The following is a 56,705-nucleotide window of genomic DNA, read 5'->3' as shown; positions in this document are numbered from 1 at the left end:
CATCCCTGCCAAGAACCTCACCTACCACCTTAACCTCAACCTCACCAGCTATCCTTGCACCGGATGTATCCGATTCTATCTCAATGTAGATGGGTAACCTCAAACGGCGTGCCTCCTGGGGGGTCAGCATGTCCCTGAGCTCCTCAAGTTCAGCCCACTTGAACCTGTGCCTCGTACCATCAGAACCAATGACGTGGGGTTTGTCCTCCCCCATGAGCTCCTCCAGGGTCTTTCTCCTGGATGGAAGGTGCTTGTTGAGGTTGAAGATCTCCTTCTTTATGAGCCTGTCTGACCTGTCACCTCTCATCGTATAGGCTATGTTTTATATTCTATAAAAGATTAATATCTTAACTGGATGGAGGGTGGACCTTGGATATTGATATAGAGCAGTGCAGGGAAAATGATAAGATAAAGGAGATAATAAGTAGCAGCGGACTCCCCATAAAGTACATAAAACTTCTTCTGAGGCTCTCCGACGGCATATACATAAATGGGGTTAACTACAACGTTAAGATAACAGATGATGGTGTTTCAATCCTCCTCATATCCTCCAAGCCAGATAACAGGACAGGCGTATTCAGGACAGGCGCCCTCACCAACATATTCTACCGTATACGTGAAATTGAAAAGGAGAACGAGGAGATTGAAACCGAAACCCGTGTCAGTGACGGCCTGATAGAGGTAAGGATCCAGTTTGGCTGATGGGTGGTGGGTGATGGATCCAGAGGATTACCGGAACATCCTGATGGAACTTGCAGACTTCAGTGAAATCGACACATCAACCATCGCATCAACCAGAAAATCCCTCATGGAACTCACTGAGAGGAGAGAACAGTTACTTGAGATCCGGAAGCGAATAAAGAGGGATATTCGGGGGGCTCAAATCTACTACCTGGATCGGATGGCAGAGATAAGAAGTGAGGTTGAGTGCCTCAAGGAGAACTCATCCGCACTTAAAAGAATAATAACAGGTAACCCTGCAGCTGCCCAGACAAAGGCCATGAGACAGCTCCATAGAAACCGTGATGCCCTTATTGAAACCTACAGGGAACTCCTGGAGTACACAGGGGAACTCCTGGAGTACACCGAGGACCTTATGATTGAACTCTATGAGTTAATGAAGTCATTTCTTGGATAAAAGATCCTTTTTTTACTCTATGAACTATAAAACCATAGACTCTTTTAAATTAAAAAAAGATTAGTGGGTTAGCTCAACAGGGAGGATTATGAGGACTCCCAGGAGGTCGTTCCTGCTTATTTTACCATCCACTGCAGCCACAAAGGTAGCATGGTCAGCCTTACGGTCCATGCTTATTGGTAGGGGTGTCTCCTCCCCGGCCGCTATCGGATGACCCAGGGGGTTCGTGGCGTAGGCACACATGAAGACTATGTGGTTTGCGGGTATGCTGATCTCCTTTATCTTCACGGGTTTTGCCTCGCCGGCCCTCACCTCAATATCCTCATCTGCAATGATGGCCCTGAGGTTGCCGTAGACCTCACCCATCCTGAAGTCAACAAGCTCCCTCTTATACCTCTCCTCGGCCTCACGGACCTGGCCGAGCCTTGTAAGTATCCTAACCATCACTCCATCTCCATGGATTTTTTGATCATCTTCAACCTGACGAAGTTCTCCCTCTCCATCTCCTCGAGCCTCATCTCAATGTACTTGACGGTGTTCTTGAGTCTCGGGATTATGATGTGCTCAAGGGCGTTGACCCTTCGCTTGGTTGATTCTATCTCACCGGCAAGGAGCCTTATGGTCTTCTCGATTTCACCGAGTTCTATTATGAGTGCCAGGGACTCCTCGAATTTCCTGGCTGCCTCGTCAAGTTTGACTGATGTGTCCACAAGGCCATAGCCACGCTCAACCACCGTCCTCCTGGTTGCACGGGCATCCACGACAGGGACCACGACACCCATTATGCTCCTTGAGTCTATGTCAACCTCCACTGACTCCCTCACTGACATTGCGGCCCTCTCAACCGCGGCATCACCCATGAGTACCTGGGCCTCTGTGAGGTCCATGAAGGCCTCCCTGAGGTGCTCCTCCACCTTTTCACGGGAACCCTTAACCCTCTCAAGGATGTTGAAGAACTCCATGATAAGGGCGTTCCTCTTCTCCTTGAGGAGACTGTAACCCTTAACAGCGAGTTTCTCCCGCTGCTTGAGTTTCAGGAGCTCCATCCTCGTTGGGTTGATCCCCTCAATCATTTCCTGTGCCATCTGCTACCTCTCCTGAAAAAATATGTTGGGTGTTTATTCGGCACCCGGGAGGTACTTGGGTATGTGCTCCTCGCGGACCCTCTTGAGTTCGGATCTTGGCAGGAGTGACAGGAGCTCCCAGCCAAGGTTGAGGGTCTCCTCTATGGAGCGGTCCTCATCACGTGCCTGGGTGATGAAGCGTTTCTCAAATTCATCGGCGAATTTGAGGAACTTCCTGTCCCTCTCTGTGAGGGCCTCCTCACCCACAACAGCCATGAGGTCCCTCAAATCACGACCCTCGGCGTAGGCACTGTAGAGCTGATCAGAGACACCACTGTGGTCCTCACGTGTCCTTCCCTCGCCGATACCACCACTCATGAGCCTTGATAGTGATGGCAGCACATCCACCGGTGGGTATATGCCCTTACGGTGGAGGTCACGGCTCAGCACTATCTGGCCCTCTGTGATGTAACCTGTGAGGTCAGGTATCGGGTGGGTTATGTCGTCCTGTGGCATCACAAGTATTGGCATCTGGGTGATTGACCCCTCCTTGCCAACTATACGGCCTGCTCTCTCATAGAGGCTTGCAAGGTCGGTGTACATGTAACCCGGGTAACCCCTTCGGCCTGGGACCTCCTCCCTTGCAGCTGATATCTCCCTGAGGGCCTCACAGTAGTTTGTAAGGTCAGTGAGGATAACGAGCACGTGCATGTCGTGTTCAAAGGCGAAGTACTCTGCTGTTGTCAGCGCCATCCTTGGGGTGATGATACGCTCAATGGCAGGGTCGTCTGCCAGGTTCATGAACACTGTAACCCTTTCAAGGGCGCCTGTCCTCTCGAAGTCCCTCATGAAGTAGTTTGCCTCTTCGTGGGTGATACCCATTGCCGCGAAGATAACCGCAAATTCGCTCTCCTCTGCAAGCACCTTTGCCTGCCTTGCGATCTGTGCGGCCAGTTCGTTGTGGGGAAGCCCTGAACCTGAGAATATCGGGAGTTTCTGACCCCTCACAAGGGTGTTCATTCCGTCGATGGTGGATATACCTGTCTGTATGAACTCCGCAGGGAACTCCCTTGCAGCGGGGTTCATTGGGCTACCGTTGATGTCGAGTTCCTTCTCAGGGATGATTTCAGGGCCGCCGTCTATTGGTTTCCCTGTACCGTCGAATATACGGCCCATCATGTCAAGGGATACGCCGATCTTGGCTGTTTCACCTGTGAACCTTATCTTTGTGGTCTCTGTGTTGAGGTCACTTGTACCCTCAAAGACCTGGACGACAGCCAGGTCCTCCTTTACCTCAAGGACCTGTCCCCTTCTCTTCTCACCTGTGGGTGTTTCAATCTCCACTATCTCACTGTAGGCAACCCCTTCAACACCCTCAACAATCATCAGAGGCCCTGAAACCTCTGTGACTGTGGTGTATTCTCGGGTTTTGATGTTAACGTTCATCTTCACACCTCACCACATTCCTTGACGATCCTCTCCTGGATCTCCTTGATTCTTGCCGGGAATTCATCTTCGGGTATGTACTTCATACGCCCTATGTCCTCCTTGACCGGGAGGGCTATGATGTCCGCTGCTGGCGCACCCTTCTCAAGTGCTGCTGTTGCATTCTTGTGGAACATTATGATTGTCCTGAGCATCTCGAACTGCTTTGATGGTGAGCAGTATGTGTCAATCTCATGGTAGGCGTTCTGCTGGAGGAAGTCCTCCCTTATCATCCTTGTTGTCTCAAGGGTTATCCTCTCCCTGTCTGGAAGTGCGTCTGGTCCCACAAGCTGGACAATCTCCTGGAGTTCTGCCTCCTTCTGGAGGAGCGCCATTGCCTCGTCCCTTGTGGCCCTCCATTCAGGGTCAACGTTTTTGGCCCACCATTCCTCGACGCTGTCAACGTAGAGTGAGTAGCTCTGGAGCCAGTCAATGGATGGGAAGTGACGCTTATCTGCAAGGGATGCGTCAAGTGCCCAGAAAACCTTACAGATCCTGAGTGTGTTCTGTGTGACAGGCTCTGAGAGGTCCCCACCTGGTGGTGAAACCGCACCAACGACTGACACGGATGCAACCTTGTCCTCTGAACCCGCGGTTGTAACCCTTCCTGCGCGCTCATAGAACTGGGCGAGCCTGGATGCCAGGTATGCCGGGTATCCCTCTTCACCGGGCATCTCCTCGAGCCTTCCTGAGATCTCCCTCATGGCCTCTGCCCACCTTGAGGTGGAGTCAGCCATGAGTGCAACATCGTATCCCATGTCCCTGAAGTACTCTGCTATGGTTATACCTGTGTACACACAGGCCTCCCTTGCAGCCACAGGCATGTTGGATGTGTTTGCTATGAGAACCGTCCTGTCCATGAGGGGGTTACCTGTCTTTGGGTCCTCCAGTTCAGGGAATTCCTTAAGGACCTCTGTCATCTCGTTACCCCTTTCACCGCATCCAACGTAGACGATTATGTCTGCGTCGGCCCATTTTGCAAGCTGCTGCTGGGTAACGGTTTTACCTGAACCGAATGGCCCTGGTATTGCTGCTGTACCGCCCTTGGCGACTGAGAAGAATGTGTCCTGTGCCCTCTGACCTGTTATGAGTGGCACGTCAGGGTCAAGTTTCTTCTTGTATGGTCGGCCCTTCCTCACAGGCCACTTCTGGAGCATCTGCACCTTAACGGTGCCCTTATCGGTTTCCACCTCTGCTATATCATCAAGGACCGTGTATTCGCCCTGGGGCACTATCCTTGTGAGTTTACCCTCAACATTTGGTGGGATCATTATCCTGTGGGTTATTGAGGATGTCTCCTCCACCTCACCGATTATGTCCCCACCCTTAACCATCTGACCCTCCTGGGCCACTGGCTTGAAGGTCCATTTCTTATCCTTTGGGAGTGACGGTACATCCACTCCCCTCTCGATGTAGTCTCCGGTGAGTGCCTTGATGTCCTCGAGGGGCCTCTGTATCCCATCGAAGATTGAACCCAGTATTCCAGGTCCGAGTTCCACTGATAGAGGGCCGCCTGTTCTCTCAACGGTCTCCCCAGGTTTTATACCTGCTGTTTCCTCGTAGACCTGGATGGTTGCTGTGTCACCCTCAAGTTCAATGATTTCTCCTATGAGCTTGTCTTCACCCACCTTGACCATTTCATACATCTGGGATCCTCTCATCCCCTCGGCGATGATAACAGGACCCGCTATTTTTATAATCCTTCCTTCCTGTGTCATTTTACCATCTCAACCCCAATAACTCTTTTAATAAGGTCCCTCAGTGGATCGGTTTCACGTTCTGAGGGCCCTGTTTTATCAGGTATCTCTATTATCATTGGCAGTGCGCTTGAACTTGTGGTTTCCTCAATAAATTCCCTCAGTTCATCCCCAATCTTTTCTGTGACGATTATTATGGAGAAGCCTTCGCCTATAAGGTTCCTTATGGTTTCCTCTGCCTCGTCAGGTGTCTCCACGACGTAGCCTTCCCTGACGCCTCCGAGTCTGAACCCTGTCACGGTGTCCCTGTCACCGACCACTGCAATATTTGAACTCATACCAACATCTCCTTAACCATTGATTCAGGGAACCCTGGCTCCCTCTTGCTTCTTGCTATGACCTTGAGGTTTCGCACCTCGGTTTCCTTCCTGCTGAGGAATCCTATCATTGGTCCCACCCCGAAGGGCTTCTTGAGTGCGAAGTTCCTGGCCATCCTGTTGAGGTTGTCCTCAAGGACGCGCTCGAAGACCGCCACTGAACCTGTTGATGTGTACTCTGATAGTGCCTCTGATAGGATCTGGCCGTAGTCTGTCCCCTCAAGGCCGCTTATAACTCCACTGACGTCCTCTGCCTCCATGAGGTCCTTGAGTTTCCACTCCCTCAGCTGGTAGCCCTGGGGTACTATGTATGGGCTTATGTCATCGTAGCTGAGGCCGTCTGCCTTTGCACGGAGTATCATCCTGAGGTTCGCCACGTCCACCTGTGTACCGAAGTAGCTGTGCAGAATCTTTGTGTTGTCATCTGAGGGGCTTCCAACTGACCTTATGAGGTCCTCCAGGAATTTCCTGTCGAGGGCCGCCTCGATTGGGAGCAGCATACCTGTCTCCTGGTACTGGGAGAGGGCATCCTCCAGTACCTCCGCATATTCTGTTCCCTCAAGACCTGTTACGACCTCCTGAACACTTGAGGCATCCACCAGTCCCTCTATGACCTCATAGATCTCCCCTGCAGGTACTATCAGGTTCACTGTCTCCTCAGCACTTAGACCAGCGTCCTTTGCTGTTATGAGGCTCTTTATGTTCCTTATATCCCACTTCCTGAGGTTTGCCCTGAACGGGTCCCTTATGGATGCAGGCGCTATCTTTGATACTGTCTCATAGGTCTCTGCAAGCTGACTTTCAAGTGCCTTCTCAATTGGGAAGCGGTCAACGTAGCCTGCATAGTCAGGGAGTCCCCTCAGGTAGTTTTTGAACTCCTCCATTGACTCTGTCTCAAGGATCTCTGAGAGCTGTTTCTCGTTTATCAGTCTCCCGATACGTGCCCTGACTCTGGCGTTGGGGTATGCAAAGGGGAATAAATCTAATATAGGTCTTATAGTTGCTATTACAACAATAGCACCTATAATTGCCCCTCCAAGGAGGAGTACGCCTATAAAAGATTCTATTGAAGGGAATCCAAGCGCTGTTACAATTGTTGTGATGCTGTCAGCCATCTGTTATCTCCCCTTTCATTGGAAAAGAACCCTGGCCACCTCTGAACGTAGAGCCTTTTTGAAGCGGGACATCCTGGCCTCTACTGTATTGTTAACCTCAACCAGTCCATCCTTTGTCCTTACCACTGCTCCTCCAATGGTCCTGATACTGTCTCCAACCTCCAGGGTTGTTTTTTTACCTGTCTCGGCTTCCACTTCAGCTGCGATTTTATCAAGAGCAAGGTCAAGGGAGTCATCACCCTCCTTCATGCTTACGGTGAGTTCTCCCCCTCCTATCTCAAGCGCGGCCTCCTTTATCATTGCCTTTAGGGCACTGACATATTCATCTGAGGATGCGGATGCCAGCTTTTCAAGTTCCTCCTCGGCCTTTCTGAAGGCCTCCTGTATTACCTCTTCCCTTGCCTCCAGCTCTGCACGCCTTGCGTTCATCTTGGCCTCTGAGATTATCTGCTGGTACCTCATATCGGCCTGTTTCCTGGCTGACTCCAGGATGCGTTCGCTGGCCATTCTGGCCCTTTTCTCACCTTCCTCTAGTATACCGGCGGCTTCCTTTTCAGCTTCCTGAATGATGGCGTCTGCCTTTGCCTGAGCCTCTGACATTATACTGGAGACAATTTTTTCGGCTCCGGAGCTCATCTAATTAGCCTCCTAGTATTCCGCCGAAGACCATGAGGAGTATGGCAATCAGGAACCCGTAAATAGCCTGTGTCTCTGAAAGGGCTGAGAATATAATACCCCTCGCAAACATGTCAGGGTCCTCAACAACTGCACCCACTGATGATGCTGATGTTATACCCTGACCCATACCTGAACCGAGACCTGCAAATCCTATGGCTGCACCTGCACCCACAGCCACAAGTCCGGCTGTTACATCCAGGCCCTTTCCTCCTCCAAGGAGTCCTGAGAACACCAGGAGAAGTATGGCGATCAGGAAACCGTAGATGGCCTGTGTCTCTGGCAGGGCTGAGAATATAATACCCCTCGCAAACATGTCGGAGTCCTCTGCAACTGCACCCACACTTCCTGCGGCTGCTATACCTTGACCTAATCCTGATCCAAGACCTGCGAATCCTACTGCAACTCCAGCACCTATTGCTGCTAAAGCAGTACCTAATGCTATTTCAACCATTCTATTTACCTCCTTATCTTAGTGAAGTTTCTTTCAGCACGAAATGCGTTGAATTTGTTTTTTCCACCCAGATAGAACTGGGCAAAGAATTCCACATAATGCAGACGAAGTGAGTTTATGAAGGCACCAAGGCTCTGGAAGGCGTTGTTGGCAAGGTGCCCGAACACGAATATTATCGGGGCCAGAACGACTCCAATGACCGGTATCATCTCATAGCTCAGTCCTGTGAGGATGTTAACGGTCATCGCTATACCCCCTGTTGATAGACAGAGGGCCAGGAGCCTGGCATATGATAGGAGTGTACCCAGGAACCCTGATACATCCATGAGGCCAAAGAGGCCGTTGTAGTAGAGCAGCATTGCAGCTGCCAGGATTATCACTGGCGCCCCCAGGAACATTCCTCCGAAGATGTAGAGGATGATACCCAGTTCAAGTATCAGCCAGACTATCTGTGACCCGAGGGCCTCCCTCATGTTCCCTAGCCTTATGTTGTTCCTCGCCCCCAGGATTAAACCGAAGTTGATGTGCAGCACACCAACCGTGAGTGCCATTATGAGTATGTTCTGGGGGTTCACAAATGCGTCTATGGCCGGTATAACCGTTGGAAGCTGAATGTTCAGGAACCGTGGGAAGAAGTCCCCTATGAATCCATTGGTGACCATCCCGAGGATGAAGGCCCATACCCCACAGGACATCATGATTATACCAAAGTCCCTCATGAACCCGTTGACCTTACCAAGGCCCCGGTAGAGTATGAATCCTATGAGTGCATCCAGTATACCGTACCCTGCATCTGTGAGACAGAACCCGAAGAAGAACGGGAACACAAAGGCCATGAAGATCGTCGGGTCGATCTCGTTGTACTTCAGTGGTGAGTACATCTCCACGAAGTTCTCGTAGGGTTTGGCGAATCTGGGGTTGTCCAGAAGCACCGGAACTTCCTCGGGGTTTGGTTCCTCGAGTTCGGTGACGCAGTGGCCCTCGGATGACTCCTCAACAACCTCGATGGCCCTATCGGCCTCCTTGAGGGGCACCCATGCCTCCAGCATCACTGTCTTCTCGGTTTCGCCGAAGAGTGAGAAAACCTCGTTTCGCTCCTTCTCGATTTCAAGCTGTTCTTTGAGGACAAGGAGTTCATCCTCCCATTCACTGTTTATCTCCCTCAGCTTTGAGATGATCTCACTTCTTTCCCCCTCAATTTCCGCAATGCGTGTCTCTGAGGAGGATATGACCTCTGATGGTTTTCCGCTGAGTTCGCTGATCTCGAACCGCTCAAATTCCATTCGCCTGAGGAGTGAGGCCACACTGTCCCCATGTTTCCTTAGGGTTATTATTATTAAAATGCGCTCTGCCTTGGTTTCCCCCTCTCCATCGAAGAGTATCAGTTCATCTGTGATCTCTGAGAGTTTTTCCCTGATTTCATCCAGGTTTTCAGAGGGTATTCTCCCGGCGATTCCGGTTATGTACTTTGAAGAATGGAGATCGGCAAAATCAATATCAAATTCTTTCAGTTTCTCTGCAACTGTCAGGCTTGATTCGAGGCTTGCTTTTTCTGAATCAAGCTCATTCAATTTTTCCTCCATAACCCTGGTCTCTGATTCGACCTTTCCCAGGATTTCCTCGGCCCTTTCCAGGAGTGATTCTGTGTCCAGTTCCTCAACCTCCCTTTTATCAAAGACAGGGGGGTTGATGAACTCCTTCAGGGTATCCTTGAGTCCCTTCTCCTGGGCTGCCACTGAGCCAAGGAAGTCCAGGATACCGCTTGTCTTCATGAGGAGGGATGACACCCTTCCTGTGTATGGTGTTGCCCTCGATGGTTTAAGGATCTGGCGCCACTCTGCATCCTGCTGGATGCGCTCGGAGATGTCATCGATCTGGGTTATTCCCTCCTCATGCAAGGACCGAACCACTGAATCCGAGTACTGGTCCAGGGTTATGATCTTGAGTTTTCGCATCCTTGCCGGTAGAAACATGTTACTCACACTACAAGATACTTTTCACGATAATGCTGGCGGCCTCAGGGACTCTGCCCATTGCCGCTGATTTCATTGTCTCCACTTCACGCTTTGCCTTCCCTGAAATGCTGATGGCTTCCTTTCTGGCCCTTTCCTCTGCCTCCATTATGAGCTCATCGCCCTTCTCACTGGCCTCCCTTTCAGCATTTTCAAGGAGTTCGCTGGACCTGGTTCTGGCGTCATCGATTAGCTGGGATGATTTTTCTCTGGCCTCCTGAATTAACCTGTCAGCGTCATTTTCAGCCTTCTTTATGGTAGTGATAGCTTCCGATATGGTTGTCATGTAAATCACCCTATTAATGCAAAGGTCTATTTCGGGGTATATTTATCTTTTACTATTTTATTCCAGAGTTTATGATACTCAACTAAACCTATTCGGTGAACAAAGCCTTTTGAATCCCTCCCTTGATTCATTGAATCATATTATGAGACTTAAATGAATTTAAGGGTATTATAAAGGTTATTATTTGCTATAAAATGATTTTATGCCGCCTGAAGGTTTATGCTATTCAGGCATTGGTTCAAGGTCTGCGCCGGCAGAGAGGTTCTTCTCCTCCTCGCCGTCGTAGTGTATTTCTTCGATGTCGAAGAATTTTCTGAAGGCCGGTTCACGCACCTTTTCCTCGTATACGTGGGATATGAGTCCTGGGAGCCGTCCTATCATAAACACCCCGGCACCTGTGCGCCAGTCAAAACCCATATCTGAGAGTATCCCGGCGTTGGCACCGTCAACGTTCATCCTGACACCCTTACGCTCAAGGAGTATGTTCTGAACCTCAACCGCAAGCCTTGTGTGTGGGCCGACACAGTCGTACTCCTCTGCAAGGTCCAGGAGCCGCACAGCCCGGGGATCCGCATTATGATACCTGTGCCCGAAACCAGGCACCTTCCGGTTCCTCCGCAGATGATCATCCACCAGCCTCACAGCAGCCTCAGGAATCTCATCCTCAGACTCACACCCTGAAACCGTCTCCTGGAAAAGCTTCATGGACCTCTCAATAGCCCCGGCATGATTCTTACCAAAGGCCAGAAGACCACCAGCAATACACGCATGCACCGGAGAACCAGCAGAGGCAATCATACGGGCAGCCTGCGTACTGGGCGGAGTCACACCATGATCACAGAAAGACACCAGGACAGCCTCCAGCATCCTCGCAACATTACCAGGAGGAAGCTCACCCCTAATCAACAGGTAAACCATCTCAGAAAAAGAAACACCACCAATCAAATCCTCCTGAGAATAACCCCTGGTAACAATCCGATTAGGCTCAACCCTCGTAATGGAAGTCCTCCACTTCGGGGAACCCATCCTGAATACGTTTTCAAGTGAATCCTTTCCTATAGCCATTTATTCACCTCAGAGATCTACAGTTTTATTGTCGCCCTTCTCGGCTCCACACAGCATGCCAGCCTCATTGAGACTATTCTGACGCCGCTGGCCCTCTGAGGCCCCACATTCACCAGGGAACCAAGGGCTGTTGTGGATCCCCCAAGACCCAGGGGTCCTGTTCCGGTACTGTTAAGGGATTCTGTAATGTAATCCTCAATTTCAGACTGCTCATCAAGGCTTCCAGTGGCCATTGCCCTGAGCATAAGGCTCGTGGCCTCAAAATGAGTTCTCCCAATACCTATAACAGGTATGCACGGGGTGCATCCAAGTAAAGGGACCTCTGTTTTCATCCATGTCAGAACTTCCTCAAATACTTTTCTATAGCTGTGTCTGTGAAAAACCCTTCTGGTCCTTGCCCTTATCTCAGGGCCACCCCCAAGGAGGAGAACATGGATTCTGACCTCGTCTCCCGGGACTGAGTCAACAAGGAAGGGTGCTGGGGGAAGTTTTGACGGGTCACTGTAGAGGCCCCGGCTCTGCTCTATCCTCTCAATCTCATCGCCCCGCACAGCCATGGGTCTTCCTGGAAGTTTAAGGAGGCCCTCAGCAATCCCCCTCCTTATGAGGTTAAAGAAGCCACCAGGGAGGAAGGAGTCCTCACCCACCTCAACGATGACGTGGGGTATTCCTGTGTCATCACAGAGGGGTCTGCCGCTTTCTTCGGCTATCCTGGCGTTTTTAATTAGAAGTTCAAGGATCCATGCGGCCTTTTCATCCTCTTCCCTCTCAAGGGCCCGCTTATATGCCCGCATAACATCCGGTGGTGTGGTTGTACCTGCCCTTACAAGGGCATCCCTCACCCGTGCCGCTATATCCAATCTACCTTCCCCCCACAGGTACCGCGAGGTCCTTCCCGGATGAAAACACGGCTTCAGGGTAGTAACGCTCTATCATGTCCCTCACAAGCACAACCTGCCTTATCCTCTCACGGGCCTGTGACTCTGTGGTGTCCCATCCATGGTGTCCCGCCACAGACCCCCCTGTTTTGAGGTAAACCGGGGATGCGTACCTTATGATATCAGGGACCTCGTAGTGTCTTATGAATCCACCGGATGACTTGGGGTTCTCTGTGTGGACATCGATTGAAATGTCAATGGCCTCCCTTATTGCTGCAAGCATGGGTATCTGGAGGTCCCTCACAGGGTTGAGGGAATCAGCACCTATATCCTGAAGGAGACGTGCTGATGCAGGGTTACCGTGCCCGCAGTGGGCTGAGACCTTGAAGTGGAGGTCAGCTGGCAGTTCACCGTCGCCTCGCATCCTCCCGAGAACCCAGAGGAGTCCCTCGTCGTAGACCACTATGCCCCTCACACCGAGTTCAGCAGCCCTCCGAACATCCTCAACCGCATACACCATGTTGTCGTATCCCCTGAGCCTGTAACCTATCCTTGAACCCTCAGGGGTCCTTGCAGATGCACTTGTATCGTAGGTTGCCCTGGGACCCACACTCAGGAAGAGTTCTATGCCGGCTTCACGGGCCAGTTCAGCCATCTCCTCAATCTCATCGTCGGTGAGGAGCATTATACCCTTTGTCTGGGTTACCCTGTGGACCCTGACGTCATGTTCTTCCATGGCATCTAGGAGGGCCCTCATGGCCCCAGGCCTCTGTATCCCTGGGACCTCAAAGCGGTACTGTCCGCCATCACTGAATCTCTTCTCTGATTCACCTTCGGGGACTCCTATTCCGATTCTATCAAGGTATCTGCGGGTTTTTTCCAAACTTTTCACCTCCAGTTTTAATTATACCCTTTAATCAGTAGCCCAGAGGAGTGTTCTGAGCATTTGTCAATGAAGCCAGTATCAAGCAGGAGCTCCGCCCAATGTATCAGTCAAGGACCTCAGAGATTATCTCTGAGATACTCTCTGACCATGCCCCCCTCAGGATATCCAGTTTATCTGTCCTGTAACCCGGGTTCAGGAGTTTGAACTTCTCAAGGATGTCCTCCCGGGTGTAGGGGTCCTCTGGTTCCCCTGATGGGAGTTCTCTGAAGGCTGTGTGGACACTGCCATCCCTGAGTCTCACTGTAACACGTGCAGGTCTCCTGTTCTTCATTTCCTGCATCTCTGGATCCACCATTATCCTGATCTTTGATGCAGTTTCCCTGACATCAGGGGCCATCTCAAGGTCCTCAACCCTAATATCCCCTTTCTCGAGGATTATGGCCAGTGAAACAGGCAGGCTCTGCCTCACCGCCTCAACCGTTTTTGGGGAATAGCTGTCGTGTTCTGCTGCAATCTCATAGGTCTCCACGAGGACCTCATCTATATCTGAGGCGGAGAATCTGGTCATTCCAAGTATTTCAAGGGCGCAGTCAAGGGTGGAGTGAAGGTGCCTGCAGACAGGGTACCTCTTGAGGTAAACGTCTCCTATGTGGAAGACGCCGGTTTCAGGTACCTCTGATGGGGGCTGGCACATTGCATTGAGGAACCCCTCCTTTCCCTCAATTATGGACTCTGCCCCTGTGAAACCCTCCAGTGCAAGCTTTGCAGATATGAGTCCTGACTGGGCCGCCCTCCCGGCGTGCAGGTGCTTGCCCATTGAGCCGGCATGGTCTGATTCAAGGAGTCCTGCTGCCTGGGTCCCTGCAAGTCCCAGTGCATTGACTGTCTCCTCACAGTCAAGGCCCATTACGCTGGCTGCGGCTGCGGCGGCCCCGAATGTGCCACAGGTACCTGTGGTGTGGAAGCCCCTCTTCCTGTGGCCGGGGTTTGCGAGGAGACCCATGAAGATGGCCACCTCATAACCTGCCACAAGCCCTGCTATGAACTCCCTGAACTCTGCATCCAGGGCCTCTGCAGCTGCGAGTGCCGCGGGGATCACGCATGCCCCTGGATGCAGCTGGGCCCCCCTGTGGCCGTCATCAAGGTCAAGGTTATGGGCGAATATGCCATTGAGGAGGGCAGCCCTTTCATCAGAAGCCCTTCCATGGCCTATGACCGTCGAATTTCCCTCTCCGGTACCCAGTGCCCTGAGTGCCAAAAGACCGCTCCTCTCCCCTGAACCCCTGAGTGAGACGCCCAGAAAGTCCAGGAAGCATATCTCCGCCCTTTCAAGGATCTCAGGAGGGAGGTCCCTGTATGAGAGTGATGATACAAATTCTGCAAGCCTTCCTGTCATCATTGATGCTACTATGTTGCCTTTAAATATAACAGTGATTGTTATAAAGTTTCCCATTTTTTATTAATTCAGAGGGATAACAGCTTCCAGCAACCCTCCTCTACCTCACCAGAGGGCTAAGGACCTCCATCAATCCCCACTCTCTACCTAACCCAGCCAGATGGGTAAGAGCCGCCAGAAATTCCCATCCTCACAAGCTGCTTTGAGAGGTGTCTTCTGGCGCAGGTGGGGACCTCATAGTAGCCCTCCCTCAATGGCCTCTCAAGTACCCTCTTAACCTTTCTGGAATTTCTTACCCTCCGCCCGCATGAGGGACACTTGAACCCCTTATTTCTGCCTGCGGATTTCATGCGCCTGCCACAGGTGCAGAGGGGGTTTTCCTCTACGTAGAGCTCGGCAGCCCTCTCAAGGTGTATCTTTTCAATGTTCAGTGTCCCCTGGGCCCCGATACCCCCATAAACGGTGACCCTGTCCCCGGGTATGAGTTCAAGGATGACCTTCCTGAAGTCCTTTGTTGGCTCATAGGCACCGCATTCGATTTCACCGGAGTCGTCGCCAAGGGTGAAGAATACGTGGCCGCCCTCAATCACCCTTGGCCTGTCAAGCACCTCACCGCTGATGCGGTAGCAGCCGAATTTTTCCATCTCAGCTATGCTGTCTGCATCCTGGATGTGCTGGTCTGTGTGCTGGTTTGTCTCGAAGATGCAGAACCTCTCTATCTCCTCAGAGACACGAACCATCTCCATGGCCCTCAGGAGCACCTCAGGGGATTCGCCGCGTATACCATAGAGTATTGGGCAGGGTGTATGCGGCTCGATTGCAATGTAGTCATCATCAATGTTGTCAAAGGTCTCACTGCCTGTTTCAGCGTCCATGAGCCTCACGGATTCAGGGTCTATCTGGCGGGGTTTTCCGTAGTTCTCAGGGACCCTGTAGGTGAGAAGTTCATATGTCCTGTCCTCAAGGGGGCAGCCGATGGCTGCAAGGGCCCCTATGACCCCCCTCCCCCTTTTGAATCCATGAACCTCTGCCCCCACCTCCTCTGCAACCCTTAAGGCATCTTCAATTTTGAGTATTCTCCTTATGGCTGATATGGCAAATTCCCTCATGGAATCTGTGATCCCACCTGTATAGAAGACCACCCCAGGGTTTGTCCTCTCATTATCAAGCTCTGCAAGTTCCTCAACACTGCGAATGACGATATCCCTGATATCATCCATTTCATCCTCTGATTCTGCCCTCACGGTGAATGCCACTGCACCGTTACCCCGGGTCTTGTGGGGTGCAAAGGGGTTAAGTCTTATGAGCCGCGGGTAACCCTCAGTGGTGAAACCGCAACTTTTAAGTTCATGGATTATAAAGCATGATATATAGGTTGTGCACATCCCATCGGGGGAATCGGTATCATCTATACCCACATGAATTCTGTACATTAAATCACCCGGTGATCCAGTTGGATAAATCTGTTAAAAGGGAAGATGTATTAAGGGTGATACATGAACTTCTTATCAGCAACGGATTTGAAACATCCCACATATATGAGAGGAGCTGCTTTGACCTCATGGCCAGGAGGAAGCTCCTTCTACTTCTGCTTAAGGTCCTTGTGAACATTGATGGTATAAATAGTTTGCAGGCCCATGAGATAAAAACCCTTGCACACACGTTCCTGGCATCACCACTCCTCATCGGTATAAGGTCAAAGACAGAGTACCTTGAGGAGGATGTTGTCTATGAGAGGCACGGCATCCCTGTCATTGCCCCTGAGACCTTCAGGAACATGGTGGTTGATGGTGAGTGCCCTGAGGTGATAGCTGACCGGGGCGGTTACTATGTGCAGATAGACGGAAGAACCCTAAGGGAGGTCCGTGAGGAATACAACCTCTCACTCAAGGACCTTGCAGACCTGGCCCACGTATCCCGCAAGACCATCTACAAGTATGAGAATGGGCTTGCAAGGGCCTCACCTGAAACAGCCATGAAACTCGAGGAGATACTCAACATAAGGATAACACTCTCAATTGACATCTTAAGTGTCCCTGAGAGGGATGAAGTTGAAATAAGGCCCAGGGGAAGGCTGGGTGATATTGGGTTTGGAATGATTGAAACCCAGAGGACACCCTTTGATGCCGTTGCAAAGGAACTGAAATTTGAGAGTACCGTCATAACGGACCTTGAGAAGGGGAGGGATTCAAGGACCCTCAGGAGGATGGCTGTGCCGCTGCGGGACCTGTCACTTGTAAGCGGTTCAGAATCTGTTTTTATCATTGATAACCCCCGTATAAGTGAGAACCTCGAGGGTGTGCCTGTGATCAAGAGCTGGGAGATATGTGAGATGGATAGCAGCAGGGACTTCCTGAAGGTGATAGCTGAAAGGAAGACCTGCAGCTGAACCCTACTATCATCAGCTTTCAGTAGTAATCCCACACCGTGACCTTCCAGTCCCTGATTTCGCTTGCATAAACCGCGATGCAGTATTCACCAGGGCTCCCCTCAACCTCAACTGTCCTCTTTTTCCTTGCAGGTGACTCGGTGGCTCCCCAGTCCACGGTGTCAGTGGCCACAGTGTAACCGTCCCTGAGGACATCCACTGTGATGCTGTTCACATCGTAATTCACCAGAGGAGTCGCTGAAAAAACAACGCGTAGCCTGTTGCCCCTGATGTTAACATAGCGGTAATCTGATTCGGACCCTGTGAATGTCATGACCCTGTGCCAGCTGGGACCTGATGACCCCCCACCTTCTGTATCGCTGGTGATGGTCACATTGTAGTACTGATCCCCTCCGTGGGGTGACTTGAGGAACATCCCTGAGATAAAGCCCAGGGCCCCTATGAGAATAAAACAGATTACAACAAGCACCTTTGTCGCAGTATCCATAACCACACCCCATATACACTGACTGAATGGGAGTCCATTCATGAACAATGGAATGTGTCCTTTAACATGTTAATGTTAAAACATTAACTTCTATTTTACGATTTCATTCCTATAGAAAATATTAAATATGATGATGGGTGGGGGAGGTTATGCTCCAGAGACCAGATCATAACCTGAAGAGTTCCCCGAATGTCTCCTTCACTTCAAGAACAGATGCCGCGCCCACAGTGACCATGTCAACATAGTCAGCACCCTCAAGGAATTTAAATGCCTCCCCGGGTGAGAGTATCCCCGCTGCAAGTACCTTCTCGGCAACAACAACCTTTCCGAGTTCAAGGAGCAGATCCCTGAGTTTTGCCCGTTCCTCCTCAAGGAAAACCGGGAAATCCATCATATAACCCAGCCTGTTGAGGGGTATCATGTAAAGCTGGAAGTTATCAACCCCCTCATCAATGAGCCGCCTGGTGGTGGCCCCTGGCATTGTGGTTATGAGGCCGGATATGACCTCAATATCATCAAGGATCTCAGCCACCTCACCGGCTGGTAGAAGATCCGTGTAGTGTTCATCAAGAAGAACGGCGCCGGCACCAAGATCCATGAGGGTCCCGAGGTCCTCCTCAAGGCGCCCCTCCCGAACTGTGCCCATGAGTCTGAAACTGCACCCGGCATCAACTGCCATTTCAAGTGCCTCAAGCACAGAGCCCTCAGGGATGATCTGAAATCCCCTCACACCCGCGTCATATGCCCCCATGAGCACCTCTGCAATGTTTTCAGGTCTCCTTTTGAGGTCCATCTCATACAGCCTTGAGCGGTGCCCAAAGTAGGGTGCCGCGGTGAACGGTGCGCTTCCCAGGAATGCCTCAGGGAGCTCAACTCCATCGACAGTAACTGAACCAGTGAACATCACATCTTCCTCCATGACACCAATAATTATAATATACCCTACCTCTATAGATTCCTCTATCATTCTATAAGATCTTCATTGTGATAAGTGTGGTGAAATTATGCCAGAGATGAAAGTGCTTATTGCTGATTCCATCAATGAAAAGGGAATATCTGAACTTGAAGAGGTGGCGGAGGTTGTGGTTAACACAACCATAACACCCGAGGAGCTTCTTGAGGCCATAAAGGATTTCGATGCCATAGTTGTCAGGAGCCGGACCAAGGTCACAAGGGAAGTCATAGAGGCAGCCCCCCGCCTCAAGATAATCGCAAGGGCGGGTGTGGGCGTTGACAATGTGGATGTTAAGGCCGCCACAGAGAGGGGTATAATGGTCATAAACGCCCCGGAGTCAACATCCATAACAGTTGCCGAACATTCAATAGGCCTCATGCTGGCCCTTGCAAGGAAGATTTCCCTTGCAGATAAATCCGTCAAGGATGGTAAATGGGAGAAGAACCGGTTCATGGGTATAGAACTCAACGGCAAAACCCTCGGTATAATCGGTATGGGCCGTATAGGTTCACAGGTTGTTGTGAGGACAAAGGCCTTCGGAATGGACATACTGGTATATGACCCCTACATAAGCAGGGAGGCCGCCGAGGAAATGGGTGTGACTGTCACAGACCTTGAAACACTCCTAAGGGAATCCGACATTGTGACCATACACGTACCCCTCACCCCTGAGACAAAACACCTCATCTCAGAGGATGAATTCAAACTGATGAAGGAAACCGCATTCATAGTTAACTGTGCCCGTGGAGGTATAATCGACGAGGAAGCCCTCTACAGGGCCCTCAGGGATGGTGAGATAGCAGGGGCGGCCCTCGATGTATTTGAGGAGGAGCCCCCGGAGGGCAGTCCACTACTTGAACTTGAGAACGTTGTCCTCACACCACATATCGGTGCCTCAACAGCTGAGGCCCAGAGGGACGCCGCAATAATAGTTGCAAATGAGATAAAAACAGTCTTTCAGGGGGGTTCACCCAGGAACGTCCTTAACATGCCAGTTCTGGACCAGGAAACCTACAAGTCCCTCAGGCCCTACACCGAGATCGCAGAGAAACTGGGAAGCATCATCACACAGGCCCTCCCGGGCAACATAGAGAAACTGGATGTCACCTACTGCGGTGAACTTGCAGATATGCAGTTCGATATCCTCACAAGGACCATGCTGCAGGCCATCCTCAACCCCATACTCACAGAACCAGTGAACCTCATAAATGCACCGGCAATTGCAAAGAAGAGGGGTATCGTGGTTACAGAGGCCCGCAGGTCAGAGGCTGATGGCTACAGGTCCATCATAATGGTAAGGGCTGTTTCTGACAGGGGAGAGTTCAGCGTGGAGGCCACTCATATCAAGGAGCCCACGATAATCGGTATCAATGGATACAGGGTGGATGTGAAGCCAGAGGGGACAATGATAATAGCACGCTACAGGGACCTCCCAGGTACCATAGGGGCCATCGGCACCAAGCTGGGCGAGCACCAGATAAACATAGCCACCATGCAGGTGGGAAGGAAGGAGATCGGTGGAGAGGCCGTCATGGTCCTCAAGGTTGACCAGAGTGTCCCGGCTGAGGTCATAGATGAGGTCAAGAAGCTTGAGAACGTGGACGATGCTGTTGCAATAGAAATATAAGTCTAACAACAATTAGACCCCCTAAACATCCCTTTTTTTATAATTTATAAGCCAGACCCAATAATCCCAAAAACAAAACATTCCTTTTTAAACAATCTCAAACCCGACAGGCACACCCTGCCTTGTATAGGCTGCAACGGTTTCCAAAGTGTAGGGGTGTGCTATTATCATATGGAAAAGACCATTCTTTGAGAAAAACTGCATATCAGCACCCGATGGTAAATTGCTGGGGCCAGGATGGGAGTGCACCGACCCCACAGTACCTGTAAAGGGTGGGAGCATCAGGACATCCATAACAGCACCCTCATCAGAGGTCCTTGATGGCAGGAATATGAGGCCAGTGATGTGAAGGGCGTCACCCTCCTGTTTTCCCTCAAGGAGTGCCACAAATTCATGGGGATGTGACCTTCTTGCGATTTCCAGGGCCTCCTCAATGACATCGGAATCGACCAGCACCCTCTTTACCGGTTTTACACCCATAAAATCAAGAATCCTTTCAATTAAACCCATTCTATCAGGCGCTCTCTGATCCCTTGTGTTCCCTAAAGCCCTGGAGACACTCAAAAAATTCTTCTGTGAAGAGTGGAAGCTCCATGTCAACTTTCACCCTCATTCTCACCGCAGAGACCTCCCTCTCAGTGATGGGATTGTAGCCCCTCACCTTCACCGGAGCCCGGTAGACCCCGATACCCCTCCGCTGCCAGGCAGGCACCTCTGAGATGTTCAAACCCCTCTCAAAGAGCAGCTCATGGAGGGCATCTGATTTCATCCCATTCAGGGTTCTTGAGGCATCATCCCTATCCATTTCATCCCTCAGTGTCCAGTATGCATAGCTGTTGAGGCAGTTCCTCCAGGCCTCATCCTGCCTTGACCTGAAGTACTCCCAGACCAGCTCCCTGCCCAGTGGTATAACCCTGCAGTCAAATGAAACAGGTTTATCAAGTGATAAACCCCTGCTGACGGCCGCAAGTGTGAATGATGATGATGCAAAAGCCGGGAAAACCGAGTCAAGCTTTTCAACCCTTCCTGAGAATGGGACGGAATCAAGGAGTACATTGATCTCATCAGAGAACGTGTATACGAGTGATGGGCTGAACTCATTCATGATCTCAAGGCACGCTGAAACCATGAGGTCACGGAAGACAGTATCATAGGGCCTCCTAAACCCTGCCCTTGCTGTTAGCCTGTGAAAACCCCTCCCATCAAGCCTCAGTACTATGCTGGAGGACGGTGGCGCCCTGAGGTTTGAGTAGATTTCATGTTCTCGCATCATACCATCAGGTTCCAATGTGCATGTTCTCACTGAGGGATTTAAGGAGTCTTATGGCGGAATATGCGGCCATCACACTTGTCTTGGGGTTTATGGAGCACCTGACATTCTCTGTTATAGTCTTGAACTCCCCGAAGTCCCCCTTAACGGTAACCTCATGGACGTTACGGTCAACTGCCGGGTCTGCTATTATCTCAACATCAATATCCCGTCCGCAGGCGAGGCTGAGGGCTGCTGCCACATTTATGTTGAGTGGAAATCTCTTAACGGCCTCTGATGCCTTTCCCGTGTAGAGAACCTTCTTCTCATCCATGCTGATGCCCAGGGACCGTGGGGGTTTCCTTGTAACAAGTTTAACTGACCTTATACTGCCCATGGATGCCGCCTTCAGGCCATCAAGACCCACTATGGCCCCTGAGGGTACATGTATCTCGGCATTATTCTCTGAGGCTTTCTTCTCAAGCAAGCTTCTTAATTCAGGGTCCATGAGGGCGCCTACACTCATAACGACCACGTCCCTACCTGCCTCAAGTATCCCGGGGACCAGTTCCCTTACAGCCTCAGGTGATGCGGCCTCCACCACAAGGTCAACGTGGGGGAGCATGTCTGCAACATCAAGGACCGCAGTCCCATCAACCATGGACGCCAGGTTCTCTGCCCTCTCAAGGTCCCTGTCATAGAAGAATCCCAGTTCAACGGGTACCCTACCGTCCCTCACGAAACCCGTTATAAGGTTGGCTATTGCACCGCAGCCCACTATACCCACAATCATGTCATCACACAGAAAAAAAATCAGGATTCAATGGGGTTTACCTTTTTCTCCACTGAAACATCTGGAGATATTATGAGTATATCGCCGACGGCCTGGACACGTTCATAGTTTATGTCAATGATACCCTCTTCCTGTATGGGTCTTATCTCATCTGATTCAGGGACTATCCTTATGCTGGTTTTGAGGACATCCTTTATACCCACATTCTTCTTATCATGTCTCATTGGACGGACCTTCAGTGTTGAGACACGTCCCTTCTTGATGTTGAGGACAACGTCCTGAACCCTTCCAACGTACTTACCCCTTGAGGTGTATATTTCAAGTCCATATAGACTGGATAATTCAACCATTTTTCCACCACCGGACAGTTAAACATGTAGCGCTGCTGCATAACCCTACTGTTGGTTAATATTATTGTTTATAGCTTAAATAGTTATAGGGAAATAACAGATTACTGCAGTGGCAGAAAGAAAAAGGCTGTTACTGGAATTAAAAAATGATTCTGGATTGTGATTGAAATGTGGGACACCAGTAAGGATTACAGGCTCATGGTTGCAGTTAAGGCAGTTGACCTCTTCAGGAGGGCCCTTGAGGCGGGCGGTTTCAGGGGCCAGTGGAAGAAGAAACCCGCCATCCAGGCCGCCTCTGAGATTGAGAGGGCACTGCAGAGCCTCATATATTCATACCTTGAACCCGAGGACCTTGCAGCAAGTCCTGAGATGATAGGTATTGAGGAAAAACTTAAGGAGATAACTGATGCCCTGGGGGGTGAGGACTGGAGCCGTAAATTCCTTGATGAGGCCTCAAGGGATGAGAGGGAGAGGGTTGAGGAGAACATAGCAAAGGTTAAGTTCTTCCTGAACACCATTGGAAACCTCAGGGGTCGGCTGATGCTTGGAAAGATATCAGACCCTGTTATTGCAGTTGATATAGTTGCGGGTGAGGTTATGAGTGTTGGGGGGCACCCTTCCGCAGATAAACTTCAGATCTGCAATGTTAATGTGGGTGGGAGGTCCCTAAAGGTTGTTACAAATGACACTGATGTAAGGGAGAACGACAGGGTGGCCGTGGCCCTTTTGCCGCCCCAGAACTTCATGGGTGTTGTGAGTGAAGGAATGTTCCTTGGTGCCGACGGTGTTCTGAGGGACGTTAAAGGAAACCCTGGTGAAATGCCAAGAGGGATACCCCTCGAGGCCCTAAACGAGACAAGGAACCTGGTCGAGGATTTCCTGGCTGGTTAAACCCTCCATGGCTCCCTGAGAATCGCCCTGCACACTTCATTGCTGCAGCTTCCACAGTCCCTTGGGAGACTGCATCCTGCTTTTCTCAGACGCTCTTCAAGATTTAATTCTGATAAGGGATAGTAGCCTGAATAATCAACCCTTTCAAGACCCTCTGCCCTGCAATCATCCACTAGCTTCTCCATCAGTTTTCTGTCAGGTCCCCTGTGGTAGTAAAGAAGGAAGTTCGGTCTGAAACCTATTAGGCGGTAGGGGATCTCTGGATTTATTTCTGCAATGAATGATGCTATCTCACATATCTCATGGTGGTTTATGCCGGGTATCACGACCGTCCTGAAGACCCTTATCTTTTCAGGGAATTTCTCTGCAAGGTAGGCTGCATTGCGGAGTACAGGAGCCACCGGTGCCCCTGTCAGGTTTCTGTGGAGTTCATCTGAAAGGGCCTTTATCTCAAAACTGAAGAGTGAAGTGAACCGTATGATGCGCTTTAAGGTCTCAGGCGTCTGGAATCCATTTGTTGCCAGTATGACATCAACATTCCTTTCCTCTTTTATTTCATGCAGCATACTTTCTATGTAGGGTGTGTGTATTGTGGGTTCACCTCCAGTGAAGCTCAGATTTGATATGTCATGTGATTCAAGTTCCCTGAGGACTTCTAACGCCAGCTCCTCGGGTTTTATATGACCCCTGTAAACCCACCCTGAATCAGGGTACTGTGATATTCTGTAGGCATTGCAGTAGGCACACCTGAAGGGGCATGAGAGAAAGGTTACCGAGTAACTTTCCAGAACATCTGTAATTGATGTGTAGGCGATTTCAGTCTCCGCAGCCCCGCAAACGCCCCTCTCACCAGCAGAACGGTTTGCCCCGCACCTCCATTCACATAGCCTGCAGTTCATGAGTTCGTCCATAAAAATAGTTATATAAAAACCTGTTAATACATTTTCCAAAAAATGTAAAAATAAGTATCAGGTTATCTGCCAGTAGCTGCTGGTCCTCTTAACGTAGCTGTAGGTCCAGTAGTACCGCCACATGTATCTCCATTTGCCATGTACCTGTACCATTTTCTGTACCCTTTCTTGACCTTCGCCTTGACGTAGTAGCTGAGGTTTACAGACTTCATAACAGTGTAGCTGGCTGATGAAACTGCAGAGGATGCTCCGTTAATGGCTATGAATTTGATTGTCGCCGATTTTGTGAGGAGAATTGGTGCTGTGTATCTTGTGCTGTTAAGAGTTGGATTTGCCCGTTAAGGGTGTAATATCAGCATATATAAAAGTGAACTGAAATATGGCCACATCCATTTAATCAAAATCATCAATGCAAATAATTCAATAAGATATTTTATTCTGTAAAAATTAAAACATGAAAATCCAGTTTTCAACGATAAAACCTTTAACATTAGATTCTTCAACATGCTGTTAAATGTTGATGGGACATTTAAAATCATCTGCTGTTTAACACTACAAGTTTGGTCCTGGTCATGTCCTCTATGGCGTACTTAACACCTTCTTTTCCCATTCCACTGCACTTGAAACCACCAAATGGCATGTGGTCCACTCTGAAGGTTGACTGTTTGTTCACAAGAACCGTGCCAGCGTCGATCTCAGACGCCATCCTCAGGGCGGTTCCTATGTTCTCAGTGAAAACCCCTGCCTGAAGTGCATAGCATGTCCCATTGGCAATCCTTAAGGCCTCATCAGCATCAGCAAACCTTATAATCGGGGACACCGGCCCAAAGGTTTCCTCTGCAACAACATCCATCTCAGGACGCACATAGTCAAGGACCGTGGGCTCAACAAAGTTGCCTCTCCTTGACCCTCCATGGAGGAGCTCGGCGCCATCATCAACGGCATCCTCAATTCGCCTCTCAACCTCAATTGCCGCCTCTTCATTTATAAGTGGCCCTATATCCGTCTCAGCGTCAAGTGGGTCCCCGGACCTTAACCTGCGGGTCTTTTCCACAAGTTTATCTGCAAATTCGTCGGCCACATCTTTATGGACTATCATCCTCTTAACCGCGATGCAGACCTGTCCAGAGTAGAGATAGGAACCCCTCACAGCACCCTCAACTGCAGAGTCAATGTCAGCATCATCCATGACAATTAGGGGATCGTTGCCCCCAAGTTCAAGGGTAACCTTCTTCATTGAGGCCCTCCGGGATATGTATCTTCCAACCTCCACACTGCCTGTGAATGTTATCTTATCCACGAGGGGGCTATCTATTATAACATCCCCCACCTCCCGGCCCCTCCCTGTTAGAGCATTAACAGCCCCCTGCGGGAAGTGCTCATTCAGTATCTCACAGAGTCTAAGTGCGGAGAGGGGCGCCTCAAGTGAAGGTTTGAGAACAGTGGTGTTACCTGCTGCCAGTGCCGGCCCAACCTTATGGATGGCGAGATTGAGTGGATAGTTAAATGGGGTTATCGCGGCCACGACCCCAAGCGGGATTCTTACAGTGAATCCAATAAGACCCTTCCCGCCAATACCTGCATCCATGGGTATTGATTCGCCGTAGAGCCTTCCTGCCTCCTCTGCACACAGACGTGCGGTTTCAACTGACCTTTTAACCTCATCACGTGAGAACCTTATGGGTTTACCTGACTCAAGGGTTATGAGACGGGCAAATTCATCCATCTCTGCCCTGAGCTCATCAGCCACATCATGGAGGTTCTCCGAGATGCGCCTGGCAGAAAGATCAGACATGGCACCTTTTGCACGGTGGGCCGCCTCAAGGGCCCTCAACACATCATCCCTGCCTGCGATGGGTACAGTGTCAACCTCCCTGCCATTGAAGGGGTTCCTGACACTGAAACGGTTATCTCCCCCCACGTATTCACCATCAATGATCATGTCCATATGACCACCTTAAAATTAGAACTTGTTCTTGAGTCCCTTAATGGAGTTGGTGACGTTCTGAACATCAGAGTTCATTGCAGTCTGAGATGAGCTCACATAGTTGCGGTACCACACCACCGCAAAGGTCACAATGACTATTATACCTCCAAATACAAGTATCAGCTCGGCTGACCCCTGACCTGAATCATCAGCAATTAAACCCCCTGACAAAACCTTAACCTCCTATGGTGCCATGCTTCCAACAAGGCTCAATCCAAATTTGCCTATAACATAGAATATTGCGTAGGCCACGATTGAAAGTGGCACAGAGAACTTAACACCCTTCCTTGCACTCCCATACATTATGATTCCAATGAGGAGCCCTGCAATTATGGAGTGTATTATGATGTAACCTGCAGCGGCGATCTTGGCGGCACCAAGGATAGGGTTGGGTTTCCCCACAGACTCCATGAATCCTGAGTAGACCATTATCATACCAAGGGCGAATGGTGCCGCGATTATGGCGGCGACAATAAGGAACATCACCGACATCATAACATTGGCCTTCCTCTCCCTCTTGAGTGCCAGGACCGCCCTGAGATCCTCTGCAACTGTCTCAATTACATCCGATAGGCTTCCTCCTGCCCTTCTACCCTCAAGGATCATCCTGAATGTCCTGTCAAGGTTCTGGGATTTGAGCCTTTCGCTCATGGAGAGGATGGCGTCATCGAATGTCCGCCCAATTTTTATTTCAATAACCGCCCTCTTGAGTTCATCGTAGAGTGGCCCCTCCCCCTGTTTGGATACGTCCTCCAGGGCAGATTCAAGGCCCACCCCTGCCCTCAGCAGTGATGCTATCTGACGTAGAAAGTCAGGAGTTGACTGCTCAATGGCATCAACACGCCGCTCCATCATGACAAAGATGTATGCCCCAAGGAGGATGGATGGCATGAAAAATCCAACAATGACTGCAAGGATAACATTCAAACCTGCTACTGCGGCTACAACTGATCCAAGAACAGCAAAGAGTGCCCCTGCAAGAAATGCGAGGGTTATTATCTCAGATGCCTTCACATAAAGGCCAGTCCTTATGAGCGTTTCCTGCACCCTGAGGAGCAGTTTATCAGGTAATATGCTCTCCAGGGCCTCGCTCACAGGTTTCAATGCTGCCGGTAATACTGCCATCTGCACACCACTTGAAGTCTTGCTGTTACTAATTATTTACGGGCTATTATTTATACTATATTCATGACGACCCACTTTTTAATTCAGTTATGTTCATGAACACCTACCTCAGGTGATCAGGTAGGCTGTTCATAACACCACCACCCACCACGAACATATCCTCCACCCTCACACCAAATTCTCCTGGAAGATATATCCCTGGTTCAATGGTGAGGACCATTCCCCTGGTGAGAACCGTTTTATCGTCGGCTGAAAGTGAGGGCCTCTCATGGACCTCAAGTCCAACACCATGGCCACTTGAGTGTATAAATTTATCAGCGTATCCATATTCCTCTATAACCCCCCTAACTGCACTGTCGACTTCACATGCCCTCACGCCAGGTTTAGCCACCTTCAAACCCTCCCTTTTGGCTTCAATTACCACTTCAAGGATCTCATGTTCCCGTTCACTCTCCACCAGTGTCCTTGTGGTGTCAGAGTGGTAGCCGCTGTGAACAGCGCCCCAGTCAACCAGTAAAGGGGAGCCTAAATCGTTAGATGTGGGTACCGCATGGGGTATGCTTGACCTTGAGGCCGATGTTACGATGGTGTCGAATGAGACTCCCTCTGAACCTCCAAGACGCATAAGGTAGTCCAGTCTGGCGGCCACCTCAGATTCACTGCCGCTGAATTCAATTTTCTTAAATGATTCCTCGGCAATTTTAAGGGCTGCCTTTATCCTTCTTATCTCCTCCCGGTCCTTAACCATCCTGAGATCTGCGATGGGATCCATCACCTGAAAGTCCCTCCCGAGACCTATTCTCTCAATGAGGCCCACCGGCATTGAGGGTTCAACCGCGACGGCCCTTAGTTCAACCATATCAGAGACATCAGATACCTTCTTAAAGACCTCAACACGAACCTCGCGCCCTGCTGCTGACTCAAGGTCCATCTCATTTACAAAGAGGACCGGTTCATCACTCAGGAACAGAAAGGCAGTGACCGTTGGCATGAACCCTGTGAGATAATATATATTCTCCCTTTTTGTTATGAGTGCTACCTCAGCTTTACCAGAAATAGCTTCAAGTGCCCCTTCAATCCTTTCCAAGTACATCACCCAGTCTTTCCATAACAGCTCTTTTCATGACCAGTTCAAGTTCATCCATAACCCCATCGGGTGCCCTGGACTCAATGGGTAGCGGTATGTGACCAAAGTCAGGGTCCCTGAATACCTCACCCCCGAATTTCACGGGTCTGCTGTAGCGGGGGATGAAGTGCCAGTGAACCTCAGGGTCCGGGTTTTCAGACCTGAAAGCCGAATTTTTAAAGCAGCTCCAGTTGAAGAGGTCCGGTCCAAAAAGGTCGCCCACAGCGGATTCAAGCACCCTCACAACCACTGCAAAGTCAAGCCACTCATCATTGGTGACTTCAGAGAGGTTCCTGCATTTCCTCCGAAGTGCCACCACACAGGTTGCAAGGTAGCGCTGGCTCGGTGCAAGGTAAACAATCCATTTGTCTGTCCCGGCAATTTCACGGCCATAATAACCGTCAACCCCACAGTACTCACAGACCTGCACATGATCACCGCTAAAATCTATGGACAAGGTAATACTCAAGGTTTATATTAATCATTAAACCTAATTTATATGTATATGCAGCCCATGCCCAGTAACTGCACAGGTGGTTAAGATGGGGGAGCTTCGAAAATTTGTGACCGCTGAATTTGTTTTTGGAAACGGGGCCAGGTTCCTGGCAGGAAGATACGCCTCAAACCTCGGGGCCAGAAGGGTCCTCCTTGTAACAGACCATGGTATAATGAAAACCGGTCTCGTGGATGACGTTACACGTAGCCTCAGTGATGGGGGCCTTGATTATGTCATATTCAATGATGTAACACCAAACCCCCGTGACCACGAGGTCATGGAGGGTGCTGAGGTCTTTGATGCAGAGGAGTGCAACATGATCGTTGCACTGGGCGGCGGAAGCCCCATTGACTGTGCAAAGGCCATGGGCGCTGTTGTATCCAACAGAATGGATGTGCTGGAGTTTGAGGGTGTTGACCGCATCCCCATACTCTCGGTTCCCATAATATGCATCCCGACAACCGCCGGTACAGGTGCAGATGTATCCCAGTTTGCGATAATCATGGACACCCATAGAAGGGTTAAGATGGCCATCATAAGCAAGACAATGGTGCCTGACGCATCCCTAATAGACCCTGAAACCACCCTCACCATGGATAGGGAGCTAACAGCTGCAACAGGTATGGATGCCCTGGCACATGCCATTGAGGCATACGTATCCAATGCAAGCTTCCACCTGACCGACCTCAACGCCCTCGACTCAATAGGCATCATAAACCAGGCCCTCCCCCGGGCCGTGCTTGAACCAGATAACATGGATTACCGTGAGGATATGATGCTTGCAAGCCTCGAGGCAGGCCTTGCATTCTCCAACGCCAGCCTTGGACTTGTGCATGCCATGGCCCACAGCCTCGGTGGGATGCTGGACATACCCCATGGTGAGGCAAATGCCCTCCTCCTTGAATACGTTATTGAATTCAACTTCAAAGCCGCGAGGGAGAGGTACCTCAAGATCGCAGGGGCCATGGGACTCAGTGGTTCGGGGCTGGAGGAACTCAAGGAACACATAAGGGAATTTCGGGAGACCCTGGGAATGGATATGACACTTGGGGACCTTGGTGTTGATGAGGAGGACATACCCTCCCTTGCAGAGACCTCAATGAGGGATCCCTGCATAGTTACAAACCCGGTCCGGCCAGAAAAGACGGATGTTGAGGAGATATTCAGGAGGGCCCTCCATGGGGCCTGAGGGTGGTGAAATGTCTGATAGGGACTGGGAAACCCTCAGGGAGAAGATAATAGGGTTCGGTGAAAAATCCATAAGGAAGAGTTACTATCCCCGTCTTCAGGAATCACTCGCCGAACTCAGAAGGTTCAGGAAACTCCTTGACTGTACAGACGACGCCATATTCCTGGTTAAAACACCTGGAGGCGAACTTACAGACGCCAACCGCTCAGCCTGCACAAGACTGGGGTATTCAACCCGTGATATACCCGGGCACAGCATCTATGATCTTCTGCCTGAGGACATGCATTCCCGCTTCAAAGGGATCCTTGAGGGCAACGATGAGAGGATAACAATGGAGGGGCACCTTATAAAAAGAAACCGTGAAATGATACCTGTTGAAATAAAGGTAGATATGGTTGATTTTGATGGTGAAAGGTACGCGGTCCTGGTGGCCAGGGATATAACCGAGAGGCTGAAAATGGAGGCGGAACTCAGGAGGTCCCTGAGGGAAAAGGAGGTCCTTCTCAGTGAGATACACCACAGGGTCAAGAACAACCTCCAGATAATTTCAAGCCTTCTGAGCCTTCAGAGCCACACTATCAAGGACCCCACTTGCAGGGATCTCCTTGAGGAAAGCCAGGACAGGATAAGGTCCATGGGCCTCATACATGAGCAGCTATACCGTTCAGGTGATTTCAGCTCCATCGACTTTGGAGTGTACGCCTCCCGACTCCTCAAGAACCTCCAGAGGTCATATTCCCATGGAAAGGATATAGAATTCTCGCTTGAAGCCGGTGATATAAAGGTGAGCCTTGAGACCTCAATTCCCCTGGGCCTCATACTGAGTGAACTTGTAACCAATGCACTCAAACACGCCTTCAGAGGAAGGGATAGAGGCAAAATCACAGTGAGGTTTAAAAGGAGGGACTCTGCCTGTATTCTTGAGGTGAAAGACGACGGTGTGGGGTTCAATGAGGAGGATCTCAGAAATAGCAAGTCCCTTGGCTTCAAACTTGTTGAGATCCTCACAGAACAGCTTGACGGAACCCTCACCTTTTCAGGGGAGGACGGCGGATTTTTCCGGATAGAATTCAGGGAACCCCCCTATACCGACAGAATGTCAGTGGATTCTGATAAATAATTCTCTAAAAAGATCATTTTAATTTTTTCAGCCAGTAACATCGACGGATTGCTCTTAAATCTTCCATTTAATAGAAAGCCACTTTCAATCCAGCAATGGAAAGCATTATAAGACGTGTCCCATGTTAATATAAACATGGTCAGATTCAGTAAGGGAGAGGTAAGGGATATCCTGATCTCAATGGTTGTGATCGCCGGAGTATTTGCCTATGTGTTCTCAGGTAGAAACCTGCAGGTCGCGCTGATTCTGCTTCCGGCAACCCTCGTTACTGTGGGGCTTGGATTTGTCCTCCATGAGATCGCCCATAAGTTAATGGCAATAAGGTATGGATTCTGGGCCGAATACAGGCTTTGGCTCGAGGGCCTCGTACTGGCGCTTGTAACCTCCTACTTTGGATTCGTATTCGCAGCCCCTGGGGCCGTTTACATTCATGGAAACTACATTGAGAGGGAGGTTAACGGGAAGATATCCATTGCAGGACCCCTCACCAACATAATGCTGGCTCTAATATTTCTCATGGCCTCATCTGTACTCCCATCTCCACTTCGCGATGTTGCTGTACTTGGATACGCCGTTAACAGCTTCCTTGCCCTATTTAACCTCATACCCATCGCCGTACTTGATGGTGCCAAGGTCTTCAGATGGAACCCCCTCATATGGCTCATTGCAGCCGCATCGGCATTTGCACTCACATTCAACAGCATGTTCTAAGTGATCGAGATGTTCCGGGATATTCCTGTTAAGTATGTTGGATGCACCCACCGGGCCATGAAGCCCTCAGAGACACTCAGGGCCTTCAGGGAAAAACTCAGGGTCATAGGTGTCACAAGGATAACCGAAATAACGCACCTCGACCGTATAGGCATACCGGTATTCTCAGCCATAAGGCCGACAGCGGAGGAGGGTGCTGTTAGCATATACGCAGGTAAGGGCGCCACCAGGAAACAGGCAAGGGCCTCTGCAATGATGGAGGCCTTTGAAAGGTACTCTGCCGAGAGAAGTCCCCTGGACGAAACACTGAGGGCACATCCATCGGAGATGGATAAACGCCTGGACCCTGAAGCACTTATTCTTCCACCAAACGCTGATACAGACTCTGAAGTTGAGTGGATAATTGCAGAGGATATAAAAAGCCAGGACAAGATTCACGTACCTGCAAATGCGGTTTTTCACCCTTACAATCCCCCTGAGGGATGTGTGAGTCTCTTCAGGTCCAACACCAACGGCCTTGCATCCGGGAACGTCCTGGAGGAGGCCATATTCCACGGCCTCATGGAGGTGATAGAGAGGGACGCCTGGAGCCTATTTGAGGCGAGAAGGGGTCCCCGAATAGAAATTGATTGTTCGGGGACAGATAACAGGATAATAACGTGTCTTTTTGAAAGGTTCCAGAGGGCAGGTGTTGAGATAACACTGGTGGACCTCACCGCCGACACTGGCGTTGCAACGGTTGCTGCGGTTGCCGATGATGTTGTGCTCAGGGACCCTGCACTCCTCACCATGGGTGTGGGGACCCACCTTGACCCTGAAATTGCAGTTATAAGGGCCCTCACAGAGGTTGCCCAGAGCCGGGCCACCCAGATACACGGTACAAGGGAGGACACCGTAAGGGCGGAGTTCATGAGGAGGGCCGGCTATGAGAGAATGAAAAGGCTAAACAGGCACTGGTTCTCTGAGCCCGATGATACCATTGCACTTGAGGATATGGAGGACCTCTCAACAAGGTCATTCCAGAGGGACCTTGAGATTACCCTGGGTAAACTGGAGAGGGCGGGGCTAAAGCAGACACTCTACGTGGATCTAACCCGTGATGTTGGTGTTCCCGTTGTAAGGGTCATTGTACCTGGACTTGAGGTTTTCTCTGTTGACCCTGAAAGGGTGGGGGGACGCATAAGGTCCTCCAGGTGAATATCATAAGTTCACACAGATGAAATAATATCATAAGTTCACACAGATGAAATGATTAAGTGACCCGATGCACTAGATAATCCATATGCACAGCAGAAAGATCATAATATTTACAGGACCATCACTTTCCCACAGTGATGCATCATATATCCTAAGGGCAGATTACAGACCCCCTGTGAGGAGGGGGGATGTCCTTGAAGCTCTCTCTGAGAGGCCAGACATAATAGGGATAATTGACGGTGTATTCCATCAGAGTCCGGCAGTGGGGCACCGTGAAATCATTGAGGCCCTCAGGATGGGCGTTACCGTTGTTGGGGGGGCAAGTATGGGGGCGCTAAGGGCTTCTGAACTCCATGATCTGGGGATGGTGGGAGTCGGCCGTATATTCAGGGCCTACCTGAATGGTGATCTGGAATCTGATGATGACGTTGCAGTTGCCTTCAACCCTGAAACCCTTGAGGCCCTCTCTGATTCCCTTGTGAGCATTCATTTTAACTTTAAAAGGGCCCTTGAAAGGGGCATCATAAATGAAGATGACTTCAGAGAACTCATGAAAATCGCTAAGAACCTATTTTATCCCCTCAGGAACTACCAGAGAATTCTGCATGACGCAGAAATACCTGAAAACAGAAAGACATCCCTCATGTCATTCCTTGAATCTGAAGGAAGGGATATAAAAAGGGAGGATGCAATTGAGGTCATAAAATACATTAAGGGACTGGTAAGCTCTGATGATCAGAATAATGGATGTGAAACTCATGGATCTTGAATCAAAGATAAAAAAGGTGAAGGATGCGGTTAAGGGCCGAAGGGTTGCTGTCGGATTCTCAGGTGGGGCTGATAGCACAGCCCTTCTTGATATTGCAGGGGATTCCGCTGATGCGGTTGCTGCATTCACAGTTGACACAGGTGTTATGCCCCGTGGCTTCATAGAAAATGCCTCATCAATTGCCAGATCCCTTGGGGTGGAGCACTTTATAATAAACAGGCCACTCCTTGAAAACCAGGAGTTTGTGAGTAACACCCCCCAGAGGTGCCTTGTATGCAAGAACATCATATACAGTTCAATACTCTCTGAGGCCAGAAAAAGGGGTTTTGAGGCTGTCCTGGATGGCACAACCGCAAGCGACATGTTCGAGGACCGGCCTGGAACCCTGGTTAACCATCTACTGGGTATAGAGACCCCTCTACTTGATGCGGGGATTACAAGGAGTGACGTCCTCGAATATCTCAAAAAGAGGAACCTTGAATACTCAGAGAACACCACATGCCTTGCAACAAGGATAAAGGATCAGGAGATAACGCCTGAACGGATAAACAGGGTCTCATATGCTGAAACCCTCGTCAGGGGACTTTACGGTGAGGGCACCGTGAGGGTCAGGCATGAGGGGGACTCTGCGATAATAGAGGTTGATGAACCTGAGAGGCTTCTCAATGCAGCAAATCTGAGGCATATAGAGAATGAGTTGATGGCCGTCGGGTTTAAGAGGGTGCTCCTGGACCTCACAGGCTACAGGGAAGGTGAGGATGACATTGTACTCTACAGGCCCTGCAGGGATGCTGAATCAAGGATAATGTTCGAGGTTAAGCTTCCCTACCAGATCGATATAAAAGAAACCTGTGAAAAGCTGGAGGAGAGGAAGCCCCGATGCTCAGAGAAGATGGGTGTTGTCATGGTTGAGGTGGGTGAAAGTAACGTGACCATCTTCAGGAACGGGAAGATAGTGGCAAGAAGAGTAGTGGACAGGGAAGACGCAGAGGAGGTGCTCCTTGAGGTGCTGCCACACATCATAAGGGAGCATGAGGACATGGAGTCACAGAACCACTCCCCATCAGAAACATAAGGGTCCAGACATAAGTCATCCAATATCCTGTGAATATGTGGCTGACCAGATCAGAAACATGATAGTCCAGTCATGAGGCAATGTGGGGCCCATTATAGGTGCATTGGATTTCCTGTCACAGGACCCTCTGGACATTCTCATCAACCTTTCTTCTGAAGGCAGTGATCTTCTGAAGGAGACCCCTTGAATCATCACCCCTTAAAACAAGTCCAGAGGGGGTGCTGAACTCAATCCCATCGGCACTTATCCCATTGAAAATTATCTCAACCTCACTGGAGTCATCAGGAAGGTCATTGGTCCTCACTGTGTAATCAAGCAGTAGCTCATCATGGGGGAGTACCTCAGAAACGGCCCTCTTCAGTGTCATCTCAAGTACATCCAGCAGCGTCTCAATAACCGGCAGATCATACCACCAGCAGTAGCCAAGTAGCATCTTAATCTCGATATCCCTTATTGAGACCTCACCATGATTCTTAGCCGCCACCCTCAGAGAGCCCTTTGAGGCCTTCAGGTTTATTCTCTGGTCACTCATTTGAATCAATCAGAGCATTTATAAGGTCATTGGCCCTTGCAAGCCCTGTGAGGTTTCCCTCATAATCTATGATGGGTATCTGTTCAATGTTCCTCCTCTTCATCTTCCTTGCGCAGGAGGTGACCGTGGTTGAGGTGGTTGCGGTGACTATGTCTGTGGTTGCAACGTCCCTGACCTCCTTGTCAGGGAATTTGAGCTGGTTTTTTATAACGTAGAGTACGTTTTTGCTGTCCCAGGACCACCTGTCACCCTCTGTACCCACGGATGTATTATGAACCGTGCTTTCAGAGACAACCTCACTCTCATTTATGAAGTCGGTCTCTGTGAGGACCCCTGAGAGTTCACCGCTGTTGTTGAGGGTCAGGAGCACCTTCAGTCCGAAGTACCTCATTATCTCAAATGCTACGCTGAGGGGTGTTCTATCCCATGTTGTGGGGATGTTCCTTGTCATGTAATTCTCCACTGGTTCATCGATTTCCATCTCTGCAATTGCACCTGCAACTAGGTCATAGCTTGTCACTATACCCACAAGCCTGTCCTGGTCCACAACAGGGACTCTCCGGATGTTTCTCTCAAGCATCCTCTCTGCAGCCACCCTGACATCGTCGTCCGGGGCGACTGTGACTGGATTCCTCGTCATTATCAGCGCTATCTGCTCCTCATCCGGATTCTCAACAAGGTCTGATCTTGTTATTATCCCCACAAGTTCCTCTGTTCCCTTCTTAACAACTGGAAGCCCCGATACATTCTCCTTCCTCATGAGTTCAAGGGCTGTTGCCCTGTTTCCTGGAACAGTTACATAGTGTATTTTCTCTGACATTATCTCCTTTACAAGCATGACCAACACCAGAAGAGAGTCGGTTAAAAAAAATGGTTTTCAGTGAACAACAAGGACCGGGCAGCCTGCGGACCTTACCACCTTTTCTGCCACGCTGCCCAGCAGGAACCTGTCAAGGCCGTGTTTGCCTGAGGTTCCCATGACCACGAGATCCACGCCCTCCTTCTCCACTGTCCTTAGTATGGCCTCTGCAGGTGAACCCTCATCGGTCCTGAGTGTCAGTTTAACACCTGCCCCTGATTCCTCAACAAGCTTCTTAACGGCTTCAAGGGACCTTGATGCCTCCTCCTCGAGCATTTCCCTCAGCCTTATTATAAGGTCGTCTGCCGGGAGACCCACAAGGGATGATGTCTCCATAACTGTTAAAGCAATTATCTCGGCTCCACTTTCCCTTGCAATCCATATAGCATGTTCAGCTGCCTTGTTGGCATGTTTTGAGCCGTCGGTTGGGAGCAGGATTTTACTGTACATAGCCTCACCTCTTAACTAGTTTACCTTTTATTATTAAGTATATTATATTTTTCGATTCAGTACGGTTTATGATGGAGAGGTAGGGGTCAGTGGATAGTTTCTCGGTGATCATAAGGTCCGCCGGGAATCCCTCCTCAATAACACTTCCACCAGTTATCTCCGATGCGTTAACGGTTGTCATCCCCAGCACCTCAACTGGTGGGAAGTACTCACCTGTAGATCCCCTTGTAACCTTCAGGGTGTACTCCATCTCCCTGAGGAGATCCGGCGAGTTGAACATGACGTTGTCTGTGCCGAGAAGGAGATTTATGCCCATCTCATGCATCCTCTTAACTGGGGGTATACCTGCTGAGAGCGCCCCGTTGGATCTGGGGCACAGCACAACCGAGGCCCCGCTTTCCCTTACAATTTCAAGGTCATCCTTGACCGGGTTTGTGAGGTGCACCAGAAGCTTAAATCCGGCGTCCAGAGCCCTTTCAACCTCAGTCCTACCTGTCTCCTCAAGTGACCTCCTCTGGGATTCTGGGTGCTCTGCAACGTGAATCGATGCAACCTTACCCATCCTTTCACATTCATCAACGATTATGCGGGCTGCCTCATCGGTTATCTCGCCCATGCCGCTTGGTGCAAAACCATCAGATACTTGCAAGATCCTCCTCACAGCACGCCTGACCTCAGCATTCGATGCTTCAGGGTCAAAAACCGCAGGGTCCCTACCAAGTATCATTCCCTTCAGTGGGAGATCTGCCATTACTTCAGTGAGGAGTTCAATACCGCTAAAACCACCCTCCCTGTAATCGATGAAGAATCCCGTACCATGAGCCATCATGTCAGCCATTGCATCCTTCATGGATACCTTAAGTTTCCAGCGTGGGGATGATTCAAGTATCTGGTGTTTCAGACCATTGGGGGGCCTCACTATATCCTCAAGTGGCCTTCCATCCCCCACGTCCATTGCAACTGAGTCTCCAAGGTGCACGTGGGAGTTCACAAGGGCTGGGGCAACCATGAGGCCCGACGCATCAATCCTGTTGCTTCCCGGGATCCTATCAGGGGTTATCTCGGCTATGATGTCATCCTCAATGAGAATATTTGTCCTCTCAGGTCTCAGACTGGCACCGCGGAGGACAGTCCCGTTTTCAACAACAAGCATATTTAATTAATTGGTTTTTGCCCTATTTTATTTTTTGTGAGTTCAGGAGAAGAATAAAAAATGAAAGTTGAATTCAGACATCTACTGTGAGTTCATGGAGAAAGAATGAATAATAGTTGTTCAGAATTTCCTGATGTTGTTTGTTTCTGATTTCTCAGAGACCTTGTTGTAGTAGTCGACCTTAACCGTTCCCCGTGAGTACCTGTAGTAGGTCTTTAGTGTGACCGTCGCGCCCGGGTTCAGTGCGCCTGTGTACACCTGTTTATAGTTCTTTGTTGAATAGCTGCCATACCACACCCTTGTGTAGAAGTTTCTGGCTGCAACTGTCCCCTGGTTCTTAACGTATATGTAGAGTGTGCTTCCAGATTTTCTTGTTCCTGTGACCACAAGGTCGGGTTTTGGGTTTCCAACTGTGATTGTCTTCTTCTTAACTGAGATTAAGCCGTTGCTATCTGTCGCGGTCAGTGAAACTGTGTAGTAGCCATCCCTTGCATAGGTGTGGGTGACCTCTTCACATGCTGCTGTTGAGCCGTCACCGAAGTTCCATTTGAGTGTTATTGTGTCGTTATCAGGGTCATATGCAGTTGACCTGAAGGTGAATGCCCTGAGTGATGTTGAACCGCAGTAGGTGTATGTGAAGTCTGCCACAGGTTTGCTTCCTGTGAAGTTGGGTTTGACCTTGGTTCTGTACCATTCCTCTGCGGCGGCATCATCATAGGGTGTTGTATTACTGGCCCCCGGGAAGGTGCCGTTCCAGTCCCCAACAAAGGCCGCATATCCATGGTCGTTGCGCCAGATGGTTGTGCCATTGTAAACTGTACTCTTATTTATAACCTCAAAGTTCTTCTGGTTGGCCTCATAGAAGTTCTTGGAGCCGTTCAGGAAGTCGTATATTATCTCTGCACCATCCCATGCTGTGGCATAGTAGTTGGCGCCTGAACCTGTGAACATCCTTGAGAAGTGGTAGATGGTCTCTATGGGGTTCTTAACCTCATAATCCTCAACCCATCCGGTTGAGAAGCATGCGTGTAGTAATATTACGGGTATTCCTTCCTTGAAGGGCAGGTAAAAGGTCTGTCCATTGACCTGCACCATATCCCCTGCACCCCATATGTAGCCGTCACTTGCAACCAGTGAGAATGGTGGGCTGGCATATCCCCCACGGCAGTCATAGTTCCCTGACATGTATCCTCCGTGGCCCGCGTATATCACAGCATCTGCACCGTACATGCCCTTGAGTATGTTCTTAACGGTTGCATTTCCCTTGTAGAGTTCAACTACTTGGTAGCCCCTGTTCTTGAGGGTTGTTGCAACCTTCTTTGCCTCATCATACATGCAGCTGCTATCTGAGAGGCTGTCTGCAACTATGAGTATGTGGGCCTCTGATAGGGGTAATGCAGTGAGTGATAATATTATGAATGCAGCGAGCATGAGTTTTCCATATCTCATGTCCTTCACCGCTACATTCTATAATATCACAATAGTTTAAAATTTAAAAGAAAATTGGTGCCATGTATCACATCCCATGGTATTCGTCAAGGGACTTCACAGTTATCCTCCCAAGTCGAACAGCCTCAATGGCATTAAGGGCCGCCCTTGCCCCAGCAAGTGTCGTAACATAGGGTATTCCAAGTTCAACCGCCATTCTCCTTATTAGATAGCCATCGTCGGCTGACTGCTTTCCTGATGGTGTGTTGATTATGAGACCAACTTCACCATTGAGTATGGAGTCCCTTATGTTTGGTGACCCCTGGCTCACCTTCCTCACAACCTCTATATCGGCTATGTCACTGATCGCCCTTGCTGTCCCGCGGGTTGCCATGATCTTGAAGCCGAGTTCACTGGCCTTTTTAACGATGTCGGCTATCTTGTCCTTATCCTGGTCCCTGACGCTTATGAATACCTTGCCCTCTGTGAGGAGGTCCATGCTGGCAGATAGCTGGGACTTGTAGTAGGCTATACCGAAATTCTCATCGATGCCCATTGCCTCGCCGGTGGATTTCATCTCAGGGCCAAGCACCGAGTCTGCCCCTGGCAGTTTTATGAATGGAAACACTGACTCCTTCACTGCCACATGGTCTATCTCCTTCTCCTCTGTTAGTCCAAGGTCACTGAGCTTTGCCCCCATCATCAGCCTGGCAGCAATCTTGGCAAGTGGAACACCGGTGGCCTTGCTGACGAATGGAACGGTACGGCTGGCCCTGGGGTTAGCCTCGAGTATGTAAACTGCCGGCTCAGAGTCAGGTTTCACAGCGTACTGAATGTTTATTAAGCCCACAACATCAAGTTCAAGGGCCAGTTTCCTTGTGTAATCCTTTATGGTTTCAATTATTTCCTGTGGGATGCTCTGCGGTGGTATCACACACGCCGAGTCCCCTGAGTGAACCCCTGCCTCCTCTATGTGCTCCATTATCCCGCCGATGTATACGCCAGTTCCATCGGAGAGTGCGTCCACATCAACCTCTATTGCATCCTCAAGGAACTTATCCACCAGGATAGGATGCTCGGGGGATACCCTCACAGCCTCCTTCATGTACTCCTCAAGCTCCCTCTCATCGTAGACTATCTCCATTGCCCTTCCACCGAGGACATATGATGGCCGTACAAGTACAGGGTACCCTATGCGTTCAGCCACTTCCCTTGCATCCTCAAAGGACTTGGCGATCCCATAGGGTGCCTGCGGTATCCCCAGCTTATCAAGGACACGGGTGAACCTTTCACGGTCCTCAACCCTGTCTATGCTTTCATGTGGTGTACCCAGTATCCTGACACCCTCCTCTGCCAGGGGTACGGCAAGGTTTATGGATGTCTGGCCACCGAACTGTACTACGACGCCCTCAGGTTTCTCCTTATCTATCACGGCAAGGACGTCCTCCAGTGTGAGGGGTTCAAAGTAGAGCTTATCAGATATGTCGTAATCTGTACTCACGGTTTCAGGGTTGTTGTTAACCATTATGGTCTCATAACCATCCTCAGTGAGAGCCATTGCCGCATGTACACAGCAGTAATCGAATTCTATACCCTGACCTATCCTTATTGGACCCGAACCTATGATGAGGACCTTCTTCCTGTCTGAGACCTCAACCTCATCTTCAAGGTCATAGCAGCCATAGTAGTAAGGTGTTTTCGCCTCAAATTCGGCTGCACATGTGTCAACCATCTTGTAGACAGGTTTTATATTATTCTTGAGCCTTAGGGACCTTATTTCTGACTCTGAAAGCCCTGTTATTGATGCCAGCCTTGAATCTGAAAAGCCCATCCTCTTGGCCTTAAGGAGGACCCTGGGATCCCTCAGGGATTCTCTGGTGAGGGATGACTCAAAGTTCACTATGTTCCAGATCTTCTCCAGGAAGAATGGGTCTATACCTGTCAGCTCATGTATCTCATCTATACCCATACCATCCTTAAGGGCTGTGTAGATCTGGAACAGTCTGAGGTCAGTGGGGTTTTCAAGGTCCTTCCTTGTGTAGGGTATCTCCATGAAGCCATCGGCACCTATATCAAGGGATCTTATGGCCTTGTTAAGGGATTCCTCAAGGGTTCTTCCTATGGCCATGACCTCCCCTGTGGATTTCATCTGAACCCCTATTTCCCGGCTTATCCCCCTGAACTTATCAAAGGGCCACCTTGGAATCTTTGTCACGATGTAGTCAATGGATGGCTCAAAGGATGCCGGTGTCTCCTTTGTTATGTCATTCTCTATCTCATCGAGGGTCATGCCCACGGCAATCTTGGCGGCGATCTTGGCTATGGGGTAACCTGTGGCCTTTGATGCCAGTGCACTGCTCCTGCTCACCCTCGGGTTCACCTCTATGACCTTGTATTCACCTGTCTCCGGGTGGACAGCGAACTGTATGTTGCAGCCCCCCTCAATCCTGAGGGCCCTTATGATCTTTATTGCCGCATCCCTCAGCCTCTGGTTGTCCTCGTCACTGAGGGTCTGGGCCGGTGCAACCACCACGCTCTCCCCGGTGTGTATGCCCATGGGGTCGATGTTCTCCATGTTACAGACGATTATGCAGGTGTCGTTGCGGTCCCTCATGACCTCATACTCGAATTCCTTCCAGCCAAGTACAGACTGGTCTATGAGGACCTGGTTGATGAAACTCATCTCAAGGCCCCTTGTGGCTATCTCAATGAGTTCATCGCGGTTGTGGGCCACCCCCCCACCTGTACCCCCAAGGGTGAACGCGGGCCTCACTATAACAGGATACCCTATCTCATCAACAGCTTCAAGGGCCTCTTCAACTGAATTTACCGCTCTTGCTGCGGGTACTGGCTCGTTGAGTCTCTTCATGAAACTGTCAAAGAGGTCACGGTCCTCAACGTTTCTTATGGTCTCAATGGAGGACCCTATAACCCTCACACCCTCGAGGGCACCTATCTCTGCAAGACCCGTTGCAACGTTGAGGCCTGTCTGCCCCCCCATGGTTGGGAGTACCGCGTCGGGTTTCTCCTTTTCGATTATCTTTGCAACTATCTCAGGTGTGAGGGGCTCCACATAGACCCTGTCAGCCATTTCCATGTCGGTCTGGATGGTGGCAGGGTTTGAGTTCACGAGTACTGTCTCAATCCCCTCCTCCCTCAGTGATTTGCATGCCTGAGAACCTGAATAATCAAATTCAGCAGCCTGCCCTATCTGTATAGGGCCAGATCCTATGATAAGTACCTTGTTGATGCTTTCATCCCGCGGCATTTTATCCCCATCTTCCTCTTATCCTAGTATTCTTTCATAACACTTACAAGACGATCAAAGATGTTCACAGTATCATGTGGTCCTGGTCCTGCCTCAGGGTGGTACTGGACACTGAAAACCGGGAGTTCCCTGTGCTCTATTGCCTCAGGTGTCCCGTCGTTGAGGTTCAGCTGTGTGATCTCAATATCCGTCCCCCTTACTGAGTCCGGGTCGATGGTGAACCCGTGGTTCTGGGATGTTATTGAGACTGTACCTGTCCTTAGGTCCTTCACCGGCTGGTTTATACCTCTGTGCCCGAATTTCATCTTGTATATGCTGGCCCCGAATGCAAGGCCGATTATCTGCTGTCCAAGACATATCCCGAATATGGGCAGCTGTTCTGATAGTGTTCTGACCGTGCTTATGGCCTTCTTCACCCTTGTGGGGTCACCAGGTCCGCTTGATATTAGGAGCGCGTCAGGGTCATATTCCATTATTTCCTCTGGCTCCATTCTGTAGGGTACAAGAGCAACACCAACATCCCTTTCAAGGAGGGCCTTTATGCTGTTTCTCTTGATTCCGCAGTCAACTATAACAACCCTCCTCTCTGCGTCCTCATTCATGGTGACCGGTTCGGTAACACATACCTGGTCCACAAGGTCAATCTCGGTTATGTCCGGTTGATTCACTGCCAGTTCAAGGAGTTCATCATCATCAATCTCCTCTGTTGCAAGGGCACCCTTCATGGTACCCCTCTCCCTTATCTTTATGGTGAGGGCCCTTGTGTCAACACCCGCTATGCCAGGGATTTCATATTCCTCCAGGAACTCTGAGAGTGTCTTTTCTGATAGCTGGTGTGAGGGTTTCTGGCATTCCTCCCTCACTATCAGGCCCTCGGCCTTTATACCATCTGACTGGTACCACTCCTCAGATATTCCATAGTTACCCTGCAGGGGGTAGGTTGGCATGAGTATCTGGCCCTTGTATGAGGGATCTGTGAGTGATTCAACATAACCCGTCATCCCGGTTGCAAATACAACTTCCCCCGTCTTCACTGTTTCAAATCCAAATGCCTCTCCTTTTATTATCGTACCATCTTCCAAGGCTAATTTTGCTTCCCTAAACATTTCACCACCGTGATCATGACTTCTGACTGATTAGATTAATTTAATATTCATGACCATAAGGAGAATCCCCTCCAGAGTGGAGATCCATCCTCATCACCACAGCGTCCTCTCCATCCTCATAGTAGTTTGCTATAACCTTCTCCTCACTGAAGCCAAGGGCCCTGTAGAAATTTATGGCCCCTCTATTCTTTGCCCTTACCTCCAGTTTAATATTTTTAATATGAAATTTTTCAAATATACCTATGGCTGTCCTCACAAGTTCAGCCCCGACACCCTGGCGGCGGTAATCTTTATCAACTGCAAGTGAGATAATATGACCTTCATCCTCAAAGCGGATCCAGAATATTATGAATCCAACGACCCTGCCGTCCTCCTGGGCCACGAGGAAACCTGCTCCAAGGTTGTATATGTCCCTCAGGAGGTGTGCCGGATAGGGATCAGCAAATGATTCCCTCTCAATCTTCAGGACCGTTTTAAGGTCCTGTGGTCTGAATTCCCTTACTATCATCTCTATCTCCGTGGTACAATGTGGAAAGATCTTGCACTTTACATAATCAGGAGCTCGCAGCCATCCGACCGTGTTGTTGAGGTTGGTGCCGGTAGATTCCTGTATGTTTCAGATTATATCATGAAACATTCAAAAGTTGATTTGGTTCTAACAGATATTAAACCTTCCCGTGGGGACATAATTTACGATGACATCACATCACCGGATATGGATATCTACAGGGATGCCGCCACAATATACTCCATAAGACCCCCATCTGAACTCCACAACCCCCTTATGATGGTAGCGGACGCAGCTGGTGCCAGGCTGATCATAAAACCACTCACTGGGGAAAATATAGCCACAGAAAAACCCATGAAACTTGTAAATTACAGAAAAACCTTTTTCTATGAGTACAGTCCATAAACCCGACCGATTTTAGCATGTCCTCAAAGTGGATTAAACTGAGATGATTTGCCTCAGAGGTGATCCCATCACACTCACACTCATTAATATATACTTTATAAACTGGATAATGAATGTCACCACGGTAATCCAACCAAAAATATCATGATCCTAGATCTTAAGAATATTACCAAAATAAGTTGAAAAGTGTTCAAAATGAAATGGGCCAGGATGAGTGTAAAGGAAGTCTTGAAGGAACTTAAAACGTCAGAAAATGGTTTAAATTCAGATGAAGCAGCCAGAAGACTTGAAACTTATGGTAAAAACGAACTGGTTGAGGAGAAAAAGGCAGGTCCCCTCAGAATGTTCCTTGCCCAGTTCATGGATATACTCATCATACTACTCATACTTGCGGCTGTGGCATCCTACTTTGTGGGTGATGTGCTTGATTCTGCAGTCATACTCTTCGTGGTGGTTGTGAATGCCACAGTTGGCTTCATACAGGAGTACAGGGCCGAGCAAGCAATGGAGAAACTCAAGGGCCTGGTATCAACTGAGGCCACGGTTATAAGGGATGGTATGACTCAGAAAATACCTGCCTCTGAGCTCACAATAGGGGATATTTTAATCATAGAGGAGGGGGACAATGTACCTGCAGATATCAGACTCATAGAAGCCTATGACCTCCGCATAGACGAATCCACCCTCACAGGAGAATCCATACCCGTTCAGAAGACACATGAGAACCCTGAGGATGAAAGGGATGTTATCGCATTCATGGACTCTGACGTTGTATCAGGTCGCGGTAAGGGTGCCGTAATAGCAGTGGGTATGGATACATCAATAGGCAGGATAGCCGAGATGATACAGGAGGATGAGGGTAAGACACCTCTGCAGGAGAAGATATCCTCCCTTGGAAAAAGCCTTGGGCTCATAGCGGTGGTTGTATGTGCCATGGTATTCGCCATACAGTTCCTCCGCGGACTTCCACTGGTTGACACCTTCATGACCGCTGTTTCACTTGCAGTTGCCTCTGTACCCGAGGGCCTTCCCGCCATACTGACACTGACCCTTGCACTGGGTATGCAGCGGATGGCCCGGAGCAATGCCATTGTAAGGAGGCTCCTTGCAGTTGAAACCCTGGGTTCATGTTCGGTTATCTGCACCGACAAGACAGGTACACTCACCCATAACCGGATGACCGTGAGGGAATCAGAGCTCACCTCACCAGAGATGGCACTCCTTGTATCAGCACTCTGCAACAACGCCACAATATCAGATGGCAAAGTCATAGGGGACCCAACCGATGCCGCCATACTGAGCTTCGCTGATGAAAATGGACACAGCAGAAAGGAGCTTGAGGAGAAATACCCCCGTCTCATGGAAATACCCCTCGACAGTAAAAGGAAGAGGATGACCACCATAAACCAGCTGGGTGACGGGCGATACCTCCTCATCAAGGGGGCCCCTGAGATAATACTCAGTAGATGCAGTTACGTGGATTATAACGGCTCCCTGAGGGCAATGGATGATGATGAACTGGGCAAATGGATGTCCAGGCTCAACGATATGACATCAAGGGCCCTCCGTGTTCTGGCCCTTGCATACCGGAAACTGCCTGATGGCGATGAGGAGGAGAGGGACCTTGTGTTCGCTGGCCTCGTCGGTATGATGGACCCTCCACGAAAGGAGGCTGCCGATGCCATAGAGACCTGCAGGAAGGCAGGTATAAAGGTTGTTATGATCACAGGCGACCACAGGGACACCGCGGTTGCCATAGCACGCGAACTGGGACTCATGGATGATGGTCTGGCCCTCACAGGAAGGGAACTCGATGAACTCTCTGATGACGAATTCGAGGATATGGTGGAGGACGTGAGGGTCTATGCCCGTGTCTTCCCTGAACAGAAGGTCAGAATAGTTGAGGCCCTCCAGAGGAGGGACCACGTGGTTGCCATGACCGGTGATGGTGTAAACGACTCCCCCGCCCTCAAAAAGGCCGCCATAGGTGTAGCAATGGGCAGCGGGACGGACGTTGCAAGGGAATCATCTGACATGGTGCTCCAGGATGATAACTTCGCAACGATTGTTAAAGCTGTGAGGGAGGGGCGGACCATCTTCGATAACATAAGGCGCTTCGTTAAGTTCCAGCTTTCAACAAATGTCGGGGCCATCCTCACAATCGTATCGGCCTCACTCATCAACCTTCCTGTACCATTCAATCCGATACAGATACTCTGGATAAACATAATAATGGACGGTCCCCCTGCACAGTCCCTTGGTGTTGAGCCCCCTGAATCCGATATAATGCTCAGAAAACCCGAGAGGGAGGATATAATGCCAAGAAGGAACCTGCTGCGTATAGTAATTGCAGGTGCTGTCATGGCAGCAGGGACGCTGGGGCTCTACATCTACATGCTCTCCTCAGGGAACAGTGTTGAGCGGGCGATGACAGTTGCATTCACGGTCTTTGTGATGTTCCAGATATTCAACGTATTCAACTGCAAGTCAAGGACCGGATTTTCCAACAGGACCCTCCTTGTTGCTGTTGCAGCCTCACTCCTGCTGCAGATACTGGTGGTCTACCTTGCACCCCTTGAGGGTGTATTCAGGACCGTCCCCCTCACGGTTACAGACTGGGTCCTCATAGTCGCAGTGGCTTCCCTCATACTGATTGCAGAGGCCCTCATGAGGTTTGCTGACGGGCGGGAATGACCTATGAATGTTATTGTGATGGCAGGAACCAGGGATGCCCGGAGGATCATAGAAGAACTCTCAAGGGATCCAAGAATTGATATAACTGCCACTGCAACCACCGAATACGGTGCTGAGCTTGCTGAAAGTTCAGGGGCATTAAGAACAGTCAGAGGGCCCCTTGACAGGTCCGGACTGGGCGAACTGATAGATGAAATCGGTGCAGAACTCCTCATAGACGCCACCCACCCCTTCGCCACAAGGGCCACTGAAAATGCACTCCTGGCATGCCATGATACAGGCATAACCTACCTGAGGTTCGAAAGACCACTGCTGGATGTTGAGGGGGCCATAAGGGTTGAATCATTCAGGGAGGCCGGGGAGGTGGCCTCATCACTCCTCAGGGAGGGTGAGGTGGCGATGCACCTTGCAGGGGTCTCAACACTACCTGAGGTTCTTGAGTCACTGGATCCAGAGAGGGTTGCCGTCCGGGTCCTGCCACAGACCTCATCAATTGAGGCATGCCACAGGCTCGGAGTGCCCCCCGAACAGATCATCGCAATGCAGGGCACATTCTCCCCAGAGATGAACAGGGTGCTCATGAAGGAATACCGTGCAGGTGCGGTTATCACCAAGGATAGTGGTGAGACAGGAGGTCTCCGTGAGAAGGTTGCCGCTGCATCAGAGCTTGGAATACCCATCATCCTCGTTGAGAGGCCAATGGTTGACCTGAAAGGCGAGACGGTATTACATGACATTAATGAACTTGTGGAATATGTCACAGAGATCCTGAATAAAAAAAGAAACTGATAACTGCTTTTAAATCCTTAAAGAACAAGCACTAAAAAAATTTAGAATAGAAACTGATAACTGCTTTTAAATCTTTAAAGAATAAGTTCACCGGTTCTCAAAGAGGACAACCTCAACCTCCTCTCCCTCATTGAGTATCTCAACGTTCTTTGGCACCTCAATGTATCCATCGGCCCCTGCAAGGGCTGCTATTGCACCGGAATCCCTGAATATTGGCCTTGCATATTGGCCATCAACCTTCACAAGTGCATACTGGACCCTGCCCCTTGATGAGTGGAATCTCTCGGCAAGTTTAAGTGTCTTCACAGAACCTTCAGGGGCTTTTATTCCTGAGAGTTCCCTGAGGAATGGTTCTACAAGAGACCTGAAAACCAGAAGGGCTGCAACCGGGAAACCTGGGAGCCCCACCACCATCTTACCATCAACCACCCCCACTATGGTGGGCTTACCCGGCTTCATGGAGATGCCGTGAATGACCACCTCACCAAGATCCTCAAGCACATCCACCAGGACATCGCCCGCCCCCGCAGAGGTGCCACCTGAGGTTATAACGAGGTCTGCTTTACCCAGCCCCTCAATGAGGGCACTTCTGAGTTCATCGTAATCATCCCTAACTATACCCCCACGGCTGACACTGCAGCCGGCATCCCTGAGGGCCGCCGATATTCCCAGAGAATTTGAATCAAATATCTTTGCAAGTTCAAGTCTCCCCGAGGGCTCAATGAGCTCATTACCCGTGGATATGACATGTACCAATGGTTTCGATACAACCCTCACCGAGGTGACCCCTGCAGCTGAAAGCGCCGCGATCTTGTCGGGTGAGAGCACCTTTCCGCCCCCAACAAGTACACTGCCCGCCCCAATATCAGATCCCGCCACCGCGATATGCTGCGATGGGTATGCCGGCCTCTGGATGTAGACGTCCTCACCACTAACCTCAGTGTACTCAACCATGACGACTGCATCGGCACCCTCAGGTACAGGCGCCCCCGTACTTATCCGTGTGCATGAACCGCTTTCAACCCTCCTTGATGGCAAAGAGCCTGCCTCAACCGTCTCGATACACCTGAGCCTCACCGGTTTCTCATCGCTTGCCCCGAAGGTATCTGAGGCCACCACCGCGTACCCATCCCTGGATGCCCTGTCAAATGGTGGCAGGTCGATGGGGCTTTCAACATCCTCTGCAAGTACCCTCCCGAGGGCATCATCAATATTAACGGTTTCGGAACATCTACTGTAAAGTTCCCTGAAGAGATCAGCCATTATCCCCCTTGCATCGTCCAGATCGATTATATCAAGAAATTCAACTCCCATTGGATCACCATTAAGCAGTCTAAGCAATTTATTTATATCTGCACCGGTAATAAATTATACTGTCTATTTCTTTGATTGCTGAATGTGTAATCGCATTAGAATCAAAGTTAATCAACGAAAAAAAGAGGAGGAGAGTATTTGAGTAGAGGACATCAGACACAGGAAGTTAGGCGTGTGAGGACGCCCAGGAAGGGCGAGATACCTGGAGTTGTTGAGCAGATAATGGGGCACGGGAAGCTCAAGGTGAGGTGTGCCGATGGCCATATAAGGCTCGGCAGGATCCCGGGCAAGATGAAGAAGAGGATATGGATCCGTGAGGGTGACGTTGTACTTGTAAAGCCATGGGAGTTCCAGAGCGAGGAGAAGGCCGATATAGTGTGGAGGTACACCCGTACAGAGTCCAACTGGCTTGAGAGGAAGGGCTACCTCAAACTCTGATTGTCCCGAGAGAAGTTGATTTTAATGGATCCTGAAGAAACAGGGCAGGCCCCTGAACTCAGGGCGCTTAAATCAGGGGCTGTGGATAGGGTAGACTCTGATCTTGGACGGATGGAGGCCGTCAAGAGGTTGAAGGGTGTTGAGGACCGAAGGGTGGGAAGTGAGGTCTTTGATGAGCTTACCCTCAAAACACTCTACAAGCTTGCCAACTCAGGTTACCTTGCGGTGCTCAATGGTGCTGTGAGCACAGGTAAGGAGGCGAATGTCTTCAAGGGTATAACCGATAACGACGAATTTGTTGCTGTCAAGATCTACCGTGTCGCCACATCTGACTTCAAGAAGATGCAGTACTACATACAGGGCGACCCGAGATTCAGGGTGAGGACAACCAACAGACGCCAGCTTGTCCAGGCCTGGGTTAACAAGGAGTTCAGGAATCTGAAAAGGGCCCTTGAAGCGGGTGTCCGTGTGCCAGAACCCGTGGTTGCAAGGGACAACATCCTCATAATGGAGTTCATCGGGGATGACGGTGAACCGGCTCCCACCATGAGGGAGGTTCCGCCTGATGACCCTGAGAGGGCCCTTGAGTTGATAGTTGAGTACATGCACCGCCTCTACACTGGTGCAAGGCTTGTGCACGGGGATCTATCCTTCTTCAACATACTTAACCATTCAGGAGACCCAGTTATAATCGATGTATCCCAGGCAATGGTCCTTGACCACCCACTGGCCATGGAACTCCTTGAAAGGGATATAAAGAATGTGGTCCGTGACTTCAAAAGGCTGGGGGTCAGTGTAAATGAGGATGATATAAGGAAAAAAATTAAAAAAGAACCGGAGCCCCCTGCAAAAACCAACACCCATGAAAAGAATTAAAGAGCCACGGAAAACCACAACCTCACAGAAAGAATTAAAAAAGAAAACCTTAAAACATTACCTGGAGCCTGAAGAGAAGGATCCATCCCAGATAACAAATCAGAAATAGAAACTCCACTGGATACTTTACAGAAAGTTATTGTAGGTTTTATAAACGTTTATCCTTATTTATTCATTGAGGTGAATCAGATGCCCACCGAGGAATATCTCAAAATACCCCGAGAAAGGGTTGGAGTTCTGATAGGTAAGAATGGTGAGGTCAAGGCACAGATTGAACGTCTAACGCAGACAGACCTTGAAATTGACAGCGAAACCGGTGCAGTTACACTCATACCCCATGATGAACTCGACGACCCCCTGTCACCATGGAAGGCAAGGAACATAGTTAGGGCCATAGGACGTGGCTTCAACCCGGAGGTTGCCCTCCGGCTCCTGGATGACGATGTTGCCCTTGACATCATCAAGATAACCGACTATGTCGGTAAATCCAAAAAGGCCATAGCAAGGCAGAAGGGCCGTGTAATAGGTAGGGGCGGTATAACCAGACGCATAATCCATGATATGACCGGTGTGGATATATCGGTCTATGGAAAAACCGTTGCACTGATAGGTGAATTTGAAAAACTCTCAGTTGCAAGGGAAGCCGTTGAAATGATACTTAATGGCGCCAGACACAAGTCTGTGTACGCATTTCTTGAAAAGAAGAAACAGGAAATGAAAATGAAGGAGTTTGAGGAAGGCGTTAAATTCATGTAAACTCCACCATAAACCTGTTTTTTGTAAGGGCAAATTTCAATTATTTCACATGTATCGCCCGAACTATGCTTTCTGTAATAGTTACATCTAGGGTATAAGTTTATATGCTATAAGTTACACATATGTGTATATGAGCATGGTATCCCATGTGTATTATCCTGTGAAAAATTATTTAAGGAGGCGAACTTTTGGCTAGGCAAGCTTTGGATCTCTTTGACGAAGGATTCCAGGAACTCACCCCCTCAGAATTCTTCAGGAAAAACAAGCAGATGCTGGGTTTTACAGGAAAAATAAGGTCACTGACGATAGTTTTTCATGAACTCATAACAAACAGTTTTGACGCCGCAGAGGAGGCAGGTATACTCCCTGAGATCAAAATAGATCTCAAGAGAATTGGTAAGGACCACTATATCCTAAGACACCAGGACAACGGTCCTGGAATACCTGAAAAGTACATTCCAAAGGTATTCTGTACCATGTTCGCCGGGTCCAAATTCAGGAACATCCAGTCCAGGGGGCAGCAGGGACTTGGATGCAGTGGTTGCGTGCTATTATCACAGATGACCACAGGTAAGCCCATAAAGGTCATCTCAGGGACCAGGGAAAACGGAGAACTCAAGGGGGTCAAGATGACCCTCAAGATGGACGTTAAGAAGAACCAGGGCCTCATACTCGAAAAGGAGGAGGTGGAGGTTGAGGACACAGGTGTCTGCATAGAACTCCACTTCAAGGACGTCTCCTACTCACTTTCAGAGCAGGGGGCCTACGAGTACATAAGGAGGACAATGATAGCCAACCCCCATGCAAAGATAATATTCAATGACCCCACAGGGAACCGCTACGTCTTCAACAGGGCATCAGACGTCATCCCACCAATGCCAAAGGAGGTCCTCCCCCACCCATGGGGCGTCACAGCCGATGACCTCATATTCATGGCAAAGCACACCGACAAGAGACGCTTCAGGAGTATGCTTACAAGCAACCTCTCAAGGATGTCCTCCAAGAAGATAAAGGAACTCGAGGAACTCACAGGCATAGACCTCAACAAGCGCCCCAAGGATATGAAGTGGGAGGAGGCCGAAAGCATAGTTGAGGCCTTCAAGAAGATGAAGTTCATGTCACCACCAACCTCAGGCCTCATACCCATTGGAGAGGATCAGATTGAGAAGGGTATGAGGGAGATACTCCAGCCAGAGTTCACCGCCACCGTGACAAGGAAACCAAAAACCTATCGCGGAGGTATAGCCTTTGTGGTTGAGGCCGGTATAGCCTACGGTGGAAACTCCGGTAGAATGGTTGGTGACCAGAGGAAGGCCGAGATAATGAGGTTCGCCAACAGGGTCCCCCTCACCTTTGACGCCGGTAGCTGCGCAATAACCGAGGGTGTTAAGAGCCTTGACTGGAGGCGCTACGGCATAAGGGACCTTGAAAATACGCCACTCACCATATTCGTGAATATCGTATCAACCAACGTCCCTTACCTCTCAACAGGTAAGCAGAGCGTGGCACCTGAACCTGAAATACTCCATGAGATCAGGCAGGCCACCATGATAGCTGCAAGAAAACTCTACAAGTACCTCAGGAAGAAGAAGGCCGCCAAGGAGGAGGCTGAGAGGGCCAAAGTATTTGAAACATACGTTCCGGTGATCATAAAGCAGGCGGCTCTCCTGGCAGAGAGGGAGGCACCTGATTACAGGGAACTCCTGGACACAGTTACAAGAAGGGCAAAACTTGAAATTCTGGGGGAATCACTAGATGAATAGAAGAGAAATAGCCATTAACAAACTTAAAGGTCTTGGAGACGTCATACTCGACGATGTGAGCCGTGGGAGGATCCCCAGGATAAAGGTTCCATCAAGGGGTACATCCAACATAATCTATGATGAAGAGAAGAGGCACTACATCCTGGGTGACCGCTACGGTACACGTTCAATGGGTAATGTGAAGCAGATAAAGAAGATAGGTCAGATGCTATACACCGCAAACTTCTGCAAGGACCTGGTGGCAAGGGAGAAAACCGCCACCCTCAGGGAGCTCTACTACATCTCAGAGGGCTGGGAGGTGGACTTTGCAGACCAGCAGGAATCCAACATCGTTGGAGAGGACCTTGAGGTTACCCTGGGAATGACCAGGGAGGAGCTGGGTCTCATGCCAGAGGAAGACGGCGCATCTGTCTATGGTGCCCTGACGGTCCGTGAGGGTGATATAGAGATAAACGCCCTCAGATCTGGCAAATCAGGTTATAACATATCACCCACCATAGATGAGGTTGAATTCGTAGATCACGATGTTGAACGTGTCATTGCGGTAGAGACAATGGGTATGTTCCACCGTCTCGTGCAGGAGAAGGCCTACAAGAAGTTCGACGCCCTCATCGTTGGGCTTAAGGGTCAGGCCGCAAGGGCAACCAGGAGGTTCATAAAGAGGGTCAACGAGGAACTGGACCTTCCAGTGTACATCTGTAACGACGGAGACCCATGGGGATTCCACATCGCCATGGTCATAATCTCAGGGAGTGCGAAGCTCGCCCATGTGAACCACCAGCTTGCAACCCCAGATGCAAAGTTCCTGGGGGTTACGGCAAGTGACATAATAAACTATGACCTCCCCACAGATCCCCTCAAGGACATCGATGTGGTGAGGCTCAAGGAACTCCTGAACGATCCAAGGTACAGGGATGAGTTCTGGAAGACCGAAATAAAGAAGATGCTGAAGATCGGTAAGAAGGCAGAACAGCAGTCCTTCTCGAAGTATGGTCTTGAGTACGTGGTTGACACGTATCTTCCAGAGAAGCTTGAAGCCGTGGAGAACCAGTAAAACTGTTCTCCATAACTTTTGTTTTTATTTATTTTTTAGAATAAGAGAATTCCTCATGTCTTAAACTCAACTGGTTTTTAAGGTTACCCAGAGTCACTCATTCAGAGATAACTATAAACCTAAAGTCCCCGCTCACCCCAGAGATAACTATATAAAATAATCAATGAGAAATAATATCAGATTACACCTTTAAACTTAAGAGGTTCCTCTGGGAACAGAAGTTTTCAGGGGATAGGAGGTTTCTTTAATGATATCTGTAGCCATTAACGGGTATGGGACAATAGGAAAGAGAGTCGCCGACGCTGTGGCTGCCCAGGACGACATGAAGGTCGTTGGTGTCAGCAAAACAAAACCTGATTTTGAGGCGAGGGTTGCAATTGAAAAGGGCTATGACCTCTATGTAAGCATCCCTGAACGTGAAAAGCTCTTTGATGATGCTGGAATCCCTGTTAGCGGTACCGTGGAGGACATGCTGGAGGAAGCAGACATCGTGGTTGATGCAACACCCGAGGGTATCGGTGCAAAGAACCTTGAACTGTACCGTGAAAAGGGGATAAAGGCCATATTCCAGGGTGGTGAAAAGCACGACGCCATTGGACTCTCATTCAACTCATTCGCAAACTACGACGAGTCACTGGGGGCCGACTACACAAGGGTTGTTTCCTGCAACACCACCGGCCTCTGCAGGACCCTCAAACCAATAGATGACCTCTGCGGGATAAAAAAGGTAAGGGCAGTGATGGTAAGAAGGGGTGCTGACCCTGTACAGGTGAAAAAGGGTCCAATAAACGCCATTGTACCAAACCCCCCAACGGTCCCATCACACCACGGACCTGACCTCAAAACCGTCATGAAGGGCGTTAATATCCACACCGTTGCACTCCTTGTCCCCACAACACTGATGCACCAGCACAACATAATGGTGGAACTGGAGAACCCTGTGGACGCCGATGAGATAAAGGCAAAACTAGACGAGACAACCAGGGTCATGCTTGTGAAGGCCTCAGAGGGCCTTGCATCAACCGCAGAGATAATGGAGTACGCCAAGGAACTTGGAAGGTCAAGGAATGACCTCTTCGAGATACCTGTCTGGGAGGAGTCCATAAACGTGGTTGAAGGGGAACTATTCTACATGCAGGCGGTCCACCAGGAATCCGATGCCGTCCCCGAGAGTGTGGATGCAATAAGGGCCCTCCTTGAACTTGAAGAGGACAACATGAAGTCCATAATGAAGACCAACAGGGCCATGGGCATACTCTAAAAACCAATTTTTTCTATTTAACCCTTTAATCGGGTGTTTTTTTGATAAGGGTTGGTCCTGCAGGGAACCCCGTGGGTTACCGTGGCAGTACAGTCAGTGTTTTCAAAAAGATCAGGGCCATGGGACTTGACGCCTATGAGTACCAGGCAACCTATGGCCTCAGGTTAAAGAAGGAAAACGCCCTTAAGATTGGTGAAAATTCAAGGAAGAATGATATACTTGTCTCAATGCACGGCCCCTACTATATAAACCTTTCATCAGCCAAGGAGGAGACCATAGAGAAATCAATCCACCGGCTCTTTGACTGTGCGGTTGCAGGGGAGTGGATGGGGGCCTACCGTATTGTATTCCACCCCGGCTTTTACGGTGACCTTGGGAGGAGAAGGGCATTTGAGCTCTGCAGGAAGTCTATTGGGGAACTGATCTCAAGACTTGAAAGTGCCGGTATCAGGGACTTCACACTTGCACCTGAGACCACCGGTAAGAGGTCACAGGTGGGGAGTCTAGAGGAGATTATAAGATTCTCAGAGGAATTTGATAACGTCATGCCCACCGTGGACTTTGCACACATACATGCAAGGGGTGGGGGGTGCATAGGGGGCGCCAGTGATTACAGGAGGATACTTGCGGAGATTGAGGGAAGATTAGGAGTGGAGCACCTCCACTGCCACTTCACAGGGATAGAGTACACAGATGCGGGAGAGAGAAAGCATCACACACTATCCGAAGGCTTTGGCCCTCCTGTTGAGCCCCTCCTTGAGGTGCTGGTTGATGGGGGCTGGGATGCCACCATAATCTCCGAGACACCCCGAAAGGATGAGGATGCAAGGAGGATAAAGGACCTCCTTGAGGGGTACCTCAGCAGGTGACGCTGGTCCAGAGAAATAAGGTGTGCGGAATGTCTCAAAATCCACAACTCCAGTTTTTTATATGGGCAGCATGAAGTTGACCAAAATCTACACGGATGCTCCGATGTTTCTTGAATTAACCTGATGGAGTGTACTGAAAATACAGATCCCACGGAGTGTACCTAAAACTTTATACACCCCGATGCACAATTTACCTATGATGAGTTT

General features: G+C 49.8%; 58 protein-coding genes and 1 pseudogene (1 of these 59 cut by a window edge). 21 read left to right on the top strand and 38 right to left on the bottom strand.

Annotation, left to right across the window (positions count from 1 at the left end; genetic code table 11):
• Window positions 1-307, bottom strand: partial view of a DUF61 family protein gene (locus FVF72_RS06850; RefSeq protein ID WP_147671655.1) — the 5' portion only. 101 nt of this gene lie to the left of the window's left edge; only the first 307 of its 408 coding nucleotides appear in the window; the start codon lies at window positions 305-307; its stop codon lies beyond the left edge, outside the window.
• Between the two features lie 62 nt (window positions 308-369).
• On the opposite strand from FVF72_RS06850, the gene FVF72_RS06845 reads away from it, so the two are divergent.
• A complete protein-coding gene (locus FVF72_RS06845; protein WP_147671654.1) occupies window positions 370-702 on the top strand; it encodes a hypothetical protein in 333 nt (110 codons plus the stop codon).
• Window positions 703-715: 13 nt separating this feature from the next.
• Window positions 716-1,138, top strand: a complete 423-nt coding sequence (locus FVF72_RS06840) for a hypothetical protein (RefSeq protein WP_147671653.1) — start codon at window positions 716-718, stop codon at window positions 1,136-1,138.
• Between the two features lie 60 nt (window positions 1,139-1,198).
• Here the strand turns inward: FVF72_RS06840 and FVF72_RS06835 are convergent, their stop codons facing one another.
• The 15 genes from FVF72_RS06835 to FVF72_RS06765 form a co-directional block, all read right to left on the bottom strand.
• The gene (locus FVF72_RS06835) at window positions 1,199-1,582 is read right to left on the bottom strand and encodes a DUF22 domain-containing protein (protein WP_242451253.1); all 384 of its coding nucleotides are present in this window, start codon (window positions 1,580-1,582) and stop codon (window positions 1,199-1,201) included.
• The gene (locus tag FVF72_RS06830; protein ID WP_147671651.1) at window positions 1,582-2,223 is read right to left on the bottom strand and encodes a V-type ATP synthase subunit D; all 642 of its coding nucleotides are present in this window, start codon (window positions 2,221-2,223) and stop codon (window positions 1,582-1,584) included. The genes FVF72_RS06835 and FVF72_RS06830 overlap by 1 nt, the downstream gene beginning before the upstream one ends.
• A 33-nt stretch (window positions 2,224-2,256) precedes the next feature.
• Window positions 2,257-3,648, bottom strand: coding sequence for an ATP synthase subunit B (locus FVF72_RS06825; RefSeq protein WP_147671650.1), 1,392 nt, complete (start codon window positions 3,646-3,648; stop codon window positions 2,257-2,259).
• Between the two features lie 2 nt (window positions 3,649-3,650).
• Entirely contained in the window at window positions 3,651-5,405 is a 1,755-nt protein-coding gene (locus tag FVF72_RS06820) for an ATP synthase subunit A (protein ID WP_147671649.1), read from the bottom strand.
• Complete coding sequence (locus FVF72_RS06815) at window positions 5,402-5,722, bottom strand: V-type ATP synthase subunit F (RefSeq protein ID WP_147671648.1); 321 nt, start codon at window positions 5,720-5,722, stop codon at window positions 5,402-5,404. The genes FVF72_RS06820 and FVF72_RS06815 overlap by 4 nt, the downstream gene beginning before the upstream one ends.
• Window positions 5,719-6,876 carry a V-type ATP synthase subunit C gene (locus FVF72_RS06810; protein ID WP_147671647.1) on the bottom strand — a complete coding sequence of 386 codons (1,158 nt, stop codon included), beginning with the start codon at window positions 6,874-6,876 and terminating at the stop codon, window positions 5,719-5,721. The genes FVF72_RS06815 and FVF72_RS06810 overlap by 4 nt, the downstream gene beginning before the upstream one ends.
• Window positions 6,877-6,891: 15 nt before the next feature.
• Window positions 6,892-7,512, bottom strand: a complete 621-nt coding sequence (locus FVF72_RS06805; RefSeq protein WP_147671646.1) for a V-type proton ATPase subunit E — start codon at window positions 7,510-7,512, stop codon at window positions 6,892-6,894.
• Window positions 7,513-7,516: 4 nt separating this feature from the next.
• Entirely contained in the window at window positions 7,517-8,005 is a 489-nt protein-coding gene (locus FVF72_RS06800) for an ATP synthase subunit K (protein ID WP_013296144.1), read from the bottom strand.
• A gap of 5 nt (window positions 8,006-8,010) precedes the next feature.
• Window positions 8,011-9,978 (bottom strand): V-type ATP synthase subunit I, encoded by a 1,968-nt coding sequence (locus FVF72_RS06795; protein WP_147671645.1) that lies wholly within the window; start codon window positions 9,976-9,978, stop codon window positions 8,011-8,013.
• A gap of 10 nt (window positions 9,979-9,988) precedes the next feature.
• The gene (ahaH, locus tag FVF72_RS06790) at window positions 9,989-10,303 is read right to left on the bottom strand and encodes an ATP synthase archaeal subunit H (RefSeq protein ID WP_013296146.1); all 315 of its coding nucleotides are present in this window, start codon (window positions 10,301-10,303) and stop codon (window positions 9,989-9,991) included.
• A gap of 222 nt (window positions 10,304-10,525) precedes the next feature.
• A complete protein-coding gene (locus FVF72_RS06785; RefSeq protein WP_147671643.1) occupies window positions 10,526-11,368 on the bottom strand; it encodes a citryl-CoA lyase in 843 nt (280 codons plus the stop codon).
• A gap of 17 nt (window positions 11,369-11,385) precedes the next feature.
• Complete coding sequence (locus tag FVF72_RS06780; protein ID WP_147671642.1) at window positions 11,386-12,228, bottom strand: fumarate hydratase; 843 nt, start codon at window positions 12,226-12,228, stop codon at window positions 11,386-11,388.
• Between the two features lies 1 nt (window position 12,229).
• Window positions 12,230-13,129 (bottom strand): U32 family peptidase, encoded by a 900-nt coding sequence (locus FVF72_RS06775; RefSeq protein WP_147671641.1) that lies wholly within the window; start codon window positions 13,127-13,129, stop codon window positions 12,230-12,232.
• Window positions 13,130-13,235: 106 nt separating this feature from the next.
• A complete protein-coding gene (locus FVF72_RS06770) occupies window positions 13,236-14,531 on the bottom strand; it encodes an MmgE/PrpD family protein (RefSeq protein WP_255503676.1) in 1,296 nt (431 codons plus the stop codon).
• 140 nt (window positions 14,532-14,671) lie between these two features.
• Window positions 14,672-15,961, bottom strand: a complete 1,290-nt coding sequence (locus FVF72_RS06765) for a tRNA(Ile)(2)-agmatinylcytidine synthase (protein WP_147671639.1) — start codon at window positions 15,959-15,961, stop codon at window positions 14,672-14,674.
• A gap of 20 nt (window positions 15,962-15,981) precedes the next feature.
• Between FVF72_RS06765 and FVF72_RS06760 the strand changes: the two genes are divergently transcribed.
• The gene (locus FVF72_RS06760) at window positions 15,982-16,917 is read left to right on the top strand and encodes a transcriptional regulator (protein WP_147671638.1); all 936 of its coding nucleotides are present in this window, start codon (window positions 15,982-15,984) and stop codon (window positions 16,915-16,917) included.
• 19 nt (window positions 16,918-16,936) lie between these two features.
• Here the strand turns inward: FVF72_RS06760 and FVF72_RS06755 are convergent, their stop codons facing one another.
• Both FVF72_RS06755 and FVF72_RS06750 read right to left on the bottom strand, forming a co-directional pair.
• Window positions 16,937-17,404 carry a hypothetical protein gene (locus FVF72_RS06755; protein WP_147671637.1) on the bottom strand — a complete coding sequence of 156 codons (468 nt, stop codon included), beginning with the start codon at window positions 17,402-17,404 and terminating at the stop codon, window positions 16,937-16,939.
• Window positions 17,405-17,570: 166 nt separating this feature from the next.
• Window positions 17,571-18,371, bottom strand: a complete 801-nt coding sequence (locus FVF72_RS06750; RefSeq protein ID WP_255503674.1) for a hypothetical protein — start codon at window positions 18,369-18,371, stop codon at window positions 17,571-17,573.
• Between the two features lie 46 nt (window positions 18,372-18,417).
• On the opposite strand from FVF72_RS06750, the gene serA reads away from it, so the two are divergent.
• A complete protein-coding gene (gene serA, locus FVF72_RS06745; protein ID WP_147672014.1) occupies window positions 18,418-19,986 on the top strand; it encodes a phosphoglycerate dehydrogenase in 1,569 nt (522 codons plus the stop codon).
• Between the two features lie 87 nt (window positions 19,987-20,073).
• Here the strand turns inward: serA and FVF72_RS06740 are convergent, their stop codons facing one another.
• From FVF72_RS06740 to FVF72_RS06725, 4 genes are read right to left on the bottom strand one after another with little or no spacing between them, the layout of a single operon-like run.
• Window positions 20,074-20,442 (bottom strand): Mov34/MPN/PAD-1 family protein, encoded by a 369-nt coding sequence (locus FVF72_RS06740; protein WP_255503673.1) that lies wholly within the window; start codon window positions 20,440-20,442, stop codon window positions 20,074-20,076.
• 58 nt (window positions 20,443-20,500) lie between these two features.
• Complete coding sequence (locus tag FVF72_RS06735) at window positions 20,501-21,256, bottom strand: tRNA(His) guanylyltransferase Thg1 family protein (RefSeq protein ID WP_147671633.1); 756 nt, start codon at window positions 21,254-21,256, stop codon at window positions 20,501-20,503.
• A gap of 7 nt (window positions 21,257-21,263) precedes the next feature.
• Window positions 21,264-22,028 carry an aspartate dehydrogenase gene (locus tag FVF72_RS06730; protein WP_147671632.1) on the bottom strand — a complete coding sequence of 255 codons (765 nt, stop codon included), beginning with the start codon at window positions 22,026-22,028 and terminating at the stop codon, window positions 21,264-21,266.
• 20 nt (window positions 22,029-22,048) lie between these two features.
• Window positions 22,049-22,378 (bottom strand): PRC-barrel domain-containing protein, encoded by a 330-nt coding sequence (locus FVF72_RS06725; protein WP_147671630.1) that lies wholly within the window; start codon window positions 22,376-22,378, stop codon window positions 22,049-22,051.
• A 168-nt stretch (window positions 22,379-22,546) separates the two neighbouring features.
• Here FVF72_RS06725 and FVF72_RS06720 point away from each other — a divergent pair, with 168 nt between their 5' ends.
• Entirely contained in the window at window positions 22,547-23,269 is a 723-nt protein-coding gene (locus tag FVF72_RS06720) for a tRNA-binding protein (RefSeq protein WP_147672013.1), read from the top strand.
• On the opposite strand, the gene FVF72_RS06715 is transcribed toward FVF72_RS06720, so the two are convergent.
• The 7 genes and pseudogenes from FVF72_RS06715 to FVF72_RS06685 all read right to left on the bottom strand — a co-directional run bounded on the left by FVF72_RS06715 (window position 23,266) and on the right by FVF72_RS06685 (window position 28,848).
• On the bottom strand, window positions 23,266-24,180 hold the full coding sequence (locus tag FVF72_RS06715; RefSeq protein WP_147671628.1) for a radical SAM protein: 915 nt from the start codon (window positions 24,178-24,180) through the stop codon (window positions 23,266-23,268). The two genes, FVF72_RS06720 and FVF72_RS06715, sit on opposite strands and share 4 nt — an antisense overlap.
• Window positions 24,181-24,410: 230 nt before the next feature.
• Window positions 24,411-24,500 (bottom strand): annotated as a pseudogene (locus tag FVF72_RS09540) (chitobiase/beta-hexosaminidase C-terminal domain-containing protein); the annotation flags it as partial.
• 215 nt (window positions 24,501-24,715) lie between these two features.
• The gene (locus FVF72_RS06705; RefSeq protein WP_147671626.1) at window positions 24,716-26,128 is read right to left on the bottom strand and encodes a lactaldehyde dehydrogenase; all 1,413 of its coding nucleotides are present in this window, start codon (window positions 26,126-26,128) and stop codon (window positions 24,716-24,718) included.
• A gap of 15 nt (window positions 26,129-26,143) precedes the next feature.
• Window positions 26,144-26,338, bottom strand: coding sequence for a class III signal peptide-containing protein (locus tag FVF72_RS06700; protein ID WP_147671624.1), 195 nt, complete (start codon window positions 26,336-26,338; stop codon window positions 26,144-26,146).
• A gap of 12 nt (window positions 26,339-26,350) precedes the next feature.
• The gene (locus FVF72_RS06695) at window positions 26,351-27,292 is read right to left on the bottom strand and encodes a type II secretion system F family protein (RefSeq protein ID WP_013296164.1); all 942 of its coding nucleotides are present in this window, start codon (window positions 27,290-27,292) and stop codon (window positions 26,351-26,353) included.
• Window positions 27,293-27,395: 103 nt separating this feature from the next.
• The gene (locus FVF72_RS06690) at window positions 27,396-28,385 is read right to left on the bottom strand and encodes a Xaa-Pro peptidase family protein (RefSeq protein ID WP_048901224.1); all 990 of its coding nucleotides are present in this window, start codon (window positions 28,383-28,385) and stop codon (window positions 27,396-27,398) included.
• Window positions 28,366-28,848, bottom strand: a complete 483-nt coding sequence (locus FVF72_RS06685; RefSeq protein ID WP_013296166.1) for an HIT family protein — start codon at window positions 28,846-28,848, stop codon at window positions 28,366-28,368. Before FVF72_RS06685 ends, FVF72_RS06690 begins: the two co-directional genes overlap by 20 nt.
• 112 nt (window positions 28,849-28,960) lie before the next feature.
• Between FVF72_RS06685 and ercA the strand changes: the two genes are divergently transcribed.
• From ercA to larE, 6 genes are all read left to right on the top strand, one after another.
• Window positions 28,961-30,103, top strand: coding sequence for an alcohol dehydrogenase-like regulatory protein ErcA (gene ercA, locus FVF72_RS06680; protein WP_013296167.1), 1,143 nt, complete (start codon window positions 28,961-28,963; stop codon window positions 30,101-30,103).
• A 10-nt stretch (window positions 30,104-30,113) separates the two neighbouring features.
• Entirely contained in the window at window positions 30,114-31,223 is a 1,110-nt protein-coding gene (locus FVF72_RS06675) for a sensor histidine kinase (protein WP_255503672.1), read from the top strand.
• 135 nt (window positions 31,224-31,358) lie between these two features.
• A complete protein-coding gene (locus tag FVF72_RS06670; RefSeq protein WP_147671621.1) occupies window positions 31,359-31,934 on the top strand; it encodes a site-2 protease family protein in 576 nt (191 codons plus the stop codon).
• Window positions 31,935-31,943: 9 nt separating this feature from the next.
• Window positions 31,944-33,131, top strand: a complete 1,188-nt coding sequence (locus FVF72_RS06665; RefSeq protein WP_147671619.1) for a YcaO-related McrA-glycine thioamidation protein — start codon at window positions 31,944-31,946, stop codon at window positions 33,129-33,131.
• Between the two features lie 85 nt (window positions 33,132-33,216).
• Window positions 33,217-33,900: a TfuA-related McrA-glycine thioamidation protein gene (locus tag FVF72_RS06660; protein WP_147671617.1), complete on the top strand. Its 684-nt coding sequence runs from the start codon at window positions 33,217-33,219 to the stop codon at window positions 33,898-33,900.
• On the top strand, window positions 33,863-34,975 hold the full coding sequence (gene larE, locus FVF72_RS06655) for an ATP-dependent sacrificial sulfur transferase LarE (RefSeq protein ID WP_255503670.1): 1,113 nt from the start codon (window positions 33,863-33,865) through the stop codon (window positions 34,973-34,975). Before FVF72_RS06660 ends, larE begins: the two co-directional genes overlap by 38 nt.
• Window positions 34,976-35,090: 115 nt before the next feature.
• Here the strand turns inward: larE and FVF72_RS06650 are convergent, their stop codons facing one another.
• The 8 genes from FVF72_RS06650 to rimI all read right to left on the bottom strand — a co-directional run bounded on the left by FVF72_RS06650 (window position 35,091) and on the right by rimI (window position 44,279).
• Window positions 35,091-35,507, bottom strand: a complete 417-nt coding sequence (locus tag FVF72_RS06650; protein ID WP_255503669.1) for a hypothetical protein — start codon at window positions 35,505-35,507, stop codon at window positions 35,091-35,093.
• Window positions 35,500-36,345 carry a CBS domain-containing protein gene (locus FVF72_RS06645; RefSeq protein ID WP_147671615.1) on the bottom strand — a complete coding sequence of 282 codons (846 nt, stop codon included), beginning with the start codon at window positions 36,343-36,345 and terminating at the stop codon, window positions 35,500-35,502. Before FVF72_RS06645 ends, FVF72_RS06650 begins: the two co-directional genes overlap by 8 nt.
• Before the next feature lie 39 nt (window positions 36,346-36,384).
• On the bottom strand, window positions 36,385-36,816 hold the full coding sequence (locus tag FVF72_RS06640) for a universal stress protein (protein WP_013296175.1): 432 nt from the start codon (window positions 36,814-36,816) through the stop codon (window positions 36,385-36,387).
• A gap of 4 nt (window positions 36,817-36,820) precedes the next feature.
• Window positions 36,821-37,969, bottom strand: coding sequence for an amidohydrolase family protein (locus FVF72_RS06635; RefSeq protein WP_147671613.1), 1,149 nt, complete (start codon window positions 37,967-37,969; stop codon window positions 36,821-36,823).
• A gap of 120 nt (window positions 37,970-38,089) precedes the next feature.
• On the bottom strand, window positions 38,090-39,418 hold the full coding sequence (locus FVF72_RS06630; RefSeq protein WP_147671611.1) for a PKD domain-containing protein: 1,329 nt from the start codon (window positions 39,416-39,418) through the stop codon (window positions 38,090-38,092).
• Between the two features lie 67 nt (window positions 39,419-39,485).
• Entirely contained in the window at window positions 39,486-42,665 is a 3,180-nt protein-coding gene (gene carB, locus FVF72_RS06625) for a carbamoyl-phosphate synthase large subunit (protein WP_147671609.1), read from the bottom strand.
• A gap of 23 nt (window positions 42,666-42,688) precedes the next feature.
• On the bottom strand, window positions 42,689-43,771 hold the full coding sequence (carA, locus tag FVF72_RS06620) for a glutamine-hydrolyzing carbamoyl-phosphate synthase small subunit (RefSeq protein ID WP_013296179.1): 1,083 nt from the start codon (window positions 43,769-43,771) through the stop codon (window positions 42,689-42,691).
• A 40-nt stretch (window positions 43,772-43,811) separates the two neighbouring features.
• A complete protein-coding gene (gene rimI, locus FVF72_RS06615) occupies window positions 43,812-44,279 on the bottom strand; it encodes a ribosomal protein S18-alanine N-acetyltransferase (protein ID WP_013296180.1) in 468 nt (155 codons plus the stop codon).
• A gap of 18 nt (window positions 44,280-44,297) precedes the next feature.
• Between rimI and FVF72_RS06610 the strand changes: the two genes are divergently transcribed.
• From FVF72_RS06610 to cobK, 3 genes are all read left to right on the top strand, one after another.
• Window positions 44,298-44,684, top strand: a complete 387-nt coding sequence (locus FVF72_RS06610) for a UPF0146 family protein (protein ID WP_147671607.1) — start codon at window positions 44,298-44,300, stop codon at window positions 44,682-44,684.
• 195 nt (window positions 44,685-44,879) lie between these two features.
• Window positions 44,880-47,378, top strand: a complete 2,499-nt coding sequence (locus tag FVF72_RS06605; RefSeq protein WP_013296182.1) for a calcium-transporting P-type ATPase, PMR1-type — start codon at window positions 44,880-44,882, stop codon at window positions 47,376-47,378.
• Window positions 47,379-47,381: 3 nt separating this feature from the next.
• Entirely contained in the window at window positions 47,382-48,167 is a 786-nt protein-coding gene (cobK, locus tag FVF72_RS06600) for a precorrin-6A reductase (RefSeq protein ID WP_147671605.1), read from the top strand.
• 87 nt (window positions 48,168-48,254) lie between these two features.
• Here cobK and glp read toward each other — a convergent pair whose 3' ends face one another.
• Window positions 48,255-49,481: a gephyrin-like molybdotransferase Glp gene (glp, locus tag FVF72_RS06595; protein WP_147671603.1), complete on the bottom strand. Its 1,227-nt coding sequence runs from the start codon at window positions 49,479-49,481 to the stop codon at window positions 48,255-48,257.
• A gap of 138 nt (window positions 49,482-49,619) precedes the next feature.
• Between glp and eif1A the strand changes: the two genes are divergently transcribed.
• The 7 genes from eif1A to FVF72_RS06560 all read left to right on the top strand — a co-directional run bounded on the left by eif1A (window position 49,620) and on the right by FVF72_RS06560 (window position 56,498).
• The gene (eif1A, locus tag FVF72_RS06590; RefSeq protein ID WP_013296185.1) at window positions 49,620-49,919 is read left to right on the top strand and encodes a translation initiation factor eIF-1A; all 300 of its coding nucleotides are present in this window, start codon (window positions 49,620-49,622) and stop codon (window positions 49,917-49,919) included.
• Between the two features lie 24 nt (window positions 49,920-49,943).
• Window positions 49,944-50,795, top strand: a complete 852-nt coding sequence (locus tag FVF72_RS06585; protein ID WP_147671601.1) for a serine protein kinase RIO — start codon at window positions 49,944-49,946, stop codon at window positions 50,793-50,795.
• 189 nt (window positions 50,796-50,984) lie between these two features.
• On the top strand, window positions 50,985-51,551 hold the full coding sequence (locus FVF72_RS06580) for a KH domain-containing protein (protein WP_013296187.1): 567 nt from the start codon (window positions 50,985-50,987) through the stop codon (window positions 51,549-51,551).
• Between the two features lie 188 nt (window positions 51,552-51,739).
• Entirely contained in the window at window positions 51,740-53,314 is a 1,575-nt protein-coding gene (gene top6B, locus FVF72_RS06575; RefSeq protein ID WP_147671600.1) for a DNA topoisomerase VI subunit B, read from the top strand.
• Window positions 53,307-54,368, top strand: a complete 1,062-nt coding sequence (locus FVF72_RS06570) for a DNA topoisomerase IV subunit A (protein WP_013296189.1) — start codon at window positions 53,307-53,309, stop codon at window positions 54,366-54,368. Before top6B ends, FVF72_RS06570 begins: the two co-directional genes overlap by 8 nt.
• 247 nt (window positions 54,369-54,615) lie before the next feature.
• Entirely contained in the window at window positions 54,616-55,629 is a 1,014-nt protein-coding gene (locus FVF72_RS06565) for a phosphorylating glyceraldehyde-3-phosphate dehydrogenase (protein ID WP_147671598.1), read from the top strand.
• Window positions 55,630-55,670: 41 nt separating this feature from the next.
• The gene (locus tag FVF72_RS06560) at window positions 55,671-56,498 is read left to right on the top strand and encodes a deoxyribonuclease IV (protein WP_013296191.1); all 828 of its coding nucleotides are present in this window, start codon (window positions 55,671-55,673) and stop codon (window positions 56,496-56,498) included.
• Window positions 56,499-56,705: the final 207 nt, after the last annotated feature.

The organism is Methanothermobacter sp. KEPCO-1 (assembly GCF_008033705.1).
Taxonomy (GTDB): Archaea; Methanobacteriota; Methanobacteria; order Methanobacteriales; family Methanothermobacteraceae; genus Methanothermobacter; species Methanothermobacter marburgensis.
Note: the sequence above shows the minus strand (reverse complement) of the source record. Positions and strands in the feature narration are given on the sequence as shown.

What these genes read in the sequence shown, in the direction of transcription:
- FVF72_RS06735 (WP_147671633.1), bottom strand. Translation starts at nt 21,256, where the DNA reads ATGCGAGAACATGAAATCTACTCAAACCTCAGGGCGCCACCGTCCTCC.
- FVF72_RS06580 (WP_013296187.1), top strand. Translation starts at nt 50,985, where the DNA reads ATGCCCACCGAGGAATATCTCAAAATACCCCGAGAAAGGGTTGGAGTT.
- carA (WP_013296179.1), bottom strand. Translation starts at nt 43,771, where the DNA reads ATGTTTAGGGAAGCAAAATTAGCCTTGGAAGATGGTACGATAATAAAA.
- FVF72_RS06650 (WP_255503669.1), bottom strand. Translation starts at nt 35,507, where the DNA reads ATGAGTGACCAGAGAATAAACCTGAAGGCCTCAAAGGGCTCTCTGAGG.
- carB (WP_147671609.1), bottom strand. Translation starts at nt 42,665, where the DNA reads ATGCCGCGGGATGAAAGCATCAACAAGGTACTTATCATAGGATCTGGC.
- FVF72_RS06835 (WP_242451253.1), bottom strand. Translation starts at nt 1,582, where the DNA reads ATGGTTAGGATACTTACAAGGCTCGGCCAGGTCCGTGAGGCCGAGGAG.
- FVF72_RS06785 (WP_147671643.1), bottom strand. Translation starts at nt 11,368, where the DNA reads ATGGCTATAGGAAAGGATTCACTTGAAAACGTATTCAGGATGGGTTCC.
- ahaH (WP_013296146.1), bottom strand. Translation starts at nt 10,303, where the DNA reads ATGACAACCATATCGGAAGCTATCACTACCATAAAGAAGGCTGAAAAT.
- FVF72_RS06640 (WP_013296175.1), bottom strand. Translation starts at nt 36,816, where the DNA reads ATGTACAGTAAAATCCTGCTCCCAACCGACGGCTCAAAACATGCCAAC.
- FVF72_RS06635 (WP_147671613.1), bottom strand. Translation starts at nt 37,969, where the DNA reads ATGCTTGTTGTTGAAAACGGGACTGTCCTCCGCGGTGCCAGTCTGAGA.
- FVF72_RS06840 (WP_147671653.1), top strand. Translation starts at nt 716, where the DNA reads ATGGATCCAGAGGATTACCGGAACATCCTGATGGAACTTGCAGACTTC.
- FVF72_RS06675 (WP_255503672.1), top strand. Translation starts at nt 30,114, where the DNA reads ATGTCTGATAGGGACTGGGAAACCCTCAGGGAGAAGATAATAGGGTTC.
- FVF72_RS06695 (WP_013296164.1), bottom strand. Translation starts at nt 27,292, where the DNA reads ATGGCAGTATTACCGGCAGCATTGAAACCTGTGAGCGAGGCCCTGGAG.
- FVF72_RS06645 (WP_147671615.1), bottom strand. Translation starts at nt 36,345, where the DNA reads ATGCTTGTAAAGGAGATAATGTCAGAGAAAATACACTATGTAACTGTT.
- FVF72_RS06570 (WP_013296189.1), top strand. Translation starts at nt 53,307, where the DNA reads ATGAATAGAAGAGAAATAGCCATTAACAAACTTAAAGGTCTTGGAGAC.
- FVF72_RS06750 (WP_255503674.1), bottom strand. Translation starts at nt 18,371, where the DNA reads ATGATAGAGGAATCTATAGAGGTAGGGTATATTATAATTATTGGTGTC.
- ercA (WP_013296167.1), top strand. Translation starts at nt 28,961, where the DNA reads ATGGGGGAGCTTCGAAAATTTGTGACCGCTGAATTTGTTTTTGGAAAC.
- FVF72_RS06825 (WP_147671650.1), bottom strand. Translation starts at nt 3,648, where the DNA reads ATGAACGTTAACATCAAAACCCGAGAATACACCACAGTCACAGAGGTT.
- FVF72_RS06670 (WP_147671621.1), top strand. Translation starts at nt 31,359, where the DNA reads ATGGTCAGATTCAGTAAGGGAGAGGTAAGGGATATCCTGATCTCAATG.
- FVF72_RS06810 (WP_147671647.1), bottom strand. Translation starts at nt 6,876, where the DNA reads ATGGCTGACAGCATCACAACAATTGTAACAGCGCTTGGATTCCCTTCA.
- FVF72_RS06815 (WP_147671648.1), bottom strand. Translation starts at nt 5,722, where the DNA reads ATGAGTTCAAATATTGCAGTGGTCGGTGACAGGGACACCGTGACAGGG.
- larE (WP_255503670.1), top strand. Translation starts at nt 33,863, where the DNA reads ATGATCAGAATAATGGATGTGAAACTCATGGATCTTGAATCAAAGATA.
- serA (WP_147672014.1), top strand. Translation starts at nt 18,418, where the DNA reads ATGAAAGTGCTTATTGCTGATTCCATCAATGAAAAGGGAATATCTGAA.
- FVF72_RS06800 (WP_013296144.1), bottom strand. Translation starts at nt 8,005, where the DNA reads ATGGTTGAAATAGCATTAGGTACTGCTTTAGCAGCAATAGGTGCTGGA.
- FVF72_RS06725 (WP_147671630.1), bottom strand. Translation starts at nt 22,378, where the DNA reads ATGGTTGAATTATCCAGTCTATATGGACTTGAAATATACACCTCAAGG.
- FVF72_RS06585 (WP_147671601.1), top strand. Translation starts at nt 49,944, where the DNA reads ATGGATCCTGAAGAAACAGGGCAGGCCCCTGAACTCAGGGCGCTTAAA.
- FVF72_RS06765 (WP_147671639.1), bottom strand. Translation starts at nt 15,961, where the DNA reads ATGTACAGAATTCATGTGGGTATAGATGATACCGATTCCCCCGATGGG.
- FVF72_RS06755 (WP_147671637.1), bottom strand. Translation starts at nt 17,404, where the DNA reads ATGGATACTGCGACAAAGGTGCTTGTTGTAATCTGTTTTATTCTCATA.
- FVF72_RS06770 (WP_255503676.1), bottom strand. Translation starts at nt 14,531, where the DNA reads ATGATGACAGGAAGGCTTGCAGAATTTGTATCATCACTCTCATACAGG.
- FVF72_RS06665 (WP_147671619.1), top strand. Translation starts at nt 31,944, where the DNA reads ATGTTCCGGGATATTCCTGTTAAGTATGTTGGATGCACCCACCGGGCC.
- FVF72_RS06730 (WP_147671632.1), bottom strand. Translation starts at nt 22,028, where the DNA reads ATGATTGTGGGTATAGTGGGCTGCGGTGCAATAGCCAACCTTATAACG.
- FVF72_RS06720 (WP_147672013.1), top strand. Translation starts at nt 22,547, where the DNA reads ATGTGGGACACCAGTAAGGATTACAGGCTCATGGTTGCAGTTAAGGCA.
- FVF72_RS06795 (WP_147671645.1), bottom strand. Translation starts at nt 9,978, where the DNA reads ATGTTTCTACCGGCAAGGATGCGAAAACTCAAGATCATAACCCTGGAC.
- FVF72_RS06660 (WP_147671617.1), top strand. Translation starts at nt 33,217, where the DNA reads ATGCACAGCAGAAAGATCATAATATTTACAGGACCATCACTTTCCCAC.
- cobK (WP_147671605.1), top strand. Translation starts at nt 47,382, where the DNA reads ATGAATGTTATTGTGATGGCAGGAACCAGGGATGCCCGGAGGATCATA.
- FVF72_RS06830 (WP_147671651.1), bottom strand. Translation starts at nt 2,223, where the DNA reads ATGGCACAGGAAATGATTGAGGGGATCAACCCAACGAGGATGGAGCTC.
- FVF72_RS06610 (WP_147671607.1), top strand. Translation starts at nt 44,298, where the DNA reads ATGTGGAAAGATCTTGCACTTTACATAATCAGGAGCTCGCAGCCATCC.
- FVF72_RS06565 (WP_147671598.1), top strand. Translation starts at nt 54,616, where the DNA reads ATGATATCTGTAGCCATTAACGGGTATGGGACAATAGGAAAGAGAGTC.
- glp (WP_147671603.1), bottom strand. Translation starts at nt 49,481, where the DNA reads ATGGGAGTTGAATTTCTTGATATAATCGATCTGGACGATGCAAGGGGG.
- FVF72_RS06605 (WP_013296182.1), top strand. Translation starts at nt 44,880, where the DNA reads ATGAAATGGGCCAGGATGAGTGTAAAGGAAGTCTTGAAGGAACTTAAA.
- FVF72_RS06705 (WP_147671626.1), bottom strand. Translation starts at nt 26,128, where the DNA reads ATGGACATGATCATTGATGGTGAATACGTGGGGGGAGATAACCGTTTC.
- FVF72_RS06715 (WP_147671628.1), bottom strand. Translation starts at nt 24,180, where the DNA reads ATGGACGAACTCATGAACTGCAGGCTATGTGAATGGAGGTGCGGGGCA.
- rimI (WP_013296180.1), bottom strand. Translation starts at nt 44,279, where the DNA reads ATGATAGTAAGGGAATTCAGACCACAGGACCTTAAAACGGTCCTGAAG.
- FVF72_RS06805 (WP_147671646.1), bottom strand. Translation starts at nt 7,512, where the DNA reads ATGAGCTCCGGAGCCGAAAAAATTGTCTCCAGTATAATGTCAGAGGCT.
- FVF72_RS06690 (WP_048901224.1), bottom strand. Translation starts at nt 28,385, where the DNA reads ATGTACTTGGAAAGGATTGAAGGGGCACTTGAAGCTATTTCTGGTAAA.
- FVF72_RS06630 (WP_147671611.1), bottom strand. Translation starts at nt 39,418, where the DNA reads ATGAGATATGGAAAACTCATGCTCGCTGCATTCATAATATTATCACTC.
- FVF72_RS06820 (WP_147671649.1), bottom strand. Translation starts at nt 5,405, where the DNA reads ATGACACAGGAAGGAAGGATTATAAAAATAGCGGGTCCTGTTATCATC.